The 48,050-nt window shown below is 63.4% G+C and carries 51 protein-coding genes, 1 tRNA gene and 1 riboswitch; of the genes, 25 read left to right on the top strand and 27 right to left on the bottom strand.

Annotated features, from left to right (window positions below; translation table 11 throughout):
- Window positions 1-37 precede the first annotated feature (37 nt).
- The 5 genes from VGO04_RS01205 (at window position 38) to VGO04_RS01225 (ending at window position 5,146) form a co-directional block, all read left to right on the top strand.
- Window positions 38-1,465 carry a gamma-aminobutyraldehyde dehydrogenase gene (locus VGO04_RS01205; protein ID WP_327494132.1) on the top strand — a complete coding sequence of 476 codons (1,428 nt, stop codon included), beginning with the start codon at window positions 38-40 and terminating at the stop codon, window positions 1,463-1,465.
- 62 nt (window positions 1,466-1,527) lie between these two features.
- Window positions 1,528-2,022, top strand: coding sequence for an ester cyclase (locus tag VGO04_RS01210; RefSeq protein ID WP_327494133.1), 495 nt, complete (start codon window positions 1,528-1,530; stop codon window positions 2,020-2,022).
- A gap of 453 nt (window positions 2,023-2,475) precedes the next feature.
- The gene (gene fhuF, locus VGO04_RS01215; protein ID WP_327494134.1) at window positions 2,476-3,231 is read left to right on the top strand and encodes a siderophore-iron reductase FhuF; all 756 of its coding nucleotides are present in this window, start codon (window positions 2,476-2,478) and stop codon (window positions 3,229-3,231) included.
- 28 nt (window positions 3,232-3,259) lie between these two features.
- Window positions 3,260-4,384 carry an ABC transporter substrate-binding protein gene (locus tag VGO04_RS01220; protein WP_414650497.1) on the top strand — a complete coding sequence of 375 codons (1,125 nt, stop codon included), beginning with the start codon at window positions 3,260-3,262 and terminating at the stop codon, window positions 4,382-4,384.
- A 237-nt stretch (window positions 4,385-4,621) separates the two neighbouring features.
- Window positions 4,622-5,146, top strand: a complete 525-nt coding sequence (locus tag VGO04_RS01225) for a hypothetical protein (RefSeq protein WP_327494135.1) — start codon at window positions 4,622-4,624, stop codon at window positions 5,144-5,146.
- Between the two features lie 192 nt (window positions 5,147-5,338).
- Here the strand turns inward: VGO04_RS01225 and VGO04_RS01230 are convergent, their stop codons facing one another.
- Window positions 5,339-5,923, bottom strand: coding sequence for a cysteine hydrolase family protein (locus VGO04_RS01230; RefSeq protein ID WP_327494136.1), 585 nt, complete (start codon window positions 5,921-5,923; stop codon window positions 5,339-5,341).
- A gap of 114 nt (window positions 5,924-6,037) precedes the next feature.
- On the opposite strand from VGO04_RS01230, the gene VGO04_RS01235 reads away from it, so the two are divergent.
- Window positions 6,038-6,481, top strand: coding sequence for an Lrp/AsnC family transcriptional regulator (locus tag VGO04_RS01235; protein WP_327494137.1), 444 nt, complete (start codon window positions 6,038-6,040; stop codon window positions 6,479-6,481).
- Between the two features lie 36 nt (window positions 6,482-6,517).
- On the opposite strand, the gene VGO04_RS01240 is transcribed toward VGO04_RS01235, so the two are convergent.
- The 4 genes from VGO04_RS01240 to VGO04_RS01255 all read right to left on the bottom strand — a co-directional run bounded on the left by VGO04_RS01240 (window position 6,518) and on the right by VGO04_RS01255 (window position 14,828).
- Window positions 6,518-7,747: an aromatic ring-hydroxylating dioxygenase subunit alpha gene (locus VGO04_RS01240; protein WP_327494138.1), complete on the bottom strand. Its 1,230-nt coding sequence runs from the start codon at window positions 7,745-7,747 to the stop codon at window positions 6,518-6,520.
- 281 nt (window positions 7,748-8,028) lie between these two features.
- Window positions 8,029-9,573: a trimethylamine methyltransferase family protein gene (locus tag VGO04_RS01245; protein ID WP_327494139.1), complete on the bottom strand. Its 1,545-nt coding sequence runs from the start codon at window positions 9,571-9,573 to the stop codon at window positions 8,029-8,031.
- A gap of 363 nt (window positions 9,574-9,936) precedes the next feature.
- Entirely contained in the window at window positions 9,937-12,384 is a 2,448-nt protein-coding gene (locus tag VGO04_RS01250) for an FAD-dependent oxidoreductase (protein WP_327494140.1), read from the bottom strand.
- Window positions 12,381-14,828: an FAD-dependent oxidoreductase gene (locus tag VGO04_RS01255; RefSeq protein WP_327494141.1), complete on the bottom strand. Its 2,448-nt coding sequence runs from the start codon at window positions 14,826-14,828 to the stop codon at window positions 12,381-12,383. The genes VGO04_RS01250 and VGO04_RS01255 overlap by 4 nt, the downstream gene beginning before the upstream one ends.
- Window positions 14,829-14,951: 123 nt before the next feature.
- Between VGO04_RS01255 and VGO04_RS01260 the strand changes: the two genes are divergently transcribed.
- On the top strand, window positions 14,952-15,827 hold the full coding sequence (locus VGO04_RS01260) for a LysR family transcriptional regulator (RefSeq protein WP_327494142.1): 876 nt from the start codon (window positions 14,952-14,954) through the stop codon (window positions 15,825-15,827).
- Here VGO04_RS01260 and VGO04_RS01265 read toward each other — a convergent pair.
- The 4 genes from VGO04_RS01265 to VGO04_RS01280 form a co-directional block, all read right to left on the bottom strand.
- Window positions 15,824-16,495: an amino acid ABC transporter permease gene (locus tag VGO04_RS01265; protein ID WP_327494143.1), complete on the bottom strand. Its 672-nt coding sequence runs from the start codon at window positions 16,493-16,495 to the stop codon at window positions 15,824-15,826. The two genes, VGO04_RS01260 and VGO04_RS01265, sit on opposite strands and share 4 nt — an antisense overlap.
- A 22-nt stretch (window positions 16,496-16,517) precedes the next feature.
- The gene (locus VGO04_RS01270) at window positions 16,518-17,333 is read right to left on the bottom strand and encodes a transporter substrate-binding domain-containing protein (protein WP_327494144.1); all 816 of its coding nucleotides are present in this window, start codon (window positions 17,331-17,333) and stop codon (window positions 16,518-16,520) included.
- Between the two features lie 11 nt (window positions 17,334-17,344).
- The gene (locus VGO04_RS01275) at window positions 17,345-17,647 is read right to left on the bottom strand and encodes a GYD domain-containing protein (RefSeq protein ID WP_327494145.1); all 303 of its coding nucleotides are present in this window, start codon (window positions 17,645-17,647) and stop codon (window positions 17,345-17,347) included.
- Between the two features lie 118 nt (window positions 17,648-17,765).
- Window positions 17,766-18,431 (bottom strand): isochorismatase family cysteine hydrolase, encoded by a 666-nt coding sequence (locus tag VGO04_RS01280; protein ID WP_327494146.1) that lies wholly within the window; start codon window positions 18,429-18,431, stop codon window positions 17,766-17,768.
- A gap of 126 nt (window positions 18,432-18,557) precedes the next feature.
- Between VGO04_RS01280 and VGO04_RS01285 the strand changes: the two genes are divergently transcribed.
- Entirely contained in the window at window positions 18,558-19,472 is a 915-nt protein-coding gene (locus tag VGO04_RS01285; protein WP_327494147.1) for a LysR substrate-binding domain-containing protein, read from the top strand.
- Here VGO04_RS01285 and VGO04_RS01290 read toward each other — a convergent pair.
- Complete coding sequence (locus VGO04_RS01290; protein ID WP_327494148.1) at window positions 19,466-21,157, bottom strand: alpha/beta hydrolase; 1,692 nt, start codon at window positions 21,155-21,157, stop codon at window positions 19,466-19,468. The two genes, VGO04_RS01285 and VGO04_RS01290, sit on opposite strands and share 7 nt — an antisense overlap.
- A 408-nt stretch (window positions 21,158-21,565) precedes the next feature.
- Between VGO04_RS01290 and VGO04_RS01295 the strand changes: the two genes are divergently transcribed.
- Window positions 21,566-22,849 (top strand): cystathionine gamma-synthase family protein, encoded by a 1,284-nt coding sequence (locus VGO04_RS01295; protein WP_327494149.1) that lies wholly within the window; start codon window positions 21,566-21,568, stop codon window positions 22,847-22,849.
- A gap of 215 nt (window positions 22,850-23,064) precedes the next feature.
- Here the strand turns inward: VGO04_RS01295 and VGO04_RS01300 are convergent, their stop codons facing one another.
- Complete coding sequence (locus tag VGO04_RS01300) at window positions 23,065-23,415, bottom strand: VOC family protein (protein ID WP_327494150.1); 351 nt, start codon at window positions 23,413-23,415, stop codon at window positions 23,065-23,067.
- Window positions 23,416-23,735: 320 nt separating this feature from the next.
- Between VGO04_RS01300 and VGO04_RS01305 the strand changes: the two genes are divergently transcribed.
- On the top strand, window positions 23,736-23,861 hold the full coding sequence (locus VGO04_RS01305; protein ID WP_327494151.1) for a hypothetical protein: 126 nt from the start codon (window positions 23,736-23,738) through the stop codon (window positions 23,859-23,861).
- On the opposite strand, the gene VGO04_RS01310 is transcribed toward VGO04_RS01305, so the two are convergent.
- Window positions 23,854-24,450, bottom strand: a complete 597-nt coding sequence (locus VGO04_RS01310) for a TetR/AcrR family transcriptional regulator (RefSeq protein ID WP_327494152.1) — start codon at window positions 24,448-24,450, stop codon at window positions 23,854-23,856. The two genes, VGO04_RS01305 and VGO04_RS01310, sit on opposite strands and share 8 nt — an antisense overlap.
- Window positions 24,451-24,533: 83 nt before the next feature.
- Between VGO04_RS01310 and VGO04_RS01315 the strand changes: the two genes are divergently transcribed.
- From VGO04_RS01315 to VGO04_RS01330, 4 genes are read left to right on the top strand one after another with little or no spacing between them, the layout of a single operon-like run.
- Window positions 24,534-25,346, top strand: coding sequence for a crotonase/enoyl-CoA hydratase family protein (locus VGO04_RS01315; RefSeq protein WP_327494153.1), 813 nt, complete (start codon window positions 24,534-24,536; stop codon window positions 25,344-25,346).
- Window positions 25,347-25,399: 53 nt separating this feature from the next.
- Window positions 25,400-25,762 (top strand): metalloregulator ArsR/SmtB family transcription factor, encoded by a 363-nt coding sequence (locus VGO04_RS01320; protein WP_327494154.1) that lies wholly within the window; start codon window positions 25,400-25,402, stop codon window positions 25,760-25,762.
- The gene (locus VGO04_RS01325; RefSeq protein ID WP_327494155.1) at window positions 25,759-26,325 is read left to right on the top strand and encodes an SRPBCC family protein; all 567 of its coding nucleotides are present in this window, start codon (window positions 25,759-25,761) and stop codon (window positions 26,323-26,325) included. Before VGO04_RS01320 ends, VGO04_RS01325 begins: the two co-directional genes overlap by 4 nt.
- A gap of 27 nt (window positions 26,326-26,352) precedes the next feature.
- Window positions 26,353-27,150: an SDR family NAD(P)-dependent oxidoreductase gene (locus VGO04_RS01330; RefSeq protein WP_327494156.1), complete on the top strand. Its 798-nt coding sequence runs from the start codon at window positions 26,353-26,355 to the stop codon at window positions 27,148-27,150.
- Window positions 27,151-27,215: 65 nt separating this feature from the next.
- On the opposite strand, the gene VGO04_RS01335 is transcribed toward VGO04_RS01330, so the two are convergent.
- A complete protein-coding gene (locus tag VGO04_RS01335; RefSeq protein WP_327494157.1) occupies window positions 27,216-27,692 on the bottom strand; it encodes a DUF1772 domain-containing protein in 477 nt (158 codons plus the stop codon).
- Complete coding sequence (locus VGO04_RS01340) at window positions 27,689-28,519, bottom strand: NAD(P)H-binding protein (RefSeq protein WP_327494158.1); 831 nt, start codon at window positions 28,517-28,519, stop codon at window positions 27,689-27,691. The genes VGO04_RS01335 and VGO04_RS01340 overlap by 4 nt, the downstream gene beginning before the upstream one ends.
- Window positions 28,520-28,622: 103 nt before the next feature.
- Here VGO04_RS01340 and VGO04_RS01345 point away from each other — a divergent pair, with 103 nt between their 5' ends.
- The 3 genes from VGO04_RS01345 to VGO04_RS01355 all read left to right on the top strand — a co-directional run bounded on the left by VGO04_RS01345 (window position 28,623) and on the right by VGO04_RS01355 (window position 30,786).
- Window positions 28,623-29,315: a TetR/AcrR family transcriptional regulator gene (locus tag VGO04_RS01345; RefSeq protein WP_327494159.1), complete on the top strand. Its 693-nt coding sequence runs from the start codon at window positions 28,623-28,625 to the stop codon at window positions 29,313-29,315.
- Window positions 29,314-29,576: riboswitch (cobalamin riboswitch) on the top strand. It overlaps the preceding gene by 2 nt.
- Window positions 29,577-29,617: 41 nt before the next feature.
- Window positions 29,618-29,794 (top strand): CbtB domain-containing protein, encoded by a 177-nt coding sequence (locus VGO04_RS01350; RefSeq protein ID WP_057253219.1) that lies wholly within the window; start codon window positions 29,618-29,620, stop codon window positions 29,792-29,794.
- A gap of 194 nt (window positions 29,795-29,988) precedes the next feature.
- Entirely contained in the window at window positions 29,989-30,786 is a 798-nt protein-coding gene (locus tag VGO04_RS01355) for a CbtA family protein (protein ID WP_327494160.1), read from the top strand.
- A 40-nt stretch (window positions 30,787-30,826) separates the two neighbouring features.
- Here the strand turns inward: VGO04_RS01355 and VGO04_RS01360 are convergent, their stop codons facing one another.
- A complete protein-coding gene (locus VGO04_RS01360) occupies window positions 30,827-31,663 on the bottom strand; it encodes a (2Fe-2S)-binding protein (protein WP_327494161.1) in 837 nt (278 codons plus the stop codon).
- The gene (locus tag VGO04_RS01365) at window positions 31,660-32,952 is read right to left on the bottom strand and encodes a glucoamylase family protein (RefSeq protein ID WP_327494162.1); all 1,293 of its coding nucleotides are present in this window, start codon (window positions 32,950-32,952) and stop codon (window positions 31,660-31,662) included. The genes VGO04_RS01360 and VGO04_RS01365 overlap by 4 nt, the downstream gene beginning before the upstream one ends.
- Window positions 32,953-33,120: 168 nt before the next feature.
- On the opposite strand from VGO04_RS01365, the gene VGO04_RS01370 reads away from it, so the two are divergent.
- The 3 genes from VGO04_RS01370 to VGO04_RS01380 all read left to right on the top strand — a co-directional run bounded on the left by VGO04_RS01370 (window position 33,121) and on the right by VGO04_RS01380 (window position 35,106).
- Window positions 33,121-33,915, top strand: coding sequence for a DUF1194 domain-containing protein (locus tag VGO04_RS01370; protein WP_327494163.1), 795 nt, complete (start codon window positions 33,121-33,123; stop codon window positions 33,913-33,915).
- Window positions 33,916-34,024: 109 nt separating this feature from the next.
- Window positions 34,025-34,747: a GntR family transcriptional regulator gene (locus VGO04_RS01375; RefSeq protein WP_327494164.1), complete on the top strand. Its 723-nt coding sequence runs from the start codon at window positions 34,025-34,027 to the stop codon at window positions 34,745-34,747.
- Window positions 34,748-34,866: 119 nt separating this feature from the next.
- A complete protein-coding gene (locus tag VGO04_RS01380) occupies window positions 34,867-35,106 on the top strand; it encodes a DUF982 domain-containing protein (protein ID WP_327494165.1) in 240 nt (79 codons plus the stop codon).
- Window positions 35,107-35,193: 87 nt separating this feature from the next.
- On the opposite strand, the gene VGO04_RS01385 is transcribed toward VGO04_RS01380, so the two are convergent.
- Entirely contained in the window at window positions 35,194-36,210 is a 1,017-nt protein-coding gene (locus tag VGO04_RS01385) for a glycoside hydrolase family 26 protein (RefSeq protein ID WP_327494166.1), read from the bottom strand.
- A 168-nt stretch (window positions 36,211-36,378) separates the two neighbouring features.
- Entirely contained in the window at window positions 36,379-36,732 is a 354-nt protein-coding gene (locus tag VGO04_RS01390) for a hypothetical protein (RefSeq protein ID WP_327494167.1), read from the bottom strand.
- An 861-nt stretch (window positions 36,733-37,593) separates the two neighbouring features.
- On the opposite strand from VGO04_RS01390, the gene VGO04_RS01395 reads away from it, so the two are divergent.
- Window positions 37,594-38,826 (top strand): glycosyltransferase family 4 protein, encoded by a 1,233-nt coding sequence (locus VGO04_RS01395; protein ID WP_327494168.1) that lies wholly within the window; start codon window positions 37,594-37,596, stop codon window positions 38,824-38,826.
- Between the two features lie 201 nt (window positions 38,827-39,027).
- Here the strand turns inward: VGO04_RS01395 and VGO04_RS01400 are convergent, their stop codons facing one another.
- Both VGO04_RS01400 and VGO04_RS01405 read right to left on the bottom strand, forming a co-directional pair.
- The gene (locus VGO04_RS01400) at window positions 39,028-39,354 is read right to left on the bottom strand and encodes an ATPase inhibitor subunit zeta (RefSeq protein WP_327494169.1); all 327 of its coding nucleotides are present in this window, start codon (window positions 39,352-39,354) and stop codon (window positions 39,028-39,030) included.
- A 135-nt stretch (window positions 39,355-39,489) separates the two neighbouring features.
- Window positions 39,490-39,565 (bottom strand) — tRNA-Ile (locus VGO04_RS01405).
- 257 nt (window positions 39,566-39,822) lie between these two features.
- On the opposite strand from VGO04_RS01405, the gene VGO04_RS01410 reads away from it, so the two are divergent.
- On the top strand, window positions 39,823-40,563 hold the full coding sequence (locus VGO04_RS01410) for an SIMPL domain-containing protein (protein ID WP_327494170.1): 741 nt from the start codon (window positions 39,823-39,825) through the stop codon (window positions 40,561-40,563).
- Between the two features lie 491 nt (window positions 40,564-41,054).
- Here the strand turns inward: VGO04_RS01410 and VGO04_RS01415 are convergent, their stop codons facing one another.
- The 4 genes from VGO04_RS01415 to VGO04_RS01430 form a co-directional block, all read right to left on the bottom strand.
- Window positions 41,055-41,447, bottom strand: coding sequence for a hypothetical protein (locus VGO04_RS01415; RefSeq protein WP_327494171.1), 393 nt, complete (start codon window positions 41,445-41,447; stop codon window positions 41,055-41,057).
- A gap of 359 nt (window positions 41,448-41,806) precedes the next feature.
- A complete protein-coding gene (locus VGO04_RS01420) occupies window positions 41,807-42,211 on the bottom strand; it encodes a ketosteroid isomerase-related protein (protein ID WP_327494172.1) in 405 nt (134 codons plus the stop codon).
- 177 nt (window positions 42,212-42,388) lie between these two features.
- Window positions 42,389-42,811: a secondary thiamine-phosphate synthase enzyme YjbQ gene (locus VGO04_RS01425; protein ID WP_327494173.1), complete on the bottom strand. Its 423-nt coding sequence runs from the start codon at window positions 42,809-42,811 to the stop codon at window positions 42,389-42,391.
- A gap of 136 nt (window positions 42,812-42,947) precedes the next feature.
- Window positions 42,948-43,301, bottom strand: a complete 354-nt coding sequence (locus VGO04_RS01430; RefSeq protein WP_327494174.1) for a DUF1428 domain-containing protein — start codon at window positions 43,299-43,301, stop codon at window positions 42,948-42,950.
- Window positions 43,302-43,465: 164 nt separating this feature from the next.
- On the opposite strand from VGO04_RS01430, the gene VGO04_RS01435 reads away from it, so the two are divergent.
- Window positions 43,466-43,918: a VOC family protein gene (locus tag VGO04_RS01435; RefSeq protein WP_327494175.1), complete on the top strand. Its 453-nt coding sequence runs from the start codon at window positions 43,466-43,468 to the stop codon at window positions 43,916-43,918.
- Window positions 43,919-43,972: 54 nt separating this feature from the next.
- Here the strand turns inward: VGO04_RS01435 and VGO04_RS01440 are convergent, their stop codons facing one another.
- On the bottom strand, window positions 43,973-44,542 hold the full coding sequence (locus tag VGO04_RS01440; RefSeq protein ID WP_327494176.1) for a hypothetical protein: 570 nt from the start codon (window positions 44,540-44,542) through the stop codon (window positions 43,973-43,975).
- A gap of 278 nt (window positions 44,543-44,820) precedes the next feature.
- Between VGO04_RS01440 and VGO04_RS01445 the strand changes: the two genes are divergently transcribed.
- Complete coding sequence (locus VGO04_RS01445) at window positions 44,821-45,234, top strand: lysozyme inhibitor LprI family protein (protein ID WP_327494177.1); 414 nt, start codon at window positions 44,821-44,823, stop codon at window positions 45,232-45,234.
- On the top strand, window positions 45,210-46,055 hold the full coding sequence (locus VGO04_RS01450; protein WP_327494178.1) for a DUF2066 domain-containing protein: 846 nt from the start codon (window positions 45,210-45,212) through the stop codon (window positions 46,053-46,055). The genes VGO04_RS01445 and VGO04_RS01450 overlap by 25 nt, the downstream gene beginning before the upstream one ends.
- A gap of 74 nt (window positions 46,056-46,129) precedes the next feature.
- On the opposite strand, the gene VGO04_RS01455 is transcribed toward VGO04_RS01450, so the two are convergent.
- Together VGO04_RS01455 and rpoD are read right to left on the bottom strand one after the other, a co-directional pair.
- Window positions 46,130-46,423, bottom strand: coding sequence for a GYD domain-containing protein (locus tag VGO04_RS01455; protein ID WP_327494179.1), 294 nt, complete (start codon window positions 46,421-46,423; stop codon window positions 46,130-46,132).
- Between the two features lie 194 nt (window positions 46,424-46,617).
- A partial coding sequence (gene rpoD / locus VGO04_RS01460) for an RNA polymerase sigma factor RpoD (protein WP_327494180.1) occupies window positions 46,618-48,050 on the bottom strand: 1,433 nt, incomplete at its 5' end.

Consider the following 48,050-nt stretch of genomic DNA (forward strand, 5'->3'; position numbering starts at 1 on the left):
CGCCGGCAAATAACTCGACTTTCAAGGGAGAACAGACATGGACACCCAACTGCTGATCGGATCGCGCTTCGAGGCCGGCACCGAGGCCGACGAACACATCCTGAACCCGCGGACGGGCGGCAAGATCGTCGACCTGCCGGAGGCCTCGCATGCCCAGGTCGAGGCAGCCGTCGACGCTGCCGAAAAGGCCTTCACCACCTGGTCGCAGACCACACCCGGCGAGCGCTCCAACTATCTCTTGAAGATCGCCGACGCGATCGAGAAGGACGCCGACGGCTTTGCCGCGCTTGAGGCGCTGAATTGCGGCAAGCCGATCAATGCCGTGAAGAACGACGAACTGCCTGCCATCGTCGACTGCTGGCGCTTCTTCGCCGGTGCCGTTCGCAACCTGCATGCGCCGACCGCGGGCGAATATCTGCCCGGCCACACCTCGATGATCCGCCGCGACCCGGTCGGTATCGTCGGCTCGATCGCGCCCTGGAACTACCCGCTGATGATGATGGCCTGGAAGCTGGCACCGGCGATCGCCGGCGGCAACACCGTCGTCTTCAAGCCCTCCGAACAGACGCCGCTGACGGCGCTGAAGCTTGCCCGCGTGCTTGCCGATATCTTGCCGGAAGGCGTGGTCAACGTCGTTTCCGGCCGCGGCGAGACCGTCGGCAATGCACTGATCAACCACCCGAAGATCTCGATGGTCTCGATCACCGGCGACATCGCCACCGGCAAGAAGGTGCTGGCCGCGGCCGCCAAGACCGTCAAGCGCACCCATCTGGAGCTCGGCGGCAAGGCTCCGGTCATCGTCTATGACGACGCCGACCTCGAAGCGGTCGTCAACGGCATCCGCACCTTCGGTTACTACAATGCCGGGCAGGATTGCACCGCCGCCTGCCGCATCTATGCCGAGGCCGGCATCTACGAAAAGCTGGTCGCCGACCTCACCTCAGCCGTCTCGACCATCCGCTATAACCTCGCCGACGACACGGAAAACGAGATCGGCCCGCTGATCTCGCGCCGCCAGCGCGATCGCGTCGCAAGCTTCGTCGAGCGTGCCGCCGACCAGAAGCACATCGAGATCACCACCGGCGGAGCCGCCGGCAGCTCGGACGGCTTCTTCTTCCAGCCGACGGTTGTCGCCGGCGCCACCCAGGAAGACGAGATCGTCCGCCGCGAGGTCTTCGGCCCTGTTGTCTCCGTCACCCGCTTCACCGGCAAGGACGATGCGATCGCCTGGGCCAACGACAGTGACTATGGCCTCGCCTCCTCCGTCTGGACCAAGGACATCTCAAGGGCGATGAAGGCGGCCTCCCGCCTGCAATATGGCTGCACCTGGATCAACACCCACTTCATGCTGACCAACGAGATGCCGCATGGCGGCGTCAAGCAGTCGGGCTACGGCAAGGACATGTCGGTCTATGCGCTCGAAGACTACACCGCCGTTCGCCACATCATGATCAACCACGGCTGACACCGCTTCCTGCGGGTCAGACAATGCATGCATGAAAACGAGGACAACGGGAGGAGAAAACCATGTACCGTCGTCAATTGCTTGTCGCTGCTGGTGCCTTGGGCCTGAGCACGCTTGTGCTCTCGCCCGCGGCCTTCGCCGCTGACGCGGCACCGGATGTCGTCGCGGCCTATGTCGCGGCGTGGAACGCCCACGACTCTGCCAAGGCCGCATCCTACTTCGCCGATGACGTCACCTATTACGATGCGTCCGTCGGCAAGCCGGTCACCGGCAAAGATGCCGCCAAGACCGGCGTCATCGACAACTTCCTCAATGCCGTTCCCGATGCCGTCTGGACCATGAAGGGCGACCCGATCGCGAGCGGCGACAAGGTCTCGTTCGAATGGGAGTTTTCCGGTACCAATTCCGGCGCCTGGGCGGACGGCACGGCCGCCACCAACAAGAGCTTCAAGTTCACCGGCGCCTCGGTGTTCACGATCAAGGACGGCAAGATCACCGCCCAGAACGACTATTACGACGCGCTCGGCTTCTACAAACAGCTCGGGCTGATGCAATAGTCTCTGAGACCCACGAACCGCAGGTGAACGCCTGCGGTTCAGACTGCATGCAGATCTCAGAGCTGTCCGTCTGGTGAGAGGACAGCTCGTTCTTCCCTCATCCTCGCCCTTGTGGCGGGGATCCGGTAACCCGACGTCATCAGGGTCAAAAGACCCCTCAGCCCAAGGACTTGGGCTTGCTGGCAACTGTGACAAGCACAGGAATGACGGGAGTTGGGCTGGCGCCTGTGGAAATCTCTTTTCCCAGCTCCACGGCGGGCAAGGCCGATCGGGCACAGAAACAGCCGAAACATGATCGCAAAACTCATAAAACGACTTGCGCCGGCAAAAATCATGAGTAACACGATCACCTTATGAGTTTCTGACCGCGCTCAGAAGGTGTCGCATGCTTGCAGAACGGCGTTCTTTCACCGCTGCATTTCCGCCGAGACCGCTGCCCGACAGGGTGGCGCGATGACGGCTGCCGCTTGCGAACCATTGGTCGAGACCGGTGGCCCGAAGGCGCTGTCGGCGGCCTTTGCCGGAACCCATGCCTGGTGCAACGAGAAGATGGTGCTATCGGACAGCCTTTCCGATGCCATGGCCCTGCCGGATTTCTTCGCCTCCGGCGCCTTCGACCGTGCGCTCGATGTCTACACGGAAAAGTCCGGCGCCAGCGACCGGCGGGCCGTCGCCTCCATGTGGTCGCTCTACTATTTCTCGAGCCTCACCATCCCCTATCTCGTCGCACGCGTGCTCGACCACCAGGTGCTGCCTGTGGGGTTCGAGGAGATGACAGTGGCGCTTGCCGAAGACGGCCTGCCTCGCACCTTCGGCGTCTCCCATGCCGGCGCCTGGCAGGACACCGATGACGCCGATGTCTTTGCGACGCTGGCGCCCTTGATGCGCGGCCATCTGCGCGACGTAGTCGGCCACCTGAAGGCGGTCGGCGGAATCGCGCCAAAGCTCGCCTGGAACAATGCGCTCGTCTACATCGACTATGCGTTGCGCGCCTCAGGCATAGAACCGTTGAACGCACAGGCCGATCAGCTCATTGGCCACAAGGCGTTGCCGGACGGCTCGCCCAACCCCTTCTTCGATTGCCTGCGCCACGAAGACGAAGACGGCGCCCGGGTGTGCCGTCGCAAGATCTGCTGCCTGCGCTATCTTTTGCCAGGGGTGCCCAGCTGCGGCAGTCTCTGCGCCCTTCCCAGCCAGCGGAACCAATAGGTCAAAGGAACCAACAGGTTTGTTTCACATCTTCCCGGCCGCTCTGCGGCTCGTGCTCGTTCTCTGTTTCGTCTTCGCGTTCGGCACCGCAGCCCGCGCCGAAGGCCCATGGCCGATGACGCTCACCGACGCCGTCGGTCGCGAGGTGACCATACCCGCAAAGCCCAAGGCGATCCTGCTCGGCACCGGCTTCAACCTCGTCGCCCTGTCGCTGATCCACCCGGACCCCGTCAGCCTGCTCGCCGGCTGGTCGGGCGACATGAAGGATGACAATCCCGAACTCTACGAGAGCTTTGCGCGCAAATTCCCGGCCCTTGCAAAGGTGCCGGAGATTGACGACGGAACCGGTGCCGGTCTCTCCTTCGAGCCGCTGTTGTCGCTGAACGCCGATCTGGCAATCCTTGCCAATTGGCAGGCCGATACGGAACAGGGCCAGCGCGCGATCGACTACCTCACCAGCATCGGCGTGCCTGTCGTCGTCGTCGACTTCAACAACAATGCGCTCGCAAGCACACCACAGATGATGCGCCTGCTCGGCAAGCTGCTCGGCCGCGACGAACAGGCGGAAGCCTTCGCGCGGTTCTACGAGGACAAGCTGAAACTCATCCGCGAGCGGATCGCCGCCAAGCCGGAGCCGCGACCATTGGTGCTGATGGACGCCTTCCCGCAGGCCGACCGCTGTTGCTGGGCCTATGGCGTATCGGGCCTCGGCGAGTTTCTGACCGTTGCCGGCGCGCGCAACATGGCCGATCACGGCCTGCCGCCGCTTGGCGGCAAAATCAGCGCCGAGGCGGTGATGGCCGCCAACCCCGACATCTACATCGCCACGTCCTCGCCCGGCGGCAAATACGGCACGCTGTCCATCGGCCCCGGCGTCGACGAGGATCGGGCGCGGCAGACGCTCGCCGAGACGATCAAGTCGCCGGCGCTTGCCAGTGTGCGCGCCGTCGAAGAACAACGCGTTCACGGGCTCTGGAACTTCTTCAACGCCGTCCCGCTCAACATCGTCGCCGCCGAGGTCTTTGCCACCTGGATCAGGCCCAACCTCTTTTCCGACCTCGACCCGAAAGAGACCCTTGCCGACATCAACAGCCGCTTTGCCGCGGTACCGTTCGAAGGCACTTACTGGGTCGACCTCAAGCCGGGCAAGTAACCTCCCTTGAGCGCACCGGAGCGCCAACCCTCACGCGCGTTCACCGAAACGTCAGGGTGCTACCGGTTACCGGACGCCTCGACGTGTTGCCAGTCGCTACCCGCCCTATATAAGGGACGAGGTGGTGCAGCGCGCCAGCCCCGCGGCTTGCCTGCGCTGTAACGCTTTGATCGGCTGCATGATTTCCCCCTTGCGTCGATTCCGGACCAAGGAATGATGCCGGTGAGGAGGATCTGGATGCTGTGGTTGATCGCGTTACCGTTGGGCCTTGTGGTCGTGTACCTGGCAGCGCGCTTCAGCCGCTTTCGCCAATGGGCCGAACCGATCCTCTCGGTCGCCGTCGCGCTCGGCCTGCTCGTCGCCTTCATCATCTGGTTCAGCGATGGCGATGGCGCCAAGCCCCAGGCACCCGAACCGGTGCAGACGACGCAGCCCGCGGGCCTCAAAGCAACGGACGTTGCCCTGGAAGATCTCACCTTCGAGCAGAGCCAGCCGGAACGAAGCTTCCGGCTGCGCGGCACGGTCGCCAACAAGGGGCCAGCCCTGCTTGAATATTTCCGCCTGTCCGTGACGCTCGAAAACTGCCCCGCGGACGCCTGCGAAAAGATCGGCGACGACACGGCGCTGATCCTCGCCCGCGTGCCAGCTGGCCAGAACCGCACGTTCGAGACCTACCTCACGTTCCCGAACCGCGAAGGCGAAAGCCTGACGGCGCCGAAATGGACGACCGAAGTGCTGGAAGTCCGTGGCGGCAACCGCTAGCGCAAGCCTGCGAAAGTGTCGGGTGGCTGTAGAGCCAGGCTTGCGCCATCGCGGAACGGAACCAGTTCACCTTCTCGCTAGGACGATGAACCGATCTGGCGCGTCGCGCGGTGGGGGTGGCTCCCTGAATTGCGCTTTGGAGTAACGCCATTCGGGGCGGAAAACCGTTTCACACCGCTCCTTGACTTGGCCCTAGGCAGCGACTGGACGGCGAAGCACCTCGACAAGCTCAGCCGTCGTCGTCACCTCCGCGAACTCGGCGCGCAGCGTCGCCACATGGGCGCGGTGGATGTCCCGCGCCGCAATCATGCCACCCTCGCCGTCCGGCTGGTCGAAGCAGTCGCAGGCGTCTTCCACCAGGATCATGCGGTAGCCGAGATTGGCCCCGACGCGCACAGAGGTCGAGACGCACATGTCGGTCGAGATACCGAAGGCAACGACGGTATCGACGCCGAGGCGGCGCAGGCGCAGATCGAGATCGGTGCCGATGAAGGCGGCGTTGACGCTCTTGGTGACGAGCGCCTCGTCACCCTCGGGCCCGAAGCCGGGCCGGAACCCATTGCCCGGCGCCCCGGGCGCAAGCGTCGAGCCATCCATCACGCTGTCGTGGCGCACATGGATGATCTGGCGGCCGCTCGCCCGCCAGCCGGCAAGGAGGGCAAGGCCGTTCCGGTCGACAGCGTCGTTCCAGCGGCGTGGCCAGGGCGCGCTATCAAAAGCCCTCTGCATGTCGATCGGCAGCAGCACGGCGTTATCGGGAATACTCAATCTGGTCATGGGCAAAGCTCCTTCGTTGCGAAAAGACGCTAACCCGCCTATCGTCCGGTTTCACTGGACATGATGACGCCTCACCGGACGAATGTCCGGAACTGGCAAGATGGAGGCGACGTTTTGACTGAAACCGATGAGAAGGATCGTCTGCTGCTGGCGGCGCTGCGGCAGGATTCGCGCCAGAGCCTGGTGGCGCTCGCCCGCCACAGCGGGCTTTCGCGCAGTGCTGCCCATGACCGGCTGCGTCGACTGGAAGCGAAAGGCGTGATTGCCGGCTACACCATCCGTCTTGGCGTTGCGGACGAGAGCCCGACGGTGAAATCGCTGATCGCGATCAGCTTCCAGCCAGGCAAGAACTGCGACCATATCGTGCCACATCTCTCGGCCATGCCGCCCATCGTCACCTGCTGGTCGCTTGCCGGCGCAACCGACCTGATGGTCCTTGTCGAATGCGCCTCCAACGGCGATCTCGACACAATCCGCCGCCAGATCTCCATCATCCCCGGCGTCGCCACCGTGCAGACGCATGTGGCGCTGCGCACCCATTTCGACCGGCGGGACTGACGGATCAACTCTGCCAGTCCGCCCACCGGAAAGCGATCAGGGCCGGCTGAGCTCGTCGAGGTACCAGTGGATGTAGCGCAACTCGTTGTGCTCCATCGGCGCGATCGGTCCCGGCACGAAATAGTGCGAGCGCACACCGCGCGACGTGTGTTCGATGATCGCCTTGTCTTCCTCGGTCGTCACCTTCCACAGCCACGTCAGCCGGTCGAGATCATAGTCGCGCCCCTCCTCGGCATCGGCGTCGACCAGCCAGATCAGCTCCATCTCAGAGGTCTCGGCCGTCTTCGGAATGAAGCGGTAGATCATGCCGTGATCGGGGTAGCAGACCAGGAAGGTGGTGCCGCCGAGATGGATCGAGGTGACGCCGCCGTCGAAATCGGAAAATCGGCCCATCAGCTTGCTCAGCGCCTGGCCATCCTTGCTGCCGGTCTTCGCACCGTCATAGAGCGGGTAGCGGAAGGCGTGCACCGCCTCCTTGCCGGCAGCCGACGTCTGCCAGTGGTTGCCGGAGCCGACCTCGATGCCGAGTGCGCAGGTGCGCGCCTCCATCCGGGCGTTCAGTTCCTCGATCATGTGCAGCGGCTGTTCCAGCGCATGCGTTTCCGAATACTCCGGATGTGCCGGGCCACAGTGGTAGCACTCGACATAGTTCTCGACCGCAAGCTTCCAGTTGGCGTCCACTGGATAGGTCTGGCGATGGGCGACCTTCGCCGAACCCCAGCCATATTGTCCGCAGGTCGCATGCAGCAGGTGCTCGACATCGGAAAAATCGAGCGGCTCGTCGGCAAAGGAGATGAAGATCAGCCCTTCGGCGACGCGCACGTGCAGCTTCTTCAGCCCGTGATCCTCGCGCTTGAAATCCTTCGGCATCAGCCTTGCTGCCTTTAGTGCCCCGTCATTGCCATAGGTCCAGGCGTGGTAAGGGCAGACGAAGGCGCGGGCATTGCCCTTGTCCTTGGTGCAAACCTCGGCACCCCGATGGCGGCAGACATTGAGCATCGCGTGGATCTCGCCGCTCGCCGTGCGGGTGACGATCACCTGCTCGGACGCCATGCGAAAGACTTCGAAATCGTTGGCGTTCGGGATCGCGCTCTCATGCGCCACGCAATGCCAGTGACGGCGGAAGACACGCTCCAGGTCGCGTTCATAGATCTCCGGATCGAGGTAGAAGGCGCGCACGAGCCCATGGCCTGGACGATGGGCGGCAACAAGCTGGTCGATGCGGTCGCCGGTGACAGTGGTATTCTCGAGCTCCGAAACGAGCATGGGGGCGAACTCCAATTGTGTCACCGGAAGGACCGCGTTCCGGCGCGCGTGTATTTCAATCTGACGCACGGCGCTCGCCACGCGTCTCCTTCTCCCTGTCAAAACGGGGAGAAGGTGGCCGGCAGGCCGGATGAGGGGCAGTCGTCACGTCAGCAGGCACGCGAACTCCCCCGCAGGTTTCGGCGCAACCTTCACCCAACGCATTCCTCGCAATCTTCAGAGGACGATCGACCAGACCTGGCCGCCCGTTGCCCCCATCCCGAAACCGGGACGAGCGAAACTCAGCAGAAGATCTGGAATTTCTCCCGGATCTTCAGGTCGATCTCCGGCGCAATCACCGAGGGTGCCGCTTCCGCGAGAATCCGGTTTTTCTTCTCGATCGCCTTGGCCACCAGATCCGGGCGGCCAATCTCGACCCATTCCTTCGGGCTCGTGCGATCGGCGACGGCCGGGTAGATGTACTCCGTCTGCATCAGCCCGAGCGTCTGGGGATGGCCGAGATAGTGGCCGGGGCCATCAAGGCAGACCGAGCGCATGGTCTCGAGCGAGACCGAGTCCTCGGTCACGTCGATGCCGCGGATGCAGCGCTGCACCTGGCCCAGGAGATCGTCGCCGAGCACCAGCGATTCCAGGCAGAAGCCGAGCAGCGAGGCATGCATGCCGACGGCCTCGTAGACCATGTTGAGACCCGAGAGCCCGGCCATGACGTTGGAGATCGCCTGCTCCCAGCCGGCCTGCATGTCCGGCAGCTTGGCGTCGGCGATGCCAGCAGCAGCCCCGCCCGGCAGGCGATAGAACTGGTGCATCTGGGCGCAGCCAGCCGTCAGCAGCGCCTGTTCGCCGGAACCGCCCGACATCGCGCCGGTGCGCAGGTCCGAAACGAAGGGCCAGGTGCCGAAGACCGCCGGATGGCCGGGCGACATGGCATTGACATAGACGACGCCCGCCAGGCACTCGGCGACCGCCTGAACGATCGCGGTTGCAAGCGGCGCCGGTGCGGTCGCACCCGCCTGGCCGGCCGAGAGCAGCAGGATCGGCATCCCGGCACGGATGCACTTTTCCATGGTGATGCAGCTTTCCTCGGCGAACTTCATCGGCGGCACGACGAAGCAGTTCGAGTTGGAAACGAAGGGCCGCGCCCGCCACTTGTCCTCGCCGCCGGCGATCATGTGGATGAGGTCGAAACAGCCGTCGACATGCGAGGGATCGGAGAAGCTGGTGCCGACATGTTTGGTCGTGCCGGCGCAGCAGGCGTAGAGCGTGTTGATGTCCATCAGGAAGTTGTCGGCGACATCCCGGCAGACCATGGCGCGCTGGAAAAAGTGCACGTTGTCGAGGTGATGCACGAGCTGTGCCGCGTTCAAGAGGTCCTTGGCGGTGGACTCGCGATACTCGCGCTTCTCGACATCGACGATATGCACCGCGGCCCCGGCTGTGCCGTAGTAGACGCGGGTGCCGGAGAGCTCGAGATCCTGCTTCGGGTCGCGGGCATGAAGCGTGATGTCGCGCGCGGCGATCGCAAGCATGTCCTCGACCAGCGCCCGGGGAAAGCGGATGCGCCCGTCATCGCCAAGAATGGCGCCGGCGCCGGTCATGATCTCGACGCCGGACTTCGGGGCGTTCGCAAGGCCGATCTGCTCCAGCGCGTCGAGCGCCGCCTCGTGGATGCGCCTCACGTTGGCGTCCGTCAGCGGCTTGTACTGCCCGCCGGAAAGCCCGGGGCGCACCGGCCGGATATTTTCGGCCAAGGGTGCTGCGCGCAACGCCACCCGCGCCGCCCGCCCGCCGGACCGTCTCGAAGCCGCAACTGCACAATCGTCAGCCATCATCATCTCCCAATGGGGCGCGTGCCCCTGATCCCTGCCGTGGGGTGTTGCCCCTCATCCGCGCGGTGAGGGATTACCCCTCATCCGCCTGCCGGCACCTTCTCCCCGTCTGGACGGGGAGAAGGGAATTGTGGCGCCCGCTCGTTCCTCTCCTCAGCCTTCAAGAGGATGAGGCTTAGCTGGCCTTATGCACCGCCTCGTTCTTCCACCGCCCCTCACTCCACCTCTCTCCGCCTGTGGTGAGAGGGAATGACCCGGGGCCGCGTCTCACTTCTCTCCGCCTGCGGGGAGAAGGTGGCCGGCAGGCCGGATGAGGGGCAATGCCCTCACCGCGCGGATGAGGGACGAGCCCAACCACCTGCCCTACATCCGCACCCGTTCCGCCCGCGGGTCGTACATCGGCTTCAGCGACGCCTCGGCCTTCACCCGCGTTCCGGCGATCTCGATCTCGAAGCTTGATCCGAGCACGTCGTCGGCGCTCTCGCCTTCCGAGGGCACGTAGCCAAGGCCGATGGCGCCGCCGAGGTGGTGGCCGTAATTGCCAGAGGTGATCGTGCCGACGATCTTGCCGTCGCGCACGATCGCCTCATTGTGGAAGAGCAGCGGCTCGGGATCGGAAAGGCGGAACTGCACCAGCCGGCGCGACAGCCCGCGATTGTGCTTGGCGAGCACCGCCTCGCGGCCGATGAAATCGCCCTTGTCGGCCTTGACCGCAAAGCCGAGCCCGGCTTCGAGCACATGGTCCTCGTCGGTGATGTCGTGGCCGAAATGGCGGAAGGCCTTTTCGATGCGGCAGCTGTCGAGCGTGTGGATGCCACAGAGCTTCAGGCCCAGCCCCTGGCCGGCCTCTTCCAATGCCTCGAACACATGTGCCGTCTGGTCGGTCGGGACATAGAGCTCCCAGCCGAGTTCGCCGACATAAGTGACGCGATGCGCCCGGGCGAGCCCCATGCCGACCTCGATCTCGCGCGCCGTGCCGAACGGATGGGCGGCGTTGGAAAAATCGTTGGGGCTGACCTTCTGCATCAGCTCGCGCGCCTTGGGCCCCATGACGCAAAGCACGCTTTCGCCGGCACCGACATCGGTGATGACCACGAACTCGTCGGTCAGATGCTTGCGCAGCCACGCAAGATCCCGCTGCAACGTGGCGCCGGGCACCACCAGCAGGAAGGCGGTTTCCGAAAGACGCGTCACGGTCAGGTCGCTCTCGATGCCGCCGCGGGCGTTGAGCATCTGGGTGTAGACGATGCGGCCGGGCTCGACGTTCATCTCGTTGGCGCAAAGCCGCTGCAGGAAGGAGAGCGCGTCGCGCCCCTCGACGCGGATCTTGCCGAAGGAGGTCATGTCGAACAGGCCGACGCCGTTCCTGACCGCCAGATGCTCGTCCCTCTGGTTTTCAAACCAGTTCTGCCGCTTCCAGGAGTAGCGGTACTCACGCTCCTGGCCGTCCTTGGCAAACCAGTTGGCACGCTCCCAGCCGGCGACCTCGCCGAAGACGGCGCCGCGGGCCTTCAGGTGTTCGTGCAGCGGCGAGCGGCGCACGCCGCGGGCGGTCGCCATCTGGCGATAGGGGAAATGATCGGCATAGAGCAGGCCGAGTGTCTCGGAAACGCGGTCTTTCAGATAGGCGCGGTTCTTCTGGAACGGCTGTGCCCGGCGGATATCCACCTCCCAGAGATCGAAGGGCGGCTCGCCGTCGTTCATCCATTGGGCAAGCGCCATGCCGGCACCACCGGAGGACACGATGCCGATCGAGTTGTAGCCGGCCGCCACCCAGTAGCCCTTCACCTCCGGCGCCTCGCCGAGATAGTAGCGGTCGTCGGGGGTGAAGCTTTCCGGGCCGTTGAAGAAGGTATGGATGCCAGCCGTTTCCAGCATCGGCATGCGGTTGACCGCCATTTCGAGGATCGGCGCGAAGTGGTCGAAATCGTCGGGCAACTGGTCGAAGCAGAAGTCCTCGCGGATGCCCTCCATGCCCCAGGGTTTGGCTTTCAGCTCGAAGGCGCCGATCAGCATCTTGCCGGCGTCTTCCTTGTAGTAGGTGCACTCATCAGGCACGCGCAGCACCGGCAGGCGCTTCAACTCCGGGATCGCCTCGGTGACGATGTAGAAATGCTCGCAGGCATGCAGCGGCACGGTAACGCCCGATTGCCGCGCAAACTCCCTGCCCCACATGCCGGCGCAGTTGACGACATGATCGGTCTCGATCGTATAGACCTCGCCGTTCTGCTCGCAGGTGACGCCGGTCACCCGGCCATCCTTCTTCAGCACAGACGTCACCTTGACGCCCTCGATGATCGTCGCACCGTTCTGGCGCGCACCCTTGGCGAGCGCCATGGCGATGTTGGCAGGGTCGCACTGGCCGTCGAGCGGCAGATGCACGGCCGCTTTCACGTCCGAGGTGTTGAGGTGCGGATACATGCCCTTCACTTCATCAGGCGTGATCTCGCGCACGTCGACATTGAAGGCGCGCGCCAGTGAAGCCTGACGATAGATCTCTTCCTTGCGCTCCTCCGTCAGCGCCACCGTGATCGAACCGTTCTGGCGCATGCCGGTGGAAATGCCGGTCTCGGCCTCGAGCTTGACGTAGAGATCGGCCGAATATTTCGCGAGCCGCGTCATGTTCTGCGAGGCGCGCAGCTGGCCGATGAGACCGGCCGCGTGCCAGGTGGTGCCGGAGGTCAACTGCTTGCGCTCAAGCAGCACCACATCCGTCCAGCCGAGCTTGGCGAGATGATAAGCGACCGAACAGCCGGACACGCCGCCGCCGATGATGACCGCACGGGCTTTCGAGGGAATGGGCTTGGTCATGCGCGCAGTCTTTCATTGGAGGGATCCCAGAGCGGCTGGTCCGCCTCGACCGTCGCCTTGAAGCGGTCGCCGAAGATCTCGACCTCGATTTCCTGGCCGGGCACGGCAAGGTCGGCCCTGAGCATGCCGAGCGCGATCGACTTGCCGACGCGGTGGCCCCAGTTGCCCGAGGTCGTTTCGCCGACCACCTGACCGTTGGACCAGAGCGTCGACATGTAGGGTGCGTCGCAGCCGTCGGCGGCGACCGTCAGTGTCACGAAACGCTTGGAAACGCCCTGCTGCTTCTCCCGCTCCAGCGCCGCCTTGCCCTTGAAGCCCGGCTTGCCCCAGTCGACGAAACGTTCGAGGCCGCCCTGCAGGATGGTGTAGTCGGTCGAAAGATCACCCTTCCAGGCGCGATAACCCTTCTCGATGCGCAGGCTGTCGAGCGCCTCCATGCCGAAGGGTTTCAGGCCATGCTTCTCTCCGGCCGCCCACACGGCGTCGAAGATTGTGGCCGTATCCTCCACCTTGCTGTGGATCTCCCAGCCGAGCTCGCCGGCAAAGGAGACGCGCACGAGCTGGCAGTAGCGCCCGGCGATCTGGGCCGTCTGGTGCGTCAGCCAGCCCTTGGTCAGATCCGCCTCGCTGATCTCGGCAAGGATCGCACGCGACTTCGGACCGGTGAGGATTTGGCAGGAGAAGGACGTCGTCACGTCATCGATGGTGAAGGCGGCGTTGTCGGGCCGGTGCTTCGTCAGCCACTCGAAATCGTGCCACTGCGCCGTTGCCGCCGTGATCAGGAAGAAGAAATCCTCGTCCAGCATCATGACCGACATTTCGGTGACGATGCGGCCCTTGTCGTCGGCGAAATAAGCAAGACCGATGCGGCCGGGCTTCGGAACGCGGCCGGTGATCAGGCCCGAGAGCCAGGCCGTCGCGCCCTCGCCCTTCACCCGGAAGCGCGAGAAGCCCGGCAGGTCGAGAATGCCGGCGGCATCGCGCACGGCCAGGCACTCCTCCTTGATGCGCTCCGCCCACGGGCCTTCGCGACCCCAGGTCTGCGTCGCCTGTTCGGAGGTGTCGTCGCCGGGCTTCGCGTACCACATGGCGCGCTCCCAGCCGTTATAGGGCTTGAACTGGGCGCCGAGTGCGGCGATCCGGTCGTGGATCGGCGACGACTTCTTGCCGCGGCCCGCCGCCCAATAGTGCTTGGGGAAATGCATCGCATATTCGTGGCCATAGATCTCCATGCCCTTGGCGATGCAATAGTCCTGGTCGGTGTAGTCGGTGTAGCGCCGCGGGTCGCAGGACCACATGTCCCATTCCGTCTGGCCCTCGGTGATCCATTCGGCGAGCACCTTGCCGGCGCCGCCCGCCTGGCAGATGCCGAAGGTAAAGACGCAGGCCTCGAACGCGTTCGGCACGCCCGGCATCGGGCCGATCAATGGATTGCCGTCGGGCGCATAGGGGATCGGGCCGTTGATAATCCGCGACAGACCTGCCGTCCCGAGGATCGGCACGCGCTCGACCGCATCGTTCAGGTACCATTCCAGGCGGTCGAGATCGTCGGGGAAGAGTTGGAAGGAAAAATCCTCGGGCATCGGATCATCGGGCGTGACCCAATGGGCGCGGCAGTTGCGCTCATAGGGCCCGAGGTTCATGCCGTTCTTCTCCTGGCGGAGATAGTAGGAGCTGTCGACATCGCGCAAAAGCGGTAGCTTGTGGCCCGCCTCCTTCGACCAGGCGGCCAGCTCCGGAATCTCGTCGAACAGGATGTACTGATGGCTCATCACCATCATCGGCACGTCGCGGCCGAACATCTTGCCGACCTCGCGGGCATAGTAGCCGGCGGCATTGACGACATATTCGCAGCGGATCTCGCCCTGCGGCGTCGAAATCACCCATTCGTCGTTTTCGCGGCGCGCCCCGGTCACGGGACAGAAGCGGATGATCTTGGCGCCCATGTCGCGCGCGCCCTTGGCGAGCGCCTGGGTCAGCTGCGCCGGGTCGATATCGCCGTCATAGGGATCGTAGAGCGCGCCAGTCAGCTCATGCGTTTCGAGGAAAGGATAGCGGGCGCGCATCTCGTCAGGCGAGAGGATATCGAGATCCATGCCCTGGTAGCGGCCCATGCCAACGACGCGCTTGAATTCCTGCAGCCGCTCCTTGGAATGGCCAAGCCGGATCGAGCCGGTGACGTGATAGTTCATCGGGTAATCGACGAGCGCACCGAGATCGCGATAGAGCGAGGCGGAATAGCGCTGCATGTTCATGATCGACCAGGAGGACGAGAAGGTCGGCACGTTGCCGGCCGCGTGCCAGGTCGAGCCCGCCGTCAGCTCGTTCTTTTCCAGAAGCACACAATCGGTCCAGCCGGCCTTGGCCAAATGGTAGAGCGAGGAAGCGCCGATCGCTCCCCCACCGATGATCACGACCCGGGCGTGCGACGGCAAATTCGACATTAACAGTTCCCTCGTTTTGGCGAATTCTTGCCGGGGAAGCCGGGCGCCATCAAGCGACGGAAACAGGCTTTATTGATCGACAAATTCGATTAGATTGGCCGTATCGAAGCGGGAGTGCACGGCATGCAGGTGGAACTGGTCGAAACCTTCCTGGACCTGATGGAAAGCCGCTCCTTCAATCGCACCGCCGAGCGCTTGAACATCACCCAGTCGACCGTCTCGCATCGGGTGAAGGCGCTGGAAGCGCAATTCAACCGCAAGCTCTTTACCCGCAACAAGGGTGGCACCGTGCCGACGGCCGCGGGCTTGCGCTTTCTCGACTATGCGAAAGCGCTGCAGAACCAATGGCATGAGGCAACACGCGCAGTCACCAGCGCCGGCGCGTTGGAACGCTCCATGCGGCTCGGCATCCAGCATGATCTGGCGGAAGCTTTTGCCGGCGAATGGATGGCGGCAATCCGGCAGGACCTGCCCGCAACCGAGGTCTATATGGAGGCCGATTACTCCAACCAGATGAACCGCGATCTCGGCGCCGGTGACCTGGATCTGGCGATCCTCTATACCCCTCACTACCTGCCCGACCTCTACTATGAACGGATCGGCGATCTGCATTACGTTCTGGTCAGCACCGAAGCGCGTGCGCTCGCCGATATCCGGTCGGAAACCTATATCCGATCGAGCTATTCGCCAACCTTCGACCGCGCCCATCGCCTCGCCCTGCCGCATCTTTCGGCGGCACTGCTTTCCGCCGGCCAGAACATGGCGATTGCCCGGCTCCTCGCAGCGCTCGGCGGCGCGGCCTATGTGACGGCGGCGACGGCCGATCGGCTTTCGGCGGAGGAATCTGCGTTTCGGGTACAGGATGCGCCCGTCATCGCCCAGACCGTCTACGCCGCCACCAGCCTTCGCACCCGCCACGCCCACCAGCACCGCAAGATCATCGCCGCCATGGGCGCTCTGCTTTCGACGCTTCCGGTGCCCGGTTCGGAAACCCCTTAGGCCATGCGGCGCTGGATCAGCCGCCGCAGAAACATCAGGATCGAGACGATCGCGAGATAGTAGATCAGCGCGGCCGAATACCACTCGACGAAGCGGAAGCTGGAGGCGATCGCATCGTTGACGACGGCCATGATCTCGCGCATCGAAATGACATAGGCAAGCGAGGTCAGCTTGATCAGGTTGATGAATTCGTTGACCAGCACAGGCATGACGATGCGCAGCGCCTGCGGCAGGATCACCAGAAAGAAGGTCTGCCAGCGATTGAGCCCGAGTGCGCGCGCTGCATCCGTCTGTCCCTGGCCGATCGCCGAAAGCGCCCCGCGCATCGCTTCGGCCATGTAGGCGGCCGTCACCAGCGTGAACGCGATGAAGGCCGCGACGAAGGGCGTGTACCAGGGCGCCCGCGTCAGCCCCGGAAAGAGCTGCGGCGCGCCGTTCCAGACGATCAGGAGCACGAGGATCAGCGGCGACGAGCGGAACAGCCAGACATAGAGCTGTGCTGCCGTCCGCCTGACCGTCGCCATCGAGTTGAGCGCGACGGCAAGCGGCAGGCAGAGCAGGAACGACGCCGCCTGCACCAGGATCGAAAGCAGGATGGCGATACCCGCCCCCTGCAGCATCACCGGCATGGTCAGGGCATCGAAAAACAGTTTGGTGTCGAAGTTCATGCCCTGCCCCCGCCGTTTGCGATTAGGAGTCGTAATCGACGTCGAAGAGTGCCGGATCGAGGCCGTATTTCCTGGCGAGGTCGCCGAAGAAGCCCTTCTCCTTCAGCGCCTTGAGCCCCGCCTTGACGGCGGCCGCGTCCGCAGCCTCGCGCCGGCTGTAGATGCCGTACTTGAAATCTGAGGCCCAGATGTAAGGAAGCTGAAGCGTGCCGTCGGATCGCGAAGCGCGGTAGGCGCCCTCCGCCTCCTCGGTCACTGTCGCGTCGACCCGGCCGACGAGAACCTGTTGATAGGCGGCCTGTTGGGTCGGATACTCTTGCACCTCGACAGGTGGCAGTCCCTTGGCGGTTAGCGCCGCGTTGAGCGGGCCGATCCGCTCTTCTTTGTAATAGGCGCCGGCTTCGAGCGCGATCACTTTGCCGCTGAGGTCCTCCGGCACCTTGATCGCATCGCTGCCAGCCTTGGTCACCATGGCGGTCGCCGATTTCATGTAGGGCACGCAGTCATAGGTCTCGCGCCGCTTGGCGTTGACGTAGATGCCGCTGATGATGACGTCGCAGCGCCCTGCCCCGAGCGTCGGCAACAGACCGGCAAATTCGGTGACGGTGTAGGCGATGTTGGCGTTCCAGAGGCCGGCAAGCGCCTCGGCGATCTCGATGTCGATGCCAGTCGGTGCAGCATCGGCCGGATGCTCCTTGAACGAAAGCGGCGGAAAGGCCGCCGTGGTGCAGACGCCGAGCTCGCCGTCTGCGGCAAAGGCAGGGGTCTCCGCCCGTGCGATACCGGCCGAAAGCAGTGTGGTTGCAAGAAGGGTTGCGCAGGATGCCAGTCTGATCATCGTCATTCCCCTTATTGTGCTGGTGAAACGCGGCCGACGATGTCGCCATAGGTGTGGCTGTCGAAGGCCGGAAGGATGAGCGGGTCCACGAAGCCGTCGCGCCGTGCCGTCAGCACGTATTGCATCATCGACGCATTATCAGGCATCTCGAAAACCTGGACGAAATCGTAGGTTCCAAGCGTGGCGTAGAAGGCGACCGAGCGGCCGCCGAGCGCTGCGACCCGATCCTCGCTCACCTTGCGCCGGCTGCCGCTATCGGCAAGCTCGGCCAGTCCCTTGGCAGTCAGTCGCATCAGCGAGATATATCTTTGCATGGGGCATCATTCCGTTGAAACGGTTGGCAAAAGGCATGGACATGCGGGTGACACGCGAAGCAATTCCAGGAAAAGCGTGAAGCGGTTTTCCGTCCGGAATTGCGTGACGTCAGAGCGCTTAGCGGCTGGCTCTCGCAAGCCCGGCAATGACGGCGTCGCTGGTCGAAACAGTGCCGAAGATGCCGTTCTCGATCGAGATCATGTTGATCGCCGCCTCATGTGCCCATTGCTCGCCGCTGGCGCAGCAATCCGAAATCGTCAGGCACTGGAAATTGCGGTCGCAGGCCTCGCGCAGCGTCGTGTGCACGCAGACATCGGTGGTGCAGCCGGTAAAGAGCATGTGGGTGATGCCCTGCGATCTCAGCACGTGCTCGAGGTCGGTGTAGGTGAACGAGCTGTTGCAGGTCTTGTCGATGATGACGTCAGTGTCGGCGACATCGAGCTCGGGCAGCAACTGGAAACCGGGGCTGGAGCGCAAGAGCACCTGCGTGTTCTCCAGACCTGAGCGCTTGCGCCGCCATTTCTCGTAAGGGGTCATGTCGGCAAGATCGGCACGGTAGCCCTGGCGCGTATGGATGATCAGGCAGCCGGCAGCCCGCGCCGCCGATATCACCCGGTTGACCGCCGGCACGATCGCCGCAAGCGGCGCCGGGTCGTAACCCATCGAGGCAAAGTAGCCGTTGGGCGAGCAGAAGTCGATCTGGAGATCGATCACCATCAGCGCGGTCTGCGACGGAACCAGCTTTCCGTCATAAGGAAAATCAAACGGTTGAGCCTCGATCATCGTATTACTCCCTCTCTCCGCCGAGATTCATAGGAGCAAAAATCGATTGGGAATAGCGATTTTTTATGCTTGATATTGTCCAGTTTGGCTAAACGATTTCAAGATCCACAACCGGGAGAATGACGGATGAAGGCGCTGCATTTCCTGCCCTATATCCGGGCCTTCGAGGCGGTGGCGCGCATCGGATCCGTGCGCCAGGCAGCAGACGAGCTGGGCCTCAGCCCAGGTGCCGTGTCGCTGCAGCTGCGCCGGCTGTCGGAGACGACGGGGCTGACGCTGCTTGAAAAATCCGGACGCAACATCAAGCTGACCGCTGCCGGCCGCGACTTCGCACAGACGGTGTCGCACGCCATCGGCAATCTCGCCGCCGCTGTCGAGGACGGCACCGACCGGCGGCTCGAAAGCCAGAAGAGCAAGCTGACGGTCGCCCTGCCGCCGGCGCTCGCCATCGCCTGGACGGCCGGCCTGCTGGTGCAGTTTGCCGGTGCGCGCGGTGTCACGGATCTTTCGATGCGCAACTGCATCCGCGCCTCGGACGTCGTCTGGGACGACGTCGATCTCGCCATCGTCTACGACAATCCGCCGTTCGACGGTCTGTGGTGGCAGGCGGTCAGCGACGTGAAACTGCGCACCGTCTGCTCGCCGCTCCTGTTCCCGCGCCTCGAAGGGCCGCTGCGTGAAAAGAAGCTGCGCGACGTGACGCTCCTGCACGAGGACGACGGCCGCGAATGGACGCGCTGGTCGGCCGCCGCGCGCATCTCGCTCGAAGGCAGTCGCAGCGTCCGGGTGCCTTCGGTGGCAATCGCCGTTGCGTCCGCCTTGCAGGGCCAGGGCATCGCGCTCGTCTCCGACGTGCTCACCCGCTCCTCTCTGCTCGAAGGCCGGCTGATCCAACCCTTTGCCACCGCTATTCCCGCATCGGCCGGTTACTACCTGCTTTGCCCGACGGAAAAGGCCGAGGAGCCGCTAATCCAGGCCTTCGCCAACCAGATCGCAGCACACCTGCGCGGAGAACGATCCGGCGAAAAGCAGGCTCAGTAGCGGCCCTTGAGCTGCGCCTTCAGCCGCTCGGCGTCCGCCTCGGTCACGCCGGGCGGCGCCATCACCTGCATCCAGGCGTCGATATAGTGTTCCGGCGCATAGACATGGCCGTAGCCGATCGGTGACGTCGTCGCGAGCGCCATGTCGGCGAGCAGCTGGAACATGGTGACGACCGGGAACCACCGCAGCGCCGGCGAAACGTCCGCCCCGCGCGGTGCCTTCATCCAGTCCGGTTCGCGGTAGAAGGAATGGGGGTCGAAGAAGGTGATCGGGTCGCTTGCATATTGCAGATAGACGATGCGGACGTTGCCCCATTTGGCGCCCGGAATGTTGAGCGCGTTTTCCTGATTGGTGAAACGGATCACCGAACCGTCGCGATAGAGCGGGCGCCATTCCGGCGAGCCCGGATTGCGGTTGCCGGTGATCTGCAGCCAGGTTTTCGTCGGGAACGGCGGACCGACCCAGAGCGCACCCTGGAACGGATCGCTGATGATGTCGAAGGGGTCGACCGAGCCTTGCGAATTCATCGAGCCGAGGCTGAGGCCGTAGAGATAGAGCTTCGGCCGCTTGTCCCTCGGAAGCGTCGTCCAGTAGCCGTAGACGGCGTCGAACAGCGCATCGGCGGTTTCGGCGCCGTATTCCGGCTCGACCAAGAGCGACAGCCAGCTTGTGAGATAGGAGTACTGCACCGCGACGCTCGCGACGTCGCCCTTCAGCAGATATTCGACCGAATCCATGCCCGGCGGGTCGATCCAGCCGGTGCCGGTCGGCACGACGATCAAAAGGTTCGTGCGCTCGAAGCCGCCGACGCGCTTCAACTCCTCCAGCGCCAGCTTCGCCCGTTCCTTTGCGGTTTCGGCGGAATTGAGCCCGGCATAAACGCGCAAGGGCTCCTTCGCTTCAGCCCCGAAGAAGGCGCCGATGTCCTTCGCCGCCGGACCGGAGGCGACGAATTGCCGGCCCTGACGGCCAAGCTCGTCCCAGGTCATCAGCGATGCGCTGCTGCCGGTCTTCAAGGGGTCGGTCGGTGGCGCGACATCGGGGTCAATCAGCGCATCGAGCCGCTGGAACGAGCTGTCGGCCGCGTGCAGCGCGAAGCGGAAGATGACGCCGTCGACGGCCGACCAGAAGAGCGCGACGGCGGCAACCACGGCCGCCACCTTCGCCAGCGGCCGCGTCAGCACATGCTCGAAACGCCGCGCAAGGAAGCGGAAGGTCAGCCGGAACAGCCGCGCAATAAGCACGATGGCGACGAAGACGAGCGCCGCGATCAGCCCGAGCTTGAACGGTTCGGCGCTTTCGACCGGATCGAGCCCCATGATCTGGCGCACCGTGTTCTGCCAATAGGCCGTGCGCCAAAGAAAGGTAAGAGCAACCGCGGTGCAGCCGAGCGCCGCCAGCACCTTCACCGTGAGGCCGGTGCGACCGCGGATCTCCGGCAGGTCGAGCAGCGACCAGACCCAGCGCAGCAGCACCCCGATTGCGTAGCCGGCGGCAAGCGACATTCCCGAGATCACCGCCTGCACCACATAGGGCCGTGGGATGAGGCTCGGCGTCAGCGACATGGCGAAGAAGAAGACGCCGACAATGAGGCCGGTGGTCGAGAACGAGGCGAGCAGGCCAGAGAGAAAGCGCGGCACCGGCCACTTCGACTGGCGCAAATCCGTCTCTTGCAGATGATCCACGGGCTTGCTCCTCTCGATCAGGCGGCGGGCAGGATTGGCTGCACTGTCGCCTCCCGGTTGCGGCGCGTCAACTACGGTCGGGCTAGCCCCGTACATGGCGCCCGAGAACCGGGAAATGGTCTGACGCCTTGAAGCGCCATCAACCGGATCAAACCCGGCGGATGGCCGCGATCGCCGTCATCGCTCCACCCGCGGGGCAAGCGTGTTGTCGGTCAGGCGCACGTTGACGACGAGCGCCTTCAAAATCCTGCGATTGGTCTCGTCGGCAATTTTCTGCGCCATATCTTTTCAATCGAGCCAATTCCTTGCGCAACTCAAGGGCAAGCGGCTGGAAATAGCAAGGATCGGCCCAAGCATCTGATATAATTTGCCAGTCAGTCGAGTCCGCTTCGCTTGAGGAGACAAGCCATGACCGCACCGCATCCCTCCAAGACCCACATCGGAAACCATAAGCTGCATCCGGAAACCCTGATGCTGAACTATGGTTACGACCCGGAACTGTCGGAGGGCGCGGTCAAACCACCGGTGTTCCTCACCTCCACCTTCGTCTTCCGTTCGGCCGAGGAAGGCCGCGACTTCTTCGACTTCGTTTCCGGCCGCAAGGAGCCGCCCGCAGGCGTCGGCGCCGGTCTCGTCTATTCGCGCTTCAACCATCCCAACAGCGAGATCGTCGAGGACCGCCTCGCCGTCTATGAGCGCACCGAAAGCTGCGCGCTGTTTTCGTCGGGCATGTCGGCGATCGCGACCACACTGCTGGCCTTCGTCAAGCCGGGTGATGCGGTGCTGCACAGCCAGCCGCTCTATGGCGGCACCGAGACGCTGCTGGCGCGAACCTTCCTCAATCTCGGCGTTGCCGCCGTCGGCTTTGCCGATGGCGTCAACGAGGCGGCCGTCAGCGCCGCTGCCGAAGAGGCGATGGCCAAGGGCCGGGTGTCGATGATCCTGATCGAGACCCCCGCCAACCCGACCAACAGCCTTGTCGATGTCGCGATGATCCGCCGCGTCGCCGATGCGATCGGCCGCAAGCAGGGCCACACGCCGATTATTGCATGCGACAACACCCTGCTCGGCCCGGTGTTCCAGCGGCCGATCGAACATGGCGCCGACATCTCGCTCTACTCGCTGACCAAATATGTCGGCGGCCATTCCGACCTGATCGCAGGTGCTGCCCTTGGCTCCAAGGCGGTGATGAAACAGGTGAAGGCGCTGCGCGGCGCGATCGGCACCCAGCTCGATCCGCATTCCTGCTGGATGCTCGGCCGCTCGCTGGAGACACTGTCGGTGCGCATGCAGAAGGCCGACGACAATGCCCGCATCGTCGCCGAATTCCTGCGCGAGCATCCGAAGGTCGAGCGCATCCACTACCTGCCCTTCCATGGCGAGGACACGCCCGTCGGCCGCGCCTTCAAGGCGCAATGCACCGGCGCCGGCTCGACCTTCTCCTTCGACATTATGGGCGGCCAGGACGCGGCCTTCCGCTTCCTCAACGCGCTGCAGATCTTCAAGCTCGCCGTCAGCCTCGGCGGCACGGAATCGCTTGCCAGCCACCCGGCGGCGATGACCCATTCCGGCGTACCGATCGAGGTTCGCCATCGCATCGGCGTCCTGGAATCGACCATCCGCCTGTCGATCGGCATCGAGCATCCGGACGATCTCGTCGCCGACCTCGCCAATGCGCTGACGCTGGCTTGACGCCAACCTGACGGGCAGCCCCCGGCCCCGCCGGCCGCTGCCCGTCAGCTCAATTGAAATCAAGCAACTCTGAACGGAAAACCGCTGCGCACTTTCCCTGGAATTGCTTTGTCTTTCGCAATTCCGGACGGAAAACCGCTGCGCACTTTTCCTGGAATTGCTTTGTCTTTCGCAATTCCGGACGGAAAACCGTTACGCACTTTTCCTGGAATTGCTTAGTGCGAGAGAATGTTGACGACGTTGCCGAAGGGGTCGCGCATGAAGAAGCGGCGCACGCCCCAAGTCTCGTTGGTGATCTCGTACACGATCTCGGCACCAGTCGCCTTGGCCCGGCCATAAATCACATCGGCATCGTCCACCTCGATTGAAAGCAGCGGCACCGGCGTACCCGAGCCGCCTTCACTGGCGATGCTTACCTGCGGCATGGCCGATTGGCCCTCGGCCGCAAAGGTCACGATCCAGCCGTGGTCCATCACCACGTCGAGGCCGAGCAATTGGCCGTAGAAGGCACGCGCCGCCTGCGGGTCGGACGCCTGGAGATTGGGGACGATACGTTTGACGGTCATCGGAACTTTCCTGTTTGGCGAACGGCATCGTAACCTTGGTTGCGCAGCGCCGCGGCATGAACATAGGCAACCTGATGCACGTTTTCGAGACGGTCTACTCTTTTGCGTTGTGACATGGGAGAACGCACATACCCATCATCTTTGAGCGCGACAGCGTGTGCGCCGGTGACGACGTGCTCGCGCCAAACACGAAACGTGTGCCCTTCGGAGCAAGGCCGCGTCTGACTGATATCTTGGGCGAAAACGGCCCGCTGATTGACGATCTGCCCTGCGTGAATGCCTCACGGACCCAATGGCTTGCATTGGTCGAGGATGAGCGCGTGGCAACGATTGGCTTCACCTGCGAACCCTGCCGCTCGATGACCGTCACGCTGCTTGTTGCCGATCGGCAGGTCGATGGCTGGCGTATCTATTTCCAGATTGCCGGACAGGAGCCCATCATCTAGCCCGGCCGTTTGCGCCGGCGAGCGCCACTTGCACCAGCGTCGCTGCCGCCCTGCCCGCCACCTCCATATAGCCTGCGTCCCGGTGCAGGAGCACCACGGCAAAGCTGCCGTCGAGCAGCAGCAGGATCTGCTTTGCCACGATGGCGGGGTCGCTTGCTCCCGCTTCGGCAAAAGTCTCTGCCATCCACGCCTCGAACTTCTTCTTGTGGGCGGCACCGATGCGGATCGCCGGATGGCCCGGCATGTTGGCAAGCTCGGCCGAAGTGCGCAGGAAGCCGCAGCCCTTCCATTTCGGATGGCGCGCGGCCCGCGCCAGGTTGACGAAGATCGCCTCGACCTTGCTAGCCAAATCCCCCTCCGCCTCGGAAAACCACTTCTGGAAGAGCTTGAGATTGGGCTGGTCGCGGCCCTCGAGATAGGCGGCGATCAGTTCGTCCTTGCTCTCGAAATGATAATAGAGCGTGCGCTTCGTCACCCCCGCCTCTTCGGCCACCGCATCGACGCTGACGGCGCGGATGCCCTCGGCATAAAACAGCTTTGCTGCGGCCGCGACGATCGTCTCCCGGGTCGACTTCTGCGCTTTCGTCATCTCTCATGTATACCGACTAGTGAATATACTTTGCATCTTCCCTCACCTAGCCTCCTCCCGTCAACACTTGCCGGAGAGCAACCATGTCCAACACCGTGCTGATGCAGATATCCGAGGGCATCGCCCTCCTCACCCTTAACCGCGTCGAGAAGCTCAATGCGCTCAATTACGAGCTGATCGACCGGCTCTTGAGCCTCCTCGACGCGATCGAGGTCAACGACAAGGTCGGGGCTGTGATCATCACCGGTGCAGGCGAACGCGCCTTTTCCGCCGGCGGCGACATTCACGAATTCTCGGAAAGCGTCGCTGCGGGCGTGAGCCCGGCGGTGCGTGATTTCGTTCGCCGCGGCCAGCGGCTGACGGCGCGTCTCGAGGCCTTCCCAAAGCCGGTGATCGCCGCCGTCAACGGCATCGCCTATGGCGGCGGCTGCGAGATCACCGAGGCTGTGCATCTGGCAATTGCCAGCGAGCGGGCGCGCTTTGCCAAGCCCGAGATCAAGCTCGGCATGCCGCCGACCTTCGGCGGAACCCAGCGCCTGCCGCGCCTGGCCGGGCGCAAGCGGGCGCTTGAGCTGCTTCTGACGGGCGAGGATTTCTCGGCCGACCGCGCCCGCGACATGGGCCTCGTCAACCATGTCGTTGCCCACGAGGACCTGATGCCGGCCGCCCGCGATCTTGCCACGCGCATCATGGGCTACTCGCCGCTTGCCGTCCGCTCGATCATCACCGCCGTCACCCGCGGCCTCAACATGTCGATCGCCGAGGGGCTGCTCGTTGAAAGCGAGCAGTTCGCCCAGATGGTGCCGACCGACGATCTCTCCGATGCGCTCGCCGCATGGAAGGGACGGCGCATCCACGACGATCCGCCGCACGGTACCTTCTCGCGCTACTACTGAAACATTCAACCAAAAGGTTGACAATTGTATCGATCGGAGAGATATTCAACAACATGGTTGAATATCAAACTGATCATCTCGATGCCGTGTTTCACGCGCTTTCGGATCCGACGCGCCGCGCAATGCTCCAGAACCTCTCACGCGGAGAGAAACTGGTGGGCGAGCTTGCGGCACCGTTCTCGATCTCGCTGGCTGCGGCATCGAAACACATCAAGGTGTTGGAAGGAGCAGGTCTGGTGCGCCGCGAAGTGAAAGGCCGCACGCATGTATGCCGGCTCGACGCCGCACCGATGCATGCCGGCATGGAGTGGATGCGCCACTACGAAGCCTACTGGCGCACGCGCATCGACGCACTCGAGGCGCTGCTTCTCGCCGAAGACGCAACAGCTGAGGACAATCTGGAGGAAAAGCCATGACATCGCATGCCACAGCCTTCGCCAACGCCGATTACGGCCGCGTCATTGCCCCCGATGCTGTGCGCATCGAACGCCTGCTTCCCGGCCCGATCGAACGCGTCTGGTCCTATCTGACGGAGGAAAGCAAGCGCCGGCTCTGGATGGCATCGGGAACGATCGGCTCGACCGAGGGTGCGGCGGTCGAGCATGTCTTCCGCCATTCGGAACTGACAACGGCCGACGACCAACCGCCTCAAAAATACGCCAGCCACGCCGGCGAGGTCCGCAATCACGGCCATGTGCTCGCCTGGGAGCCGCCGCGCCTGCTCGCCTACAGCTGGAACGAAGAAACCGACACGCCATCGGAGGTCCGCTTCGAGCTCAGCCCTCGCGGCGACAAGGTTCTGCTCATCGTCACCCACACCCGCATCGCCAATCGCGGCATCATGACCAGTTTTTCGGCTGGCTGGCATACGCATCTCGACCTGCTGCGCGACCTCCTGGAAGGAGAGCCGCCCGCAGCCTTCTGGAGCAAGTTCGCAGCACTCGAACAGGAATACGAAACACGCATTCCCAATCCTTGAAGCCGGCTTGCGAAAAGGAAGATTTCGATGTTGCTCGAAGGCAAGACAGCTGTCGTCTATGGCGGAAGCGGCGCGATCGGTGGCGCTGCCGCCCGTGCCTTTGCCCGCGAAGGCGCGCGGGTATTTCTCGTCGGCCGCACGGTCGAAGGGCTGCGACACACGGCCAATGAGATTGCCGATGCCGGCGGCCGCGCGGATTTCGACGCGCTCGATGTGCTTGACCAGGCGGCCGTGGAGCGCCACGCTCGCTCCGTGGTCGACAGGGCGGGTTCGATCGATATCGCCCTGACCGCCGTCGGCTTTCCCCATGTGCAGGGGCCGCCATTTGCCGAACTCTCGCTTGCGGACTTCGAACAGCCGATCGCAGCCTACACGAGAGCGAACTTCATCACCGCCAAGGCGGTTTCGCCCCATATGGCAGCAAAAGGCAGGGGTGTGATCCTGACGCTATCGACGCCCGGCGCACGCATGACCGGTTCAGGTTTCCTCGGCTATGGCACCACCTGCGGTGCGGTCGAGACCTTTTCTCGACTGCTTGCCGGCGAGCTTGGCGGAAAGGGGATCCGTGTCGTCTGCCTGCGGCCCGACGCCATTCCCGAAGCCTTGCCGACATCCCACGCACGCGGCGTGTTTGAAGGCTTTGCGCGGCGTTTCGATACGACGGTCGAAGCCATACTTGAAAGCCGCGCCGCATCCGGCACGTTGCTCGGCCGCTTCCCGAAGCTCGACGAAGTCGCCGACTACGCCGCCTTCGTCGCCTCCGACCGCGCCGGAGCCATGACCGGCGCCATCGCCAATCTGACCTGCGGCTCGCTGGTCGATTGAACGCATCGCAAGATCAGAACGCTGATAGGCCGGCGAAGCGCGATCGCCTCGCCGGCGTTCAGATATCAGGCGCGGGCAAAGCCGAGAATGAAGAGCGCCAGCGAACCAATCGATGCGAAGGTGCGCACGTGGTTCCACCAGACCCAATCGGTGAGATACCGTCCGAGCCACAGATCGGTCGCCGCCGGCCCGGAAGCAGCCTCGAGGGCATCATTCATCGGCACGTTGAAGACAATCGTCACCAGCAGCACGCCAACGAGATAGAAGAGCCCGCCTGCGGCGAGCAGCCACCGCCCCTCGCCGCCCGATAGAAACGCGATCACCACCAGCGCCAGGGCGATGAGCGCCGTGCCCATGAAGGCGCTGAGGAAGATCGGGTTCTGGATGACCACGTTGATGGCGTTCATCGCGGCGATCCCCTGCTCCGGCGGCAGCCGCGACAGGGCCTGCATGATGCAGACCGAAAAGATGAAGAACAGCCCGGCCATCAGGCCGGAACCGATCGCGGCGGCAAACGCCAGAGCGGGGATAAACGGGATCATGCGGCAATACTCCATACACCGGTTGCTGCGGTCTCCCGGGCATAGGCTGCAAAGTCACGCGGACGCCGCCCAAGCACATGCTCGACATCGGACGTCACACTCGAGTTGCGCCCGTCGAGCACCGAGGTGAAGAGATAGCGGATGAGTTCGACATAGTCATCAGGCACGCCGTCGGCCTGCAAATGTGCGGCAAAGTCGGCAACCGGTATCGCCTGATAGGCGACCGGACGGTTGGCCGCCGCGGCGATCTCGGCCACGGCTTCGGCAAAGGTCATCAGTCTCGGCCCTGTCAGCGAATAGACCTTGCCGATATGACGACCGTCGAGAAGCGCTTCAACCGCCACGTCGGCAATGTCGTCGCAGCTGATGAACGGCTCGGTCACCGTATCGACCGGCAGGAAGACCGAACCGCTTGAGACACCCTCGGCGAGAAAGCCTTCATTGAAGTTCTCGAAGAACCAGCTCCCCCGGATGATCGTCCAGTCGGCGCCGGAGGCCTGAAGCGCACGTTCGGCCGCTTCCGCCTCGTCCTCACCACGCCCTGACAGAAGCACCAGCCGCTTGATACCCGCGCCGAGGGCGAGGCTTGAGAACTTGGCGATGACCTCGACGGAGCCCGGCACCGCGAGATCCGGCTGGAAGCAGACATAGATGCGATCGACATTCTCAAGGGCCGGCGCCCAGGTCGCCTCATCCGTCCAGTCGAAGGAAGGCGATGCCGAACGGGCGCCGATGCGCACCGCCACGCCGCGCTCCAAGAGACGCTCGGCGACGCGCCTGCCCGTCTTGCCGGTACCGCCCAAAACCAGTGTGAGTTTGTCCGTCATAGCTTCCTCCTGAGGTTCACTTAAAAACATGAGCATCTCTCACATTTGCAAATGTGATAAATCCTCGTATTTTAGGAGTCAAGTCAAAATGTGAGCATCACTCATGATTTCAGAAACAAGCCCAGCCGCCGTTCCCACCGATGACGAACCGGCGCTGCGCCGAACACCGAGCCAGAAACGCAGCCGCGAGCGCGTCGAGCAAATCCTCAGCTGCGCGACAACGCTCATCCAGGAAAAGGGCAGCGACGCCATGCGCATGAGCGAAGTCGCTGAAAAGGCTGGAATTTCTATCGGCTCGCTCTACCAGTACTTCCCCGACAAGGCAGCGATCGTGCGCACGCTGGCCGAGCGCTACAATGCCGTGTGCAACGAATGCATCGCCGCCGAACTTGCCAAGGTCACCTCGATCGCGGAATTGCGCGACGCCTTCTGCGAGCTGTTCGACGTCTACTACGAGATGTTCCTGGCCGAGCCCGTGATGCGCGACATCTGGTCGGCGATGCAGGCCGACAAGGCGCTGCGCGAGATCGACCTTCTGCAAAGCCGCGCCGGCGGAAAGCTTCTGGCCGACGTCTGGTCCCGGCTTGTGCCGAACACGCCGCGCGAGACGATCGACAGCGCCGCTTTTCTGATCATGCATCTGGGCGACTGCACGATGCGGCTTGCGGTATCGGTCGAGCGGGCGGAGGGCGACCAGATCGTCGAGGCCTATAAACACATGATCGTCAGGGATTTTGTCGCGGATGAAGCGACAGGCGGCGCAGGCTCAATTGACATCTCCATGACACGATCCTAATCATCAGGGATCGATTGGTTCCCGCAACGCGAACGCGCTTCGGGAGTAAACGGGAACGTGACGGATGGACCCATGCTGGGCATTCACATCACGGCCGACCCCGCGACTGTAGAGCGACGTCGATCTGCCATTCCGGAGCAATCCGGGAGAAGCCACTGGAAAAGACCGCGAGAGGGCGGCCGATCTGGGAAGGCGAGGCAGATCGGGGGCATAGCGCCCAGCGCCGTGAGCCAGGAAACCTGCCACTCGATGCGGGCATAGGGCCCAACCGGGAATTTCCCGATGCCATCACGGAGGTTGTCATGGCTACGTCTACAGTTTCGAGCATTCCGCTCTCCCTCAGCGATCGTCTGACCGCTGGCGTCATCGCGCTCTTCATCGGCGCATTCCTCGTGTTCGGCGCCGGCCTTGCCAATTCGGCCGTGCTGCACGACACCGCACACGACACCCGCCACTCCTACGGCTTCCCCTGCCACTGACCGATGTTCCGGAACGTGAACAACGTTCCGCATCGACGAAGCGGACCTGAACGCATCCGGCCTCAGCCGGATGTCCGTGCTTGTGCGTCCCGGTTTACCCGGTGCACGGCGCTCGTCCGCATGGCTGTGGAAATGGGAAGATTGTCAAACCACGCCGCAGTGCGTGGCTTTTGCCGTTATCGAGGAAATTCAAGATGATTGTCAGAACGCTTCTGGCCGCGATCGTGGCTGGAATGATTGCCGGTGTCTTCATGACCGGCGCCCAGGAACTTCGGGTCACGCCGCTGATCCTGCATGCGGAAGAATTCGAAGGCGAGGCTCCGGCCGCGACGGATCAACCGGCTGCCCAGCCCGGCGCGGCACAGCCGGCGGCAGAGGGCCAGCAGCATTCCTCGCTCAAGGCCGTTTCGCCGCTAGGCGCCCTGCTCGACGCATTGTCGCCGATCACGCCGGCTTACGCCCATGAGGCTGCCGAGCACGAGGAAGGCGGCATCATGTTCGGCATGAGCCGCTTTTCCGGCACGCTGATCGCCAATCTCGTCACCGGCTCGGGCTTCGGCCTGTTGCTTGCCGGCGTCAGCCTGGTGATCGGCTACCCGATCACGCTTCGGAACGGCGCGCTCTGGGGTGCCTGCGGCTGGCTTGCCGTGCACATGCTGCCGGCGATCGGCCTGCCACCGGAACTGCCGGGCTTCCCGGCAGCCGAACTCGGTGACCGCCAGACCTGGTGGCTGGCAACCGTGGCGCTTTCCGCCGTCGGCCTCTATCTCGTCGTCCTTCGCGAGGAGATCGTCTCCAAGATCGCAGGCCTGGTGCTGATCGCCGCGCCCCACGTCTACGGCGCGCCGCAGCCGGTCGATATCACCAGCAATATTCCCGCCGTGCTTGGCGCCGAGTTCGCCGTTGCCGCGCTCGCCACCACGCTCGCCTTCTGGATCGTGCTCGGCGTCGTCTCCGGCTTCATCAACGAGCGGTTCGCCAAGGCGCACTAATCTCGCCGCTTCAGGCGACCAGACGTTGAAACGGCGGGGCTCAGGCTCCGCCGTTTTGCATGAGATGCGCCACCAGCTGCGCACGGCGGGCTTCGGGTTCCAGAAGCACGCAGGTGTCGCAGAAGCTACCGCCTTCCGTGCGGAAATAGAGACAGCAGCCGCAGCGCATGCGGTACTGGCGTGACAGCCGCTCGCCGCTCGTCGGATCGACCGCGACAATCTCCTCGTAACAGAGTTCTTCGGAGTAAAGCGGCGATCCGCGTCGCTTGACGATCGCCAGCGCCTCCGCCATGCCGCGCGCCTCGTCGCCGATCGCCCGGCCGATCTCCAGGAATGCGCCGGCAAGCGAATCCGCCGCCAGACGCCACTGCGCCCCGGAAGAAAGACCGGTGCGTCGCTTCAGCGCCGCGATCACCGGCTTCAGCTGCGCCACGTATTGCCGCTCGACGCCACGCACGTCTCCCGGCGCAAGGCGATCGAGATGGAAATGAAAGCGTTTTCCGGCAATCTCGACACCACGGACCGTGCGTGTCCAAGCTTCAAAGCGAAGCCCGGAGACTTCGGCGGCAAGACCCGCGCCAAGATAAGACGCACCCAGAACCATGCTCAGTTGATGGCTGTAAAAGGCGATGAGATGCGCCGCCCGGATCCGGTCGGTCATGTCGGGTGCAAAACGATCCTGGTAGGCAAGACCATCCTCGATACCGCCTCCCCCTTCCGCCCAGAAGATGGCCGGCGTCCTGAACCCGCCGTCCACCGTGCCGATGGAAACCCCAGCGTCGGGGAATTGCGTGCAGAGCCGCTCGACGACCTCTAGCGCTTCCGGCGGATATCCTCCCACGAATTGCGCTGCGCGCTGGCGGTCACTCGCCGTCATGCCGTCTCCAACCATCCACCCGCAAAACCCGCTCGCCTCAACCCGCGCCTGACGCCAGGCACCTGGCGCATCAGGTCCCAGATGAGCCCGCTCCGCCAGTTCTCGATCATCATGACGACGAGGCCCTGGTCAAGACCAACGATGCGATCATCGATCCACCCCTCAGGCCCCGCGCCCGGCAGGCTCGGGTTGAAGCCGCCCGGAAATCGCCCTTGCCTGAGGAGACCGGGATAGCTGGCCGCAATATGGTCAAGGGCCGCAAGCGACGCGTCCGGGGCAAAAGGCAGGCACGCACATGCTGCCCAGGGGATGAGCGTGCCGTCGTCGATGCCAAAGGGCGCGCCCCGGTTTGCATAGCCGAAAAGCCGCTGCCAGCGCCCGTCTCTCATGCGCAGCCGTCCGCGCGGCGCGTGACAGGCGCTCAAGCCCCACAGATGCTCCCCGTAACCGGCAAAGCCACCGGGGTTCAGCTGCGCATGGGCGCGCTGGAGTTCAATGGCGCGCCGCGTGTTCTCGAAGTAGTCCGTAAGTCGCTCCCGCATTGGCCGGTCGGCAAGTCCGCGCAGATCGAGCCAGGCCTGCGGGAAAAGATGGATGAAAAGCGGCGCTGCGTTGAGATGCGGCACGCCGCTGGCGTCGATCCAGTCATAACCGTCCGTGAAAGCGGCATAGTGCTCCGGCCCGATCGCATGTTCGGGCGCCCCGAGCGCCAGCACATAGAGCAGCAGCGCCTCGCTGTAGCCGCGCCAGCGATGGCGCAGGAACCGCCCCGGCGGGCGCCAGCCCATCGTCACCGTCTCGCCTCGATGCAATGCCCAGCGCCAGTCGACCCGTGCATAGAGCTTTTCGGCGAGCCTGCGGATGTCGCGCTCGGCATCATCAGGACCGGAGAAATACGCCGAAGCGGCCAGAATTCCGGCCATCAAAAGCGCGGTGTCAACGGTCGAGAGTTCGCTGCGCCACGTGCGTTCGCCGCTGCGCATGTCGAGAAAATGATAGTAGAAACCGCCATAGCCGGTCGCCCGGCTGTCGCGCGATTGTGGGCCTTCGGCAAGCGCGCGCAGCACGCAAAGGACCCGCCGGGCCGCCTCGGCGCGCGCCATCCAGCCCCGTTCGACACCGACCGGATAGCAGGAAAGGCCAAAACCGGTTGCCGCGATGCTTGAAGGTGCGCCCGGCAACGACGTGTCGGCAATCAGCCCGGTCACCGGATCGGCATGGTCGAGGAAGTATCCAAACGCCGCACGCTGCAAACTATCTATCTGATAAAGCTCTAAATTTATGGCCATCTTCAGTATTCTGGGATTTTCCGGTCACGGTCTTCATCGTCAACGCTGTTGTCGCGGGAATAGTAAAATCACTCTTTGTTGAAGTCCGGCGAAAGCCAAATGGTCGCCGAATTCCAATCCTGTGTTACATTTGTCTTATCTGACCGCGCGCAATGACTGGTTGAAGCGATGTTGAGCGTGTTGGCGTTACTCCTTTCATTGACTGGTGGCCCGAGCCCATCGACCGCCGTGCCGACGAATGTCGACGTTGAATTGATCCTCGCGGTCGACATGTCCGGCTCGATGGATCTCGACGAGGCACGCATTCAGCGCGCGGGCTATGTCGAGGCGCTCAGGCACCGCGACTTCCTCGATGCCGTCGAAAGCGGCCAGTTGGGCAAGATCGCCATCGGCTATTTCGAATGGGCGGGAACGGTCAACGAATCCTCCGTCGTCGCCTGGAAGGTTATCGACAATGCCGCTGACGCCGACGCCTTTGCCAAGCTGATCGAGGCGCGGCCGGTCGGCACGCGCCGCGGAACATCGATCTCCAACGCGATCACCTATGGCACGGCGCTGATCGATTCCAACGCCTATTCCGGCATGCGCCGGGTGATCGACATTTCCGGCGACGGCCCCAACAACATCGGACCGCCGGTGACCCCGGCCCGCGACACCGCCATCGAACGCGGCATCACCATCAACGGGCTCGCCATCCTGATCCGCCCCTCCGTCTCAACCGGCCCGCTCGACCAGTATTATGCCGAATGCGTGATTGGCGGTCCCGGTTCCTTCGTGCTGCCGGTGCATGAGCCCGAGGATTTTTCCATCGCGATTCGACAGAAACTCGTTCTTGAAGTCAGCGGGCTGCCGCCGCCTCCGAACGTCCGCCTCATCGACGCCCTGCCGGCGTCCGACTGCCTGATCGGCGAGAAGCTGAGACCCGGCTTCCTCGACCGGGTCTATCCGGAACTCGACAAATAATCTTGCCCTCGCCCGCGCGGTTGCCGAAACGCAACCCATGCGCGACAGATTGTCGTTTCCCTTCGCACCGCCCGACGATAAGATGACGCGTTGCTTCGCGGATCGATTCATGTCCTTGACCACCACGCCCCCTCAGGCCGACTTGGCCACCGACCCGGCCTCCGACACGGGCAGCCAACATATCCGCGACACGCTGCGCGATGCGATCGTCGAGCGGCGACTGGCTCCCGGCACCAAGCTGTCGGAAAGCGATGTCGGCGAACTCTTCAATGTCAGCCGCACGCTGGTGCGCGCAGCCCTGCAGGCGCTCTCCTATGAGGGGCTCGTCAGCGTCGAGAAGAACCGCGGCGCCTTCGTCGCACATCCGTCCATCGACGAGGCGCGGCAGATCTTCGCCACCCGCCGGCTGATCGAGCCCGGCGTCGTCAGGTCCGCGGCACCCAATATCGGCAAGGTCGAGATTGTCGAACTCCGGCGCATGCTGGCCGCTGAACGGCGGCTGACCGAACAGCGCGGGCAGCCTGCCCGCCGCGCCGAGATCAAGGCGTCCGGCGACTTTCACCTGACACTCGCCGACCTCTCGGGGAACGCGATTCTCCGCCGTTTCATGGATGAACTCATCGCCCGCTCTTCGCTGGTGATCGCACTTTACGGCCAGTCGACCGTTTCAAGCTGTGGCCACAACGAGCACGACGAGATCGTCAACGCGCTGGAGCGCGGCGACGTCGATACGGCCGCCAAGCTGATGGTCCATCACATCGACCATATCGAAGCGGACCTTGACCTGCGCGTCCACAAATCGACGGATCTAAAGGCGGCGCTCGAGCTTTAGGTTGCCCCGACTAGTCGTGGACGACGAACCTTCGACCCAAAAAATCCTCCGCCACGCGGAACCATTCCTTCGCCCCTGCGTTCGCCTCTCGCTCGAAAAGACTGCGAAAGAGGAATGCAATGAGCGAAAAACGCTTCCCCACCCCTATTTTCCTGAAACTCTCGGCCAAGCGGCAGGCTGTGGTCAGAACCGTGTTCGAAGCCCTGGAACTGCTCAGGCAATGGCCGGGCCGTCGCGGGCGGGAGTATCGCGCGGCTCTCAGGCGCTGCCTGGACGCGCTAGACGGACTGACGAGCACGGATCGCGCCAGCCGCTGCTTTGCCGCAGCTGCGCGAGAGTCAGGCCTGCTTCTGGCCTGACGCGCAGGCACCTGTCCCCTAGGTTTCGCGATGCGCCGAAGGACGATCGGCGCATCGCCCCCAACGGTCACTCGGCCGGGGCCATAATCACTCAGCCAGAGCGGCCGCCTCGTTTGCCTGGCGGTCGGCAAGCGCCCTCAGCGCCAGCCTGTCGAGCCGCCAGTCCGGCGCGCCGTAGCCAGCCGGCCACTTGTAGGGTTCCTTGTCGTTGAAAAACACCACCGTGGTCAGAAGCGGAAAGGACCGGCGATAGGTCTGAGGGTCGAGGATTTCCTGGTACCAGGCCCGCTTGTAGTCGGCCGAGCCCGAAACTCCGAGCTCGGCGATCATGATCGGTTTGCCGAAACCGGAAACGCGCTGGTACTTCTCCTTGAGCGCTTCACGGAAGCTGCGCTCGTGTCCCCAATAGTCGACGTCCATCTTCTGCAGGCCCCAGACGGGAATGCCGATGGCATCGACGACATCGTCGCCCGGATAGTAAGCGCGGAGATTGCGGTTGCCGATCGGCGACCAGACGTAGCGTGCCTCCGGGGCCAGCTCCCGGCATTTACCGACGAAATAGCGATACGCCTGCTTGTACCCTTCACTGTCGCGGCGCGCCCACGGGTAGCGCTTGCTCGGCTGCTCCATCTCGTGGCCCCAACGCACATAGACCGGCCCGCCGAAACCGGCGGCACGCGTGCACACGTCCCGGATCTCCCGATCAAAACGCCCCTTGCCGATATCGGCAAACAGCCGCTCGCCGCCAGAGCGCCAGTCGGCGGCGTGAGTATAGGGCTCGACAGACAGCATCAGCGTCCGCCCTTGCCTCGCCGCAATCGCCATCTTGCGCTTGATGAGCGCCCGGTCCGGCTTCTGCCAGTAGACGAAAACGTGCTCCAGCGCGAGCGCGTCGCTATCGGCAACGGCGTCATGCGGATCGTAGACGCCGATGGCCACAGTGCGCGCCGTCGTTTCCTTTGCCTCGGGCCCGATCGCCGCTGTCGTCATGGACCGGTCGATACCGTCTGCCGGATCCTCAGCGCACGCCGCAGACGGTGCCGCAACGGCCATGAGCAGCAACGTTGCAGCGGCAAAAGCTGATCTGACGACGGTAGCGGACAACGACTTTCTCCAGCGGAACGGGACACCGCGATGACACCAGACACGGAACTGCTTTGCGCTGAAGATCGGCATGGTCGTGGACGGGCGCCGCCCGACCGCGTGATCATCCTCATCAACCAGAGCAACGGCGGCCAGAAAATCGCCGCCCGAAAGGAAGGGATCGCCCCCTTAGTACGACGCCCTCAGGAAGCAGTGCGACGTGTGGCCGAAACCGCTTGGTGAACAGATGTAGGGTGCGCGGCCAAGATAGGCGGTCGTGCGACGCCGCGTCGGCGCCGGTTCGACGATGTCCTCTTCGGCCTCGGCCACCTGCAACTGCTTTTGTTCCTTGCGGACCTTGACCGATGGGCTCGCATAGGCGCTCGAACTGCTCGAGGCAAACAGCGGAGTCTCGCCGACGACCGTCGACGAACAGCCGGCGGAAAGCAGCAGGAGACTGAGAACTGACGTTGTCGGTACGAAAAACTTGAAACCCGAAACGGCGGTGCGGCTTACGCCGGCACATGCGGCTTTGATTCGCATAAACGTCCTTTCGAATGGGCGGCACGAACCACCCGGGCTTCCTTTGGGCGAAATGGCGGCGATCTTCAACCCCCTTTTTCATTATTCATTGCTTAAATTAACAAATTCTTTCTTAACAACTTCCGCGATGGTTGTGTCGATGCCTTGCGCTCGGCGGACCATGGCGCCATTCCCCACCGACGATGGCGCCGCCCGGCGCTTGGAAACGCCACCATGCGCTCGAAAACAAATAGAAAAAACAGCAGCTTGCCAACAGTTCGCAACCACTGATCGCCGACCACCACACCCTGTCGCCGCGGTCTGGCACGCGCTGTGGTGGCAGCCACACGACGGCGCTCCGGGCAGAGCCCAACCGAAAAAAAATTGATCGGGAAGGCGAAGATCGGCAACAGACCACAACTGCAGGCGGACGAGGAAACACAAAAAGCGCCTCGCGCTCCCTATTTTTAGCTATCGCGCATTTACAGATCGTTGACCTCTGCCGCCCACCTTGGAGGCAGGCGCAACATGTTTGAGCGTATGCGCCCACTCCAAAACTGCCCGCCGCCCGCGGGCATTTTTTTTGGCGTCAACAGCGCCGCACGTCTTAGCCGACAAAAGCGGGTTGCCTGATCCGCCGGCAACCGGCGCCCCTACGGCCCTGAGACTGCCCCAGTTTGCACCCGCCCCCGCCGCGGCGTGAGGCGGGCAACCGCAAGTGCGGGCCCCTCTCCGTTCCGGTCGAATGGCCAGCCCCACGCCCGCAATCATGAGCTTGGCTTGGCAGTAACGGGACATGTTTACCAAGCTCGGCAAGTCCCGTTGCGCGAATTTAAGGAAGTGTTAATAATACATCTGGGGCGAGCAAGGGGGCATTCAAAATTGAATGAGGGGACAGGTGCCGACATCGTCGGAGCGGCCGGCATAGCCGGCGCGCGCATAACCATCGTTGTGTCTGCACTCGGCGCCGGCGGCACCGAGCACGTCGTCAGCCTCGTGGCCAGCCATTGGGCGCGACTTGGCTGCGCGGTCACGGTGATCACGCTCGAGGCGCCGGCCTCGAAGCCCTATTACGAGCTCGATCCGCGGGTTTCGATCAGACGCCTCGACCTGCCGGCGCAGAAGGCCGCCAAGCTGCGCGCCGGCTGGCTTGTGGTGCAAAGGCTCCATCGCCTGCGCTCGGCCGTAAAAAACTCCCGTCCGGACTTTGTCTTGAGCTTTCTCACCCGCACGAACGTGCTGACGCTTCTCGCAACAACGGGCCTGCCCTTCCCGGTGATCGTGTCCGAGCGCAACAATCCGGCGGTGCAACCCTTCGGCCCCTTGTGGAAGTGGCTGCAGCTTCGTCTTTATCCCCGCGCCTTCTCGCTGGTGACGATGACGAAGGGCGCACTCGACTATTTTCCGCCGCAGGTCCGCCGCCACGGACGGGTGATCGCCAACGCCATCAACCTGCCCGCCGGCTGGGAAAACCGGCGCGGCAACAACGTGCTGACCGCCGTTGGCCGGCTGACCGCACAAAAGGGCTTCGATATCCTGCTGACGGCCTTCGCCAGGATCGCCCCTGCCCATCCCGATTGGAAACTCGTCATCTGGGGCGAAGGTGAAGCGCGCCAGGCGCTTGAAGCGCAGCGGGATGCACTGGGCTTGAAGGACCGGGTGGAGATGCCGGGCGTCACCGCGCGTCCGGGCCTCTGGGTCGAGACCGCCGACGTCTTCGTCCTGTCATCGCGCTATGAGGGATGGGGCATCGCCCTCCTCGAAGCCATGGCATCGGGCGTCCCCGTCGTTTCCTTTGCCTGCGAATGGGGCCCGACCGACATGATCGCCGACGGCGAAGACGGCCTGCTCGTCCAAAACGGCGACGCCAACGCACTCGCCGACGCCCTGTCGCGCGTCCTCGGAGACCCGACGCTTGCCGCCCGCCTCGCCGCCAACTCAAAAGCCAATGTCAGACGCTACGACGCCGAACACATCCTGTCCCAATGGGACGCCGTGGCACTGTCGGCCCTGGAACACGCAGGCGCGCGCAAACCGACGACAAAACCCCGCGGCCTGCCCGCTTCGGGCGAGAACGTGACGAGCTGGCTCTTCATGACAAGCTGGATATTTTGAGGGGCGGGTCTCGAGGAATTCTCAAAATCCCATCAAACAAAATCCCGTGCCTGAAGTCGTTTTGCTTCTAATAGAGATCACGCGCGGCGATCCTTGCGGCTACTTGTGCCATGCATCTTGATGGATCAACAAATCGCCGTTCAGGCCAGAGAACGTTCTGGTGCCGGTATCTGTCGGGGTCTTGCCTCGGTGTGCCGCCGTTCACGATCCTTGCATGAGTTTACGTGCAATGTGCAGCAGCGCTGCATCGCTGCCGTCGGACCCTTTTGTTGGTTTTCCCGCCTGCAACAAGCAGACGCTCATGACCGCCAAAATCTCCTCGTCGGAATGGATTACTCCTGCCGCGTCAAAGTCTCTTCGAATGATCGCAAGGATGTTGCTGCGTTCGACGTCCAGCGCCGCCATCGCAAGATCATCCGAGTAGGTCTTGGCTTTTTCGCCGGCAAGCGCCAGCTTCTCCGCGGCCCAGAAACCAACCAGCTTGTTGCGACGTACCATTCGCACCATGTCCACACCCAGACCAGCCATCGAAATGCTCCTTTGCCGCCTGATCGGGCATCGTAGCAGAAGCGACGAGGAAAGGGTCTGGGTTTATCCGGCGAGCATATCAAATGTGGGATAAAACAGCCAGAATACTTAGCATATTCAATACTTAGTGGGAAATGGTGGGCCCGGAGGGACTCGAACCCCCAACCAAGCGGTTATGAGCCGCCGGCTCTAACCATTGAGCTACAGGCCCACTCTGGATCTGCCTCTCGTCCTCAAATCGTAATGATCCAGGGATAAGACACGGCAGCAACTCTAAGTGCTACGGCCACCTTTGCGCTTCCGAAAGAGGCATGGCACCGTAGTGATCCAGCAGCGCGAACCAATGGCAGTTCGCGTCGTGTGTTGGCTCTAGCCGAAAACCTTTTTGCGGACAAGCCATTGCCGCAATGCTCACACAATCGACCGCCAAGAAGACGCTGGGACGGAACAACCGGAGAGACATCGACCATGATTTCCACACGCACTGCCCGCACGCTTTCGATCGCCGCTTTTGCTGCCGCTTTTGCCGGCGTCGCCGCTGCTCAAGCGCAGGAGACGGACAAGGACAAGGCAACCATTATCGTTGCCGGCGAAGGCCGCGCGACCGTCGCGCCCGACATGGCGGTTCTGCAGCTGAGCGTCGTCAAGGACGCCAAGACCGCCCGCGAAGCGCTCGACGCCAACAACAAGACCATGGCCGAAGTGCTGAAGGCGCTGAAGGACGGCGGCATTGCCGATCGCGACCTGCAGACGAGCGGCTTCATGCTCAACCCGCAATACACCTACCCGACCAACACCGACGGCAGCAACCGCGCGCCGGAGCTGATCGGCTACCAGGTGACGAACGGCGTCAGCGTGCGCGTGCGTGATCTCGCCAAGCTCGGCGAAGTCATCGACAAGTCGGTCACCCTCGGCGTCAACCAGGGCGGCGGCGTGCAGTTTACCAACGACAAGCCGGAAGCGGTCATTACCGAGGCGCGTAAGGCAGCCGTTGCCGATGCCGTCGAGAAGGCCAAGGTGCTGGCGGAAGCCGCCGGCGTTGCGGTCGGCAAGATCGTCAACATCACCGAACAGGGCTTCCGCCCGGAGCCGGTTCCGATGATGCGCGCCGGGATGGCCAAGGAATACGCCGCCGATGCCGTTCCGGTCGCAACCGGCGAAAACAGCTACAATGTCACGGTCAACGTGACCTTCGAGATCAAGCAGTAAGCAACCCGCCGCAGCCGCGCGCGGGCTACCGCCCAAACCTCGCCCCCGGCGCCGGAGATCGGCACCGGGGGCGATGTGTTTTTACACGATGGAAGTTTAGGCCGGACGACCATCGGCCACGGCTGAACCGGCTTGAAGCGCTGCAGTCGCGGGCCGCTCCGAACGCGAACGGGCCCGGCGCGCGATTGGGCGCGGCAGCGGATTGGAACCGAAGGACGGACCCCTGGAAGGTGGCCGACGCCCATCATCGGCGTCATGGCGCCGCGTGTTGACGGCCCATGGCCAGCCACGTCGTCTCGTGTCAGATGCCGCGGATCATAGCGGTGGCGCTCGCTCACCCCTCGCACGCGATCCTCGGACCGCGCGAGAAACGTCCTGTCGCGAAGACGCGGCGCACCATGGCACATGGCACAAAAAAGCCCCCCATGCCGGAGCATGAGGGGCCATTCTTCCGCCGGCCGGGGGAGACAAGGCGGGAAGATTACGGGGTATTACCAGCGACCGACGGTCGGGCAACCGCGGACATTCGCAAAGACGATGCGGTCGCGGTAGCCGTCGCGGCGTCCCTCGACGACGACGCGGCGCGACGAGACGTCGGCGACATAGGCACGGCGGAAGCCGCGGTCGCGGGCCTTGTCGACGGCCATCCACGGGGCGCAGCGGCCGCGGCGGTCACCATCCCAGTCACGATGGCGATCACGGCCGCGACCCCAGTCGCGCTCATCGCCATAACCGTCGCCATAGTCGCGGTACTGCACGTCCATGCCGCCACCCGAGCCGAAGCCAAATCGGATCGAGTCGGCCGAAGCGGTGGAGGCTGCGCCCAGGAGGCCGGTCATTCCGATGACGGCAGCAGCGGCGGCGTTAAAAAAGCGGTTCTTCATGGCATCTCTCCAAGCTTGAAGGGTTCAACGGGCAATCACCGTCCCAAGCGATTGATCAGAGGATAGGGTTCTGAAGCTGAACGACAGCGGAACCCCATGTTCATGGGAGGTTCAGATTGCCGGAACGTGATGCCGACACGCATAGGATGCGAAAGCCGGCATCACAGCGGGTGTCGCGGCGCGTCTCATTGCAAGCAGCAACGCTTTGATTCCTATCAATTTTGGACATAGCGCCTGGAGAATGAGGCTGGTTGCAGGCATATGCCGGCTTGCCGAAGTGATTCGCAGGCGTGCTGTACGTCAAGAGCCGCCTGTTTGACCGAAGCTGGATCGAAAGGCCCGCGCGCAGACGTCACCCGTCAGCCGGCAAGGGCTTTCTCGAAGATGCGGATGTTGCGGTAGTGACTGAGGCGGGTAATGGTGCCGTCCTCGATCTCGAAAATGAGCACGCTCGGGATCGAATAGGTCTGGCCGGATGCGGCCGGGAAACCTTCCATCGTCTCGCGATAGGTCCCCCGCACCGTCAGGTCGGCGGCCACGCGCTGGCCGAAGGCATCGCGCATCAGCACGACATCGCCGAACTGCTCGTCGAAACGGCGCAGATAATTCATCAGCCAGGCGCGCAAGGGGCCGACGCCAACCATGCGCTGGCCGGTGAGCGAATCGAGCTCGACGTCCTCATGGACGAGCCGCGCCAGGGCTTCGAAGTCACGCTGGTTCAGCGCTTCGATAAAGTGACTGGCAATGGTCTGTGCATCGGTCATCAGTCCTCCTCTCCCGCCGCAGTCCGGCGCGGCAATTCAAAGTGCTACAGCGATCTTTGCGTATCTGCTCGACGCGCGGCGCCGTAGCGCCAGTTCTGCCTTTAATTAGAACGCGGACTGTTGCGGTCAATCGCCGGCGCGGCGTCGAGAGCACATTCGAGCGCGGTTCGCGCGCGTTCAGGCGCTGAGGTGCAGGATGATTTCGCGGCGGTGCGGCCGGTCGCGATGCTCGAAGAGATAGATCCCCTGCCAGGTGCCAAGCAGCAGACGGCCGCGCGCAACGGGAATGCCGATCGAGACCGCGGTCAGCGCCGCCTTGATATGGGCTGGCATATCGTCGGGCCCCTCCTGGGTATGCACGATCCAGCGCATCGAAGGGTCTGAAGACGGCGGCACCAAGCGACGGAAGAAGGCGTCGAGGTCGCGCTTCACGTCCGGGTCTGCATTTTCCTGAATGAGAAGCGAACAGGAGGTGTGCCGAACGAAGAGGGTGAGCAGCCCCTCGGCGGCCGCGTTGGCACGCACGAAAGCCGAGACTTCCCCGGTGAACTCGTAGAGCCCCTGGCCATGGGTGTCGATGGTGATGCTCGTCTGCGGCATATCGCGTCTCCGGTTGCGGCTGCGACTGAGCTGCCCCCACCATCGGGTGCAGCGCATTGCCACACGCTTCTAAGCCCGGATCGTTCAACATCCAAGACGGGCAGCCGCAGACCGATCGGCAGCGACGACCGCGTCCCTACATCTCGAGAAACGCCTGGAAGCCGCCGTAGATCAGCCGCTTGCCGTCAAAGACCTCCTTCCAGGCATCGCCCTGCAGCCGCGGGTCGGCCATCACCTTGGCAACGATCGCATCGCGGTCTTCGCGGGACCGGTAGGAAACCCAGGAAAAGACCACCGTCTCGTCGTCCTTTGCCTGCACGGCGCGGGGAAAGGACGTCACCTCGCCATAAGGCACGTCGTCACCGAGGCACTCATTGTAGGAAAGCGCGCCATGTTCCTTCCAGACTTCACCTGCGGCCTTCGCCATCGCCTTGTAGGCCTCGATGTTCGCCTTCGGCACGGCAACCAGAAAACCATCCACATAGGTCATCACACAATTCCTCCACGGTTTGTTCGAACCAGCAAAGGACGCGCGGCGGGGAAAGGTTCCGACACCGGGCCCGAAATTTTCTTCACGCATGCGGGCAAGCCCTGTCGGGACCAAGGCATTCCGTTCGTCCTTGGTCGGTACCATCCAAAACGGGAGACACGCAGATGCAGAAGATCACGCCCTTTCTCTGGTTCGACGATCAACTGGAGGACGCCATCGGCTTCTACACCTCCATCTTCCGAAATGCCCGGATCACCGACGTGAAGAAGGGCCCCGACGGCAAGGCCTTTACCGCGTCGTTCGAGCTTGAAGGGCAGCACTTCATGGGTCTCAACGGCGGCCCGCACTTCCAGTTCAACGAAGCGGTGTCGTTCTTCGTGCGCTGCGCCGACCAGGCGGAGGTCGACTACTACTGGGATCGCTTGAGCGAGGGCGGCACGCCGCAGCACTGCGGCTGGCTGAAGGACCGGTTCGGCGTGACCTGGCAGATCATTCCCGACGCATTGATCCGCTATCTCGGCGATGCAGATCCGGCACGCGCCGGCCGCGTCCAGCAGGCGATGATGGGCATGATCAAGATCGACGTTGCCGAACTGGAGCGCGCCGCAGCCGGCTAGGGTTCAAGCTGATTGTGAGACGCGCAAGGGCTGCTTCAGCCGGGGCTCTGCAGCTCAGCTGCCGCAGCCGCGCAACTGCTGGCTATAGACAGAGGCCATGCCGGCTGCCCGCTTGGCGCCGGTCTTGGCCGTCTGGCTCCAGTTGCCGCGGGCATAGCCGGCGTGGCCGTGGTAATAGGCGATGTAGAGCCGGTAGGCATCGTTGAGCGCGATGCCGTTCTGCTGGGCGCTTTCGCGGTGATACCAGGCGATGAAGCGGATCGCGTCGCCGAAATCCGAACGCCGCGCCGCCCAGCGACCGGTCTCGCTCTGATAACGCGCCCAGGTGCCGTCGAGCGCCTGCGAATAGCCGTAGGCCGTCGAGACACGCGTCCAGGGGATGAAGCCGAAGAGCTTGGTGCGCGGCGGGCGGGCGTTATGGCGAAAGCCGGATTCGGTATAGATCGTCGCCATCAGGATCGGCACGGGCACGCCGTATTCGCGCTGGGCGCCGTAGGCCTCCCGGCGCCAATTGTTGAAAAGGCCATCTCGCTGCTCGAAAACCGCGCAGGCATTCCGGGTGTCTCTCGGCACCGTTCCGCAGCCGGCCAAAAACAGGAGGACGACGACAAATACGCAACGCATCGCAGAACCTCTTGTGTCCCGGGACATTCCGCTTCGCGCGTGCGGAAGATGCCTCGGGATCAAAATGCTAGATCGCCGTTTGCGGTGCATTCGCGCCAACTGCGATCGAGAGATTGATAAAACGTAAACGTTAAAGATCCCTTTTTAATCAAAGGAGAACGATCGCAGACGGTCGCCAAGGCATTGAATATTTGCCACCGTTGGTTTTACGATCCGCGCGATGCAGGTCGCCGGCCTGCAGCGTCGCCCGGACGTCGGGCACCCAGAGGAGAGTATCGATGCGCGTTCCCGCCCTGATTTTGTTTGCGGTCCTGGGATCGGTCAGTGCGCCCAGCCTGGCACATGCCGACGCCTGTGCCGACGCCAGCGATCAGGCGACGATGAACGCCTGCGCCGACAAGGCGCTCAAGGCCTCGGACGCGGAACTCAACACCCTCTACAAGCAAATCCAGGGGCGCCTTAAAGACGACGCCGACAAGACGAAGCTGCTCGTGGCCGCGCAGAGGGCGTGGATCGCCTTTCGCGACGCCGAATGCGACTTCGACAGCTCCGGCGTCAGCGGCGGCTCGGTCCAGCCGATGATCGTGCTGCAATGCCGCGACGACCTCACCCGCAAGCGCATCGAAGACTTCAAGACCGATCTGAGTTGCGAGGAGGGAGACCTCAGTTGCGCCGTCCCCCCGGCAAACTGACCCGGCGCCGGGCGAACTGCGGAGCGCTTGCCGCGGCGGTTTTCTGCCTTGCCGGCCGTGTCGCTGCGGCCGAACCGATCGAGGATCTCTATCGGAGCGACGCGATCGTCACCGGCACCGGCGAGATCAACCGCCAGATCGGCTATCGCGAATGCTTGCGTGAAGTGCTGGTCAAACTATCAGGCGATCCGACCATTGTCGGCGCGCAGGGCTTTGCAGCGGTTGAGCAGAAGGCGGGAAGCTTCGTTTCCGCCTTCTCCTATCGCGACCGTCTGGAAGGCATTCCGATCCACGACGAGCAGGGCACGCACGACCGGCCGCACGACCTTACCTGCCGGTATGAGCCAGCAACTCTCGATCCGCTTCTTGCAAAGCTCGGGCGAAAGCCATGGCTCACCCCTCGCCCGCCGATCGCCGTGTTCCTCGCGGTCAAGGACCAGAAGCGTCAGTTCGTGCTGACGCGTGACGGCAGCGAGAGCCCCTACATGGCAGACTCGCTCTACGCGGCGGCGCTGCCGCTGTCGCTCACAGCTGTGCTGCCTGACGCTGCCACCGCGACGGCCCGCAAACTCGACTTCGATACTCTGCTGCAGGCGGGCGTTGGCGTGCCCGTCGCCCCGGCGCCAGACGCCGGTCAAGCTGTTGCACTGACGGGCACACTTGCCTGGTCCGATGCCGCTCGGGGTTGGATCGCCATGTGGCGGCTCGACACCCATGGAAAGCGCTATCGCTGGCAGATCAGCGGCGTCAGCTTCGATGACGCCTTTCGCGACGCCATGCGCAATGCCGCCCGCATCCTTTCCGGCAACGGCGCGCCATAGCTGACGTTGCCCGTCGCGCCCTCGCGACGGGTCAAGGAACAAGCCTGTGGCGATGCACCCCGCAGATCGCGTCGCTATCCGAGCGAGGTGATCAGTTCGCGATAGGCGGCCTCCGGGAAGGCCTTGAGCGTGGTCGAGCGCACGTTGCCGGCCATGCCAAGGTTGAGTGCGAAGCGTGCCGCGACGGCATCGTCGGGCGCCTCGACCACGGCCACCATGTCATAAGTGCCCATGGTCAAAAAGAAATGTTTGAAGGAGCCGCCCATGTCGGCGAGCATCTTCTTGGCGGCGTCGAGGCGCTTCGGCGACTCGCGCACATTCTTCACACCCTGCTCGGTCCAATTGAGAAGCACGACATAGGTGGTCATTTCACACCTCCACGGAGGCACGCTTCACGCCCGCGGTGCGATTGCTCCCGCGTCTTAGACGGGGTGCCCCAGATTGCTGCGAAAGCGCGACTATACGCCTGGGCGCAGGGCCTCACAATAAATCGCTTGGGTGAGGCAGAAACGAAAAAGCCGGGCAATCTGCCCGGCTTTCCTGTTTCTTCGATGTGCCCGACTTAGCTGTCGAGGAACGAGCGCAGCTTCCTGGAGCGGCTCGGATGCTTGAGCTTGCGAAGCGCCTTCGCCTCGATCTGGCGGATACGTTCGCGGGTAACCGAGAACTGCTGGCCGACTTCTTCGAGCGTGTGGTCGGTGTTCATGCCGATGCCGAAGCGCATGCGCAGCACGCGCTCTTCGCGTGGCGTCAGCGAAGCGAGAACGCGGGTAGTCGTTTCGCGCAGGTTCGCCTGGATGGCGGCGTCGATCGGCAGCAGCGCGTTCTTGTCCTCGATGAAATCGCCGAGGTGCGAATCTTCTTCGTCACCGACAGGCGTTTCGAGCGAGATCGGCTCCTTGGCGATCTTCAGGACCTTGCGGACCTTTTCGAGCGGCATGGCGAGCTTTTCGGCCAGTTCTTCCGGCGTCGGCTCGCGGCCGATCTCGTGCAGCATCTGGCGCGAGGTACGGACGATCTTGTTGATCGTCTCGATCATGTGCACCGGAATACGGATCGTGCGGGCCTGGTCGGCGATCGAGCGCGTGATCGCCTGACGAATCCACCAGGTGGCGTAGGTCGAGAACTTGTAACCGCGGCGGTACTCGAACTTGTCGACCGCCTTCATCAGGCCGATGTTGCCCTCCTGGATGAGGTCGAGGAACTGCAAGCCGCGGTTGGTGTACTTCTTGGCGATGGAGATGACGAGGCGAAGGTTCGCTTCGACCATTTCCTTCTTGGCGATGCGCGCTTCGCGCTCGCCCTTCTGCACCATCGAGACGATGCGACGGAATTCGGCGATCGAGATGCCGGTTTCGGTCGCAAGGTTCTGGATCTCCTGGCGGATGTCGCGGATCGTCTGGTTTTCGCTCTTGGCGAATTCCTTCCAGCCCTTGCCAGCCAGGTTGCTGATCGACTTCATCCAGTTCGGGTCGAGTTCGGCGCCCGAATACTGTTCCAGGAACGAGTCACGCTTGACGCCGTAGGATTCTGCAAGCCGCAGCAGGCGGCCTTCGTTCTGCATCAGGCGCTTGGAGATGTCGTAGAGCTGCTCGACCAGGCTGTCGACGCGGTTCTGGTTGAGCGACAGCGACTTGACCGCCTTGATCAGCTCGTCCTTCAGCTCCTTGTAGCGGCGCTCCTGTGCGGGCGACAGCGTGCCCGTGGCAGCCAGGCGCGCTTCCACCTGCTGGTCCTGCAGCTTGCGCAGCTTCTTGTAGGTCTCGGCGATGATGTCGAGAGTTTCCATGACCTGCGGACGCAGTTCCGCTTCCATGGCGGCGAGCGAGAGGTTCGACTCGTCGTCGTCTTCCTCTTCCTCCTCGGCCGGCATGACATCGCCGCCGACATTGGTGATGTCGTCGTCGTTGGCAGGCGAGCGAACCTTGCGGGTCTTTTCCATTTCCTCGGCAGCCTTGCGGTCAGCCTCGATCTTTTCCGGGCTCTGGAACTGCG

The sequence above is a fragment of the Ensifer sp. genome, assembly GCF_035999185.1.
Lineage (GTDB): Bacteria > Pseudomonadota > Alphaproteobacteria > Rhizobiales > Rhizobiaceae > Ensifer.

Excerpts from the sequence above, each read along its gene's own strand:
- VGO04_RS01205 (WP_327494132.1), top strand. The coding sequence starts at position 38 with ATGGACACCCAACTGCTGATCGGATCGCGCTTCGAGGCCGGCACCGAG.
- VGO04_RS01210 (WP_327494133.1), top strand. The coding sequence starts at position 1,528 with ATGTACCGTCGTCAATTGCTTGTCGCTGCTGGTGCCTTGGGCCTGAGC.
- fhuF (WP_327494134.1), top strand. The coding sequence starts at position 2,476 with ATGACGGCTGCCGCTTGCGAACCATTGGTCGAGACCGGTGGCCCGAAG.
- VGO04_RS01225 (WP_327494135.1), top strand. The coding sequence starts at position 4,622 with ATGCTGTGGTTGATCGCGTTACCGTTGGGCCTTGTGGTCGTGTACCTG.
- VGO04_RS01230 (WP_327494136.1), bottom strand. The coding sequence starts at position 5,923 with ATGACCAGATTGAGTATTCCCGATAACGCCGTGCTGCTGCCGATCGAC.
- VGO04_RS01240 (WP_327494138.1), bottom strand. The coding sequence starts at position 7,747 with ATGCTCGTTTCGGAGCTCGAGAATACCACTGTCACCGGCGACCGCATC.
- VGO04_RS01245 (WP_327494139.1), bottom strand. The coding sequence starts at position 9,573 with ATGGCTGACGATTGTGCAGTTGCGGCTTCGAGACGGTCCGGCGGGCGG.
- VGO04_RS01250 (WP_327494140.1), bottom strand. The coding sequence starts at position 12,384 with ATGACCAAGCCCATTCCCTCGAAAGCCCGTGCGGTCATCATCGGCGGC.
- VGO04_RS01255 (WP_327494141.1), bottom strand. The coding sequence starts at position 14,828 with ATGTCGAATTTGCCGTCGCACGCCCGGGTCGTGATCATCGGTGGGGGA.
- VGO04_RS01260 (WP_327494142.1), top strand. The coding sequence starts at position 14,952 with ATGCAGGTGGAACTGGTCGAAACCTTCCTGGACCTGATGGAAAGCCGC.
- VGO04_RS01265 (WP_327494143.1), bottom strand. The coding sequence starts at position 16,495 with ATGAACTTCGACACCAAACTGTTTTTCGATGCCCTGACCATGCCGGTG.
- VGO04_RS01270 (WP_327494144.1), bottom strand. The coding sequence starts at position 17,333 with ATGATCAGACTGGCATCCTGCGCAACCCTTCTTGCAACCACACTGCTT.
- VGO04_RS01275 (WP_327494145.1), bottom strand. The coding sequence starts at position 17,647 with ATGCAAAGATATATCTCGCTGATGCGACTGACTGCCAAGGGACTGGCC.
- VGO04_RS01280 (WP_327494146.1), bottom strand. The coding sequence starts at position 18,431 with ATGATCGAGGCTCAACCGTTTGATTTTCCTTATGACGGAAAGCTGGTT.
- VGO04_RS01285 (WP_327494147.1), top strand. The coding sequence starts at position 18,558 with ATGAAGGCGCTGCATTTCCTGCCCTATATCCGGGCCTTCGAGGCGGTG.
- VGO04_RS01295 (WP_327494149.1), top strand. The coding sequence starts at position 21,566 with ATGACCGCACCGCATCCCTCCAAGACCCACATCGGAAACCATAAGCTG.
- VGO04_RS01300 (WP_327494150.1), bottom strand. The coding sequence starts at position 23,415 with ATGACCGTCAAACGTATCGTCCCCAATCTCCAGGCGTCCGACCCGCAG.
- VGO04_RS01310 (WP_327494152.1), bottom strand. The coding sequence starts at position 24,450 with ATGACGAAAGCGCAGAAGTCGACCCGGGAGACGATCGTCGCGGCCGCA.
- VGO04_RS01315 (WP_327494153.1), top strand. The coding sequence starts at position 24,534 with ATGTCCAACACCGTGCTGATGCAGATATCCGAGGGCATCGCCCTCCTC.
- VGO04_RS01320 (WP_327494154.1), top strand. The coding sequence starts at position 25,400 with ATGGTTGAATATCAAACTGATCATCTCGATGCCGTGTTTCACGCGCTT.
- VGO04_RS01325 (WP_327494155.1), top strand. The coding sequence starts at position 25,759 with ATGACATCGCATGCCACAGCCTTCGCCAACGCCGATTACGGCCGCGTC.
- VGO04_RS01330 (WP_327494156.1), top strand. The coding sequence starts at position 26,353 with ATGTTGCTCGAAGGCAAGACAGCTGTCGTCTATGGCGGAAGCGGCGCG.
- VGO04_RS01335 (WP_327494157.1), bottom strand. The coding sequence starts at position 27,692 with ATGATCCCGTTTATCCCCGCTCTGGCGTTTGCCGCCGCGATCGGTTCC.
- VGO04_RS01340 (WP_327494158.1), bottom strand. The coding sequence starts at position 28,519 with ATGACGGACAAACTCACACTGGTTTTGGGCGGTACCGGCAAGACGGGC.
- VGO04_RS01345 (WP_327494159.1), top strand. The coding sequence starts at position 28,623 with ATGATTTCAGAAACAAGCCCAGCCGCCGTTCCCACCGATGACGAACCG.
- VGO04_RS01350 (WP_057253219.1), top strand. The coding sequence starts at position 29,618 with ATGGCTACGTCTACAGTTTCGAGCATTCCGCTCTCCCTCAGCGATCGT.
- VGO04_RS01355 (WP_327494160.1), top strand. The coding sequence starts at position 29,989 with ATGATTGTCAGAACGCTTCTGGCCGCGATCGTGGCTGGAATGATTGCC.
- VGO04_RS01360 (WP_327494161.1), bottom strand. The coding sequence starts at position 31,663 with ATGACGGCGAGTGACCGCCAGCGCGCAGCGCAATTCGTGGGAGGATAT.
- VGO04_RS01365 (WP_327494162.1), bottom strand. The coding sequence starts at position 32,952 with ATGGCCATAAATTTAGAGCTTTATCAGATAGATAGTTTGCAGCGTGCG.
- VGO04_RS01370 (WP_327494163.1), top strand. The coding sequence starts at position 33,121 with ATGTTGAGCGTGTTGGCGTTACTCCTTTCATTGACTGGTGGCCCGAGC.
- VGO04_RS01375 (WP_327494164.1), top strand. The coding sequence starts at position 34,025 with ATGTCCTTGACCACCACGCCCCCTCAGGCCGACTTGGCCACCGACCCG.
- VGO04_RS01380 (WP_327494165.1), top strand. The coding sequence starts at position 34,867 with ATGAGCGAAAAACGCTTCCCCACCCCTATTTTCCTGAAACTCTCGGCC.
- VGO04_RS01390 (WP_327494167.1), bottom strand. The coding sequence starts at position 36,732 with ATGCGAATCAAAGCCGCATGTGCCGGCGTAAGCCGCACCGCCGTTTCG.
- VGO04_RS01400 (WP_327494169.1), bottom strand. The coding sequence starts at position 39,354 with ATGGCTGGTCTGGGTGTGGACATGGTGCGAATGGTACGTCGCAACAAG.
- VGO04_RS01410 (WP_327494170.1), top strand. The coding sequence starts at position 39,823 with ATGATTTCCACACGCACTGCCCGCACGCTTTCGATCGCCGCTTTTGCT.
- VGO04_RS01415 (WP_327494171.1), bottom strand. The coding sequence starts at position 41,447 with ATGAAGAACCGCTTTTTTAACGCCGCCGCTGCTGCCGTCATCGGAATG.
- VGO04_RS01420 (WP_327494172.1), bottom strand. The coding sequence starts at position 42,211 with ATGACCGATGCACAGACCATTGCCAGTCACTTTATCGAAGCGCTGAAC.
- VGO04_RS01425 (WP_327494173.1), bottom strand. The coding sequence starts at position 42,811 with ATGCCGCAGACGAGCATCACCATCGACACCCATGGCCAGGGGCTCTAC.
- VGO04_RS01430 (WP_327494174.1), bottom strand. The coding sequence starts at position 43,301 with ATGACCTATGTGGATGGTTTTCTGGTTGCCGTGCCGAAGGCGAACATC.
- VGO04_RS01435 (WP_327494175.1), top strand. The coding sequence starts at position 43,466 with ATGCAGAAGATCACGCCCTTTCTCTGGTTCGACGATCAACTGGAGGAC.
- VGO04_RS01440 (WP_327494176.1), bottom strand. The coding sequence starts at position 44,542 with ATGCGTTGCGTATTTGTCGTCGTCCTCCTGTTTTTGGCCGGCTGCGGA.
- VGO04_RS01445 (WP_327494177.1), top strand. The coding sequence starts at position 44,821 with ATGCGCGTTCCCGCCCTGATTTTGTTTGCGGTCCTGGGATCGGTCAGT.
- VGO04_RS01455 (WP_327494179.1), bottom strand. The coding sequence starts at position 46,423 with ATGACCACCTATGTCGTGCTTCTCAATTGGACCGAGCAGGGTGTGAAG.